The sequence below is a fragment of the Pseudomonas sp. genome (assembly GCF_030690725.1).
GTDB lineage: Bacteria > Pseudomonadota > Gammaproteobacteria > Pseudomonadales > Pseudomonadaceae > Aquipseudomonas.
The window spans coordinates 1-55,324 of the sequence record NZ_JAUYGD010000013.1 but is presented as its reverse complement, the minus strand read 5'-3'; the positions used below and the strand labels follow the sequence as shown (position 1 = coordinate 55,324).

At 60.4% G+C, this 55,324-nt stretch carries 57 protein-coding genes (1 of these 57 cut by a window edge); 46 read left to right on the top strand and 11 right to left on the bottom strand.

Annotation, left to right across the window (positions count from 1 at the left end; translation table 11 throughout):
- The 3 genes in view from Q8O69_RS03095 to Q8O69_RS03085 are tightly spaced (at most 21 nt apart) and all read left to right on the top strand, a layout consistent with a single transcriptional unit that may run on beyond the window.
- Positions 1-280: the 3' portion of a L,D-transpeptidase gene (locus Q8O69_RS03095; RefSeq protein ID WP_305589462.1), read on the top strand. 245 nt of this gene lie to the left of the window's left edge; only the last 280 of its 525 coding nucleotides appear in the window; its start codon lies beyond the left edge, outside the window; its stop codon occupies positions 278-280.
- 21 nt (positions 281-301) lie between these two features.
- Complete coding sequence (gene nagZ / locus Q8O69_RS03090) at positions 302-1,300, top strand: beta-N-acetylhexosaminidase (RefSeq protein WP_305589479.1); 999 nt, start codon at positions 302-304, stop codon at positions 1,298-1,300.
- Positions 1,301-1,310: 10 nt separating this feature from the next.
- Positions 1,311-2,048 carry an S-methyl-5'-thioinosine phosphorylase gene (locus Q8O69_RS03085; protein ID WP_305589460.1) on the top strand — a complete coding sequence of 246 codons (738 nt, stop codon included), beginning with the start codon at positions 1,311-1,313 and terminating at the stop codon, positions 2,046-2,048.
- A gap of 60 nt (positions 2,049-2,108) precedes the next feature.
- Here the strand turns inward: Q8O69_RS03085 and Q8O69_RS03080 are convergent, their stop codons facing one another.
- A complete protein-coding gene (locus tag Q8O69_RS03080) occupies positions 2,109-2,648 on the bottom strand; it encodes a CsiV family protein (RefSeq protein WP_305589458.1) in 540 nt (179 codons plus the stop codon).
- 11 nt (positions 2,649-2,659) lie between these two features.
- Entirely contained in the window at positions 2,660-6,097 is a 3,438-nt protein-coding gene (gene mfd / locus Q8O69_RS03075) for a transcription-repair coupling factor (protein WP_305589456.1), read from the bottom strand.
- Positions 6,098-6,228: 131 nt separating this feature from the next.
- Between mfd and Q8O69_RS03070 the strand changes: the two genes are divergently transcribed.
- On the top strand, positions 6,229-7,695 hold the full coding sequence (locus Q8O69_RS03070; RefSeq protein ID WP_305589454.1) for a glyceraldehyde-3-phosphate dehydrogenase: 1,467 nt from the start codon (positions 6,229-6,231) through the stop codon (positions 7,693-7,695).
- A gap of 65 nt (positions 7,696-7,760) precedes the next feature.
- Here Q8O69_RS03070 and Q8O69_RS03065 read toward each other — a convergent pair whose 3' ends face one another.
- On the bottom strand, positions 7,761-8,321 hold the full coding sequence (locus Q8O69_RS03065) for a chalcone isomerase family protein (RefSeq protein ID WP_305589452.1): 561 nt from the start codon (positions 8,319-8,321) through the stop codon (positions 7,761-7,763).
- Positions 8,322-8,592: 271 nt separating this feature from the next.
- On the opposite strand from Q8O69_RS03065, the gene Q8O69_RS03060 reads away from it, so the two are divergent.
- The 9 genes from Q8O69_RS03060 (at position 8,593) to sthA (ending at position 17,218) form a co-directional block, all read left to right on the top strand.
- Positions 8,593-9,930: a Na(+)-translocating NADH-quinone reductase subunit A gene (locus Q8O69_RS03060; RefSeq protein ID WP_305589450.1), complete on the top strand. Its 1,338-nt coding sequence runs from the start codon at positions 8,593-8,595 to the stop codon at positions 9,928-9,930.
- Between the two features lie 3 nt (positions 9,931-9,933).
- Positions 9,934-11,145 (top strand): NADH:ubiquinone reductase (Na(+)-transporting) subunit B, encoded by a 1,212-nt coding sequence (locus tag Q8O69_RS03055; protein ID WP_275963135.1) that lies wholly within the window; start codon positions 9,934-9,936, stop codon positions 11,143-11,145.
- Positions 11,138-11,926: a Na(+)-translocating NADH-quinone reductase subunit C gene (locus Q8O69_RS03050; protein ID WP_275963136.1), complete on the top strand. Its 789-nt coding sequence runs from the start codon at positions 11,138-11,140 to the stop codon at positions 11,924-11,926. Before Q8O69_RS03055 ends, Q8O69_RS03050 begins: the two co-directional genes overlap by 8 nt.
- The gene (locus Q8O69_RS03045; protein WP_275963137.1) at positions 11,923-12,597 is read left to right on the top strand and encodes an NADH:ubiquinone reductase (Na(+)-transporting) subunit D; all 675 of its coding nucleotides are present in this window, start codon (positions 11,923-11,925) and stop codon (positions 12,595-12,597) included. The genes Q8O69_RS03050 and Q8O69_RS03045 overlap by 4 nt, the downstream gene beginning before the upstream one ends.
- On the top strand, positions 12,597-13,205 hold the full coding sequence (nqrE, locus tag Q8O69_RS03040) for an NADH:ubiquinone reductase (Na(+)-transporting) subunit E (protein ID WP_090387314.1): 609 nt from the start codon (positions 12,597-12,599) through the stop codon (positions 13,203-13,205). The genes Q8O69_RS03045 and nqrE overlap by 1 nt, the downstream gene beginning before the upstream one ends.
- Before the next feature lie 15 nt (positions 13,206-13,220).
- Positions 13,221-14,447 (top strand): NADH:ubiquinone reductase (Na(+)-transporting) subunit F, encoded by a 1,227-nt coding sequence (gene nqrF / locus Q8O69_RS03035; protein WP_275963138.1) that lies wholly within the window; start codon positions 13,221-13,223, stop codon positions 14,445-14,447.
- Positions 14,448-14,551: 104 nt separating this feature from the next.
- Entirely contained in the window at positions 14,552-15,475 is a 924-nt protein-coding gene (locus tag Q8O69_RS03030) for an FAD:protein FMN transferase (RefSeq protein ID WP_305589446.1), read from the top strand.
- A complete protein-coding gene (gene nqrM, locus Q8O69_RS03025; RefSeq protein WP_305589444.1) occupies positions 15,472-15,699 on the top strand; it encodes a (Na+)-NQR maturation NqrM in 228 nt (75 codons plus the stop codon). Before Q8O69_RS03030 ends, nqrM begins: the two co-directional genes overlap by 4 nt.
- Positions 15,700-15,823: 124 nt before the next feature.
- The gene (gene sthA / locus Q8O69_RS03020) at positions 15,824-17,218 is read left to right on the top strand and encodes a Si-specific NAD(P)(+) transhydrogenase (RefSeq protein WP_305589442.1); all 1,395 of its coding nucleotides are present in this window, start codon (positions 15,824-15,826) and stop codon (positions 17,216-17,218) included.
- Between the two features lie 159 nt (positions 17,219-17,377).
- Here the strand turns inward: sthA and Q8O69_RS03015 are convergent, their stop codons facing one another.
- From Q8O69_RS03015 to Q8O69_RS03005, 3 genes are read right to left on the bottom strand one after another with little or no spacing between them, the layout of a single operon-like run.
- Positions 17,378-18,094, bottom strand: coding sequence for a glycerophosphodiester phosphodiesterase family protein (locus Q8O69_RS03015; RefSeq protein ID WP_275963141.1), 717 nt, complete (start codon positions 18,092-18,094; stop codon positions 17,378-17,380).
- A complete protein-coding gene (locus tag Q8O69_RS03010) occupies positions 18,091-18,393 on the bottom strand; it encodes a phosphodiesterase (protein ID WP_305589440.1) in 303 nt (100 codons plus the stop codon). Before Q8O69_RS03010 ends, Q8O69_RS03015 begins: the two co-directional genes overlap by 4 nt.
- A 12-nt stretch (positions 18,394-18,405) precedes the next feature.
- Entirely contained in the window at positions 18,406-18,987 is a 582-nt protein-coding gene (locus Q8O69_RS03005) for a PilZ domain-containing protein (RefSeq protein ID WP_305589438.1), read from the bottom strand.
- A gap of 94 nt (positions 18,988-19,081) precedes the next feature.
- Here Q8O69_RS03005 and Q8O69_RS03000 point away from each other — a divergent pair, with 94 nt between their 5' ends.
- The 3 genes from Q8O69_RS03000 to Q8O69_RS02990 are packed head-to-tail and all read left to right on the top strand — an operon-like array spanning position 19,082 to position 22,312.
- Positions 19,082-20,347 (top strand): lipoprotein-releasing ABC transporter permease subunit, encoded by a 1,266-nt coding sequence (locus tag Q8O69_RS03000; protein WP_305589436.1) that lies wholly within the window; start codon positions 19,082-19,084, stop codon positions 20,345-20,347.
- A 37-nt stretch (positions 20,348-20,384) separates the two neighbouring features.
- A complete protein-coding gene (gene lolD, locus Q8O69_RS02995; RefSeq protein ID WP_170049072.1) occupies positions 20,385-21,068 on the top strand; it encodes a lipoprotein-releasing ABC transporter ATP-binding protein LolD in 684 nt (227 codons plus the stop codon).
- The gene (locus tag Q8O69_RS02990) at positions 21,068-22,312 is read left to right on the top strand and encodes a lipoprotein-releasing ABC transporter permease subunit (protein ID WP_305589434.1); all 1,245 of its coding nucleotides are present in this window, start codon (positions 21,068-21,070) and stop codon (positions 22,310-22,312) included. Before lolD ends, Q8O69_RS02990 begins: the two co-directional genes overlap by 1 nt.
- 51 nt (positions 22,313-22,363) lie before the next feature.
- Here Q8O69_RS02990 and Q8O69_RS02985 read toward each other — a convergent pair whose 3' ends face one another.
- A complete protein-coding gene (locus Q8O69_RS02985; protein WP_305589477.1) occupies positions 22,364-22,897 on the bottom strand; it encodes a DUF2062 domain-containing protein in 534 nt (177 codons plus the stop codon).
- A 134-nt stretch (positions 22,898-23,031) separates the two neighbouring features.
- On the opposite strand from Q8O69_RS02985, the gene Q8O69_RS02980 reads away from it, so the two are divergent.
- The 8 genes from Q8O69_RS02980 (at position 23,032) to murB (ending at position 29,891) form a co-directional block, all read left to right on the top strand.
- Positions 23,032-25,254: a DNA internalization-related competence protein ComEC/Rec2 gene (locus tag Q8O69_RS02980; RefSeq protein WP_305589432.1), complete on the top strand. Its 2,223-nt coding sequence runs from the start codon at positions 23,032-23,034 to the stop codon at positions 25,252-25,254.
- A 72-nt stretch (positions 25,255-25,326) separates the two neighbouring features.
- On the top strand, positions 25,327-25,959 hold the full coding sequence (locus Q8O69_RS02975) for a MotA/TolQ/ExbB proton channel family protein (RefSeq protein ID WP_160015472.1): 633 nt from the start codon (positions 25,327-25,329) through the stop codon (positions 25,957-25,959).
- Positions 25,956-26,384: a biopolymer transporter ExbD gene (locus Q8O69_RS02970; protein WP_090248015.1), complete on the top strand. Its 429-nt coding sequence runs from the start codon at positions 25,956-25,958 to the stop codon at positions 26,382-26,384. Before Q8O69_RS02975 ends, Q8O69_RS02970 begins: the two co-directional genes overlap by 4 nt.
- A 13-nt stretch (positions 26,385-26,397) precedes the next feature.
- On the top strand, positions 26,398-27,399 hold the full coding sequence (gene lpxK, locus Q8O69_RS02965) for a tetraacyldisaccharide 4'-kinase (protein WP_305589428.1): 1,002 nt from the start codon (positions 26,398-26,400) through the stop codon (positions 27,397-27,399).
- A 61-nt stretch (positions 27,400-27,460) separates the two neighbouring features.
- The gene (locus tag Q8O69_RS02960) at positions 27,461-27,646 is read left to right on the top strand and encodes a Trm112 family protein (protein WP_090387286.1); all 186 of its coding nucleotides are present in this window, start codon (positions 27,461-27,463) and stop codon (positions 27,644-27,646) included.
- Positions 27,647-28,411 carry a 3-deoxy-manno-octulosonate cytidylyltransferase gene (gene kdsB, locus Q8O69_RS02955; protein ID WP_305589425.1) on the top strand — a complete coding sequence of 255 codons (765 nt, stop codon included), beginning with the start codon at positions 27,647-27,649 and terminating at the stop codon, positions 28,409-28,411.
- Positions 28,411-28,875: a low molecular weight protein-tyrosine-phosphatase gene (locus tag Q8O69_RS02950; RefSeq protein WP_305589423.1), complete on the top strand. Its 465-nt coding sequence runs from the start codon at positions 28,411-28,413 to the stop codon at positions 28,873-28,875. The genes kdsB and Q8O69_RS02950 overlap by 1 nt, the downstream gene beginning before the upstream one ends.
- Positions 28,872-29,891, top strand: coding sequence for a UDP-N-acetylmuramate dehydrogenase (gene murB, locus Q8O69_RS02945; RefSeq protein ID WP_305589421.1), 1,020 nt, complete (start codon positions 28,872-28,874; stop codon positions 29,889-29,891). The genes Q8O69_RS02950 and murB overlap by 4 nt, the downstream gene beginning before the upstream one ends.
- Positions 29,892-29,995: 104 nt before the next feature.
- On the opposite strand, the gene rne is transcribed toward murB, so the two are convergent.
- Complete coding sequence (gene rne / locus Q8O69_RS02940) at positions 29,996-33,133, bottom strand: ribonuclease E (protein ID WP_305589419.1); 3,138 nt, start codon at positions 33,131-33,133, stop codon at positions 29,996-29,998.
- Positions 33,134-33,713: 580 nt separating this feature from the next.
- On the opposite strand from rne, the gene rluC reads away from it, so the two are divergent.
- Genes rluC through Q8O69_RS02925 form a run of 3 tightly spaced genes read left to right on the top strand, consistent with a single transcriptional unit; the run spans position 33,714 to position 36,353 of the window.
- Entirely contained in the window at positions 33,714-34,667 is a 954-nt protein-coding gene (gene rluC, locus Q8O69_RS02935) for a 23S rRNA pseudouridine(955/2504/2580) synthase RluC (RefSeq protein ID WP_305589417.1), read from the top strand.
- Positions 34,668-34,674: 7 nt separating this feature from the next.
- The gene (locus Q8O69_RS02930; protein ID WP_305589475.1) at positions 34,675-35,364 is read left to right on the top strand and encodes an HAD-IA family hydrolase; all 690 of its coding nucleotides are present in this window, start codon (positions 34,675-34,677) and stop codon (positions 35,362-35,364) included.
- 11 nt (positions 35,365-35,375) lie between these two features.
- Positions 35,376-36,353: a S49 family peptidase gene (locus Q8O69_RS02925; protein WP_305589415.1), complete on the top strand. Its 978-nt coding sequence runs from the start codon at positions 35,376-35,378 to the stop codon at positions 36,351-36,353.
- 50 nt (positions 36,354-36,403) lie between these two features.
- On the opposite strand, the gene Q8O69_RS02920 is transcribed toward Q8O69_RS02925, so the two are convergent.
- Positions 36,404-36,982, bottom strand: coding sequence for a nucleoside triphosphate pyrophosphatase (locus Q8O69_RS02920; RefSeq protein WP_305589413.1), 579 nt, complete (start codon positions 36,980-36,982; stop codon positions 36,404-36,406).
- 120 nt (positions 36,983-37,102) lie between these two features.
- Between Q8O69_RS02920 and Q8O69_RS02915 the strand changes: the two genes are divergently transcribed.
- The 13 genes from Q8O69_RS02915 to Q8O69_RS02855 all read left to right on the top strand — a co-directional run bounded on the left by Q8O69_RS02915 (position 37,103) and on the right by Q8O69_RS02855 (position 47,155).
- Positions 37,103-37,630, top strand: a complete 528-nt coding sequence (locus Q8O69_RS02915) for a YceD family protein (RefSeq protein WP_305589411.1) — start codon at positions 37,103-37,105, stop codon at positions 37,628-37,630.
- A 13-nt stretch (positions 37,631-37,643) separates the two neighbouring features.
- Positions 37,644-37,826, top strand: coding sequence for a 50S ribosomal protein L32 (gene rpmF, locus Q8O69_RS02910; protein ID WP_002552688.1), 183 nt, complete (start codon positions 37,644-37,646; stop codon positions 37,824-37,826).
- A gap of 3 nt (positions 37,827-37,829) precedes the next feature.
- The gene (gene plsX, locus Q8O69_RS02905; RefSeq protein ID WP_305589409.1) at positions 37,830-38,840 is read left to right on the top strand and encodes a phosphate acyltransferase PlsX; all 1,011 of its coding nucleotides are present in this window, start codon (positions 37,830-37,832) and stop codon (positions 38,838-38,840) included.
- A 104-nt stretch (positions 38,841-38,944) separates the two neighbouring features.
- Positions 38,945-39,883, top strand: coding sequence for an ACP S-malonyltransferase (gene fabD, locus Q8O69_RS02900; RefSeq protein WP_275961422.1), 939 nt, complete (start codon positions 38,945-38,947; stop codon positions 39,881-39,883).
- A gap of 15 nt (positions 39,884-39,898) precedes the next feature.
- A complete protein-coding gene (gene fabG, locus Q8O69_RS02895; protein WP_167141161.1) occupies positions 39,899-40,642 on the top strand; it encodes a 3-oxoacyl-ACP reductase FabG in 744 nt (247 codons plus the stop codon).
- A 196-nt stretch (positions 40,643-40,838) separates the two neighbouring features.
- A complete protein-coding gene (gene acpP, locus Q8O69_RS02890) occupies positions 40,839-41,072 on the top strand; it encodes an acyl carrier protein (RefSeq protein ID WP_058066290.1) in 234 nt (77 codons plus the stop codon).
- A gap of 107 nt (positions 41,073-41,179) precedes the next feature.
- On the top strand, positions 41,180-42,424 hold the full coding sequence (gene fabF, locus Q8O69_RS02885) for a beta-ketoacyl-ACP synthase II (RefSeq protein ID WP_305589404.1): 1,245 nt from the start codon (positions 41,180-41,182) through the stop codon (positions 42,422-42,424).
- A complete protein-coding gene (gene pabC, locus Q8O69_RS02880) occupies positions 42,424-43,239 on the top strand; it encodes an aminodeoxychorismate lyase (protein ID WP_305589402.1) in 816 nt (271 codons plus the stop codon). Before fabF ends, pabC begins: the two co-directional genes overlap by 1 nt.
- 3 nt (positions 43,240-43,242) lie before the next feature.
- Positions 43,243-44,295, top strand: a complete 1,053-nt coding sequence (gene mltG, locus Q8O69_RS02875) for an endolytic transglycosylase MltG (RefSeq protein ID WP_305589400.1) — start codon at positions 43,243-43,245, stop codon at positions 44,293-44,295.
- 9 nt (positions 44,296-44,304) lie between these two features.
- On the top strand, positions 44,305-44,937 hold the full coding sequence (tmk, locus tag Q8O69_RS02870; RefSeq protein ID WP_305589398.1) for a dTMP kinase: 633 nt from the start codon (positions 44,305-44,307) through the stop codon (positions 44,935-44,937).
- Positions 44,930-45,916 carry a DNA polymerase III subunit delta' gene (locus Q8O69_RS02865; protein ID WP_305589396.1) on the top strand — a complete coding sequence of 329 codons (987 nt, stop codon included), beginning with the start codon at positions 44,930-44,932 and terminating at the stop codon, positions 45,914-45,916. The genes tmk and Q8O69_RS02865 overlap by 8 nt, the downstream gene beginning before the upstream one ends.
- A gap of 36 nt (positions 45,917-45,952) precedes the next feature.
- On the top strand, positions 45,953-46,309 hold the full coding sequence (locus Q8O69_RS02860; protein WP_090238100.1) for a PilZ domain-containing protein: 357 nt from the start codon (positions 45,953-45,955) through the stop codon (positions 46,307-46,309).
- 63 nt (positions 46,310-46,372) lie between these two features.
- Complete coding sequence (locus tag Q8O69_RS02855; protein ID WP_305589393.1) at positions 46,373-47,155, top strand: TatD family hydrolase; 783 nt, start codon at positions 46,373-46,375, stop codon at positions 47,153-47,155.
- Between the two features lie 235 nt (positions 47,156-47,390).
- Here Q8O69_RS02855 and Q8O69_RS02850 read toward each other — a convergent pair whose 3' ends face one another.
- On the bottom strand, positions 47,391-48,524 hold the full coding sequence (locus tag Q8O69_RS02850) for an aminotransferase class V-fold PLP-dependent enzyme (protein ID WP_305589391.1): 1,134 nt from the start codon (positions 48,522-48,524) through the stop codon (positions 47,391-47,393).
- A 76-nt stretch (positions 48,525-48,600) separates the two neighbouring features.
- Between Q8O69_RS02850 and Q8O69_RS02845 the strand changes: the two genes are divergently transcribed.
- The 5 genes from Q8O69_RS02845 to Q8O69_RS02825 all read left to right on the top strand — a co-directional run bounded on the left by Q8O69_RS02845 (position 48,601) and on the right by Q8O69_RS02825 (position 52,457).
- Positions 48,601-49,239, top strand: a complete 639-nt coding sequence (locus Q8O69_RS02845; protein WP_090247979.1) for a TetR/AcrR family transcriptional regulator — start codon at positions 48,601-48,603, stop codon at positions 49,237-49,239.
- Positions 49,240-49,318: 79 nt separating this feature from the next.
- Entirely contained in the window at positions 49,319-50,287 is a 969-nt protein-coding gene (locus tag Q8O69_RS02840; RefSeq protein WP_305589389.1) for a GTP 3',8-cyclase MoaA, read from the top strand.
- A gap of 27 nt (positions 50,288-50,314) precedes the next feature.
- Positions 50,315-51,205 carry a radical SAM protein gene (locus Q8O69_RS02835; RefSeq protein ID WP_305589388.1) on the top strand — a complete coding sequence of 297 codons (891 nt, stop codon included), beginning with the start codon at positions 50,315-50,317 and terminating at the stop codon, positions 51,203-51,205.
- 76 nt (positions 51,206-51,281) lie between these two features.
- Positions 51,282-51,884: a DUF4823 domain-containing protein gene (locus Q8O69_RS02830; protein ID WP_305589387.1), complete on the top strand. Its 603-nt coding sequence runs from the start codon at positions 51,282-51,284 to the stop codon at positions 51,882-51,884.
- 3 nt (positions 51,885-51,887) lie between these two features.
- Positions 51,888-52,457 carry a DUF1285 domain-containing protein gene (locus Q8O69_RS02825; protein WP_305589386.1) on the top strand — a complete coding sequence of 190 codons (570 nt, stop codon included), beginning with the start codon at positions 51,888-51,890 and terminating at the stop codon, positions 52,455-52,457.
- Positions 52,458-52,666: 209 nt separating this feature from the next.
- On the opposite strand, the gene Q8O69_RS02820 is transcribed toward Q8O69_RS02825, so the two are convergent.
- On the bottom strand, positions 52,667-54,331 hold the full coding sequence (locus tag Q8O69_RS02820) for an electron transfer flavoprotein-ubiquinone oxidoreductase (protein ID WP_305589385.1): 1,665 nt from the start codon (positions 54,329-54,331) through the stop codon (positions 52,667-52,669).
- Positions 54,332-54,651: 320 nt separating this feature from the next.
- Here Q8O69_RS02820 and Q8O69_RS02815 point away from each other — a divergent pair.
- On the top strand, positions 54,652-55,324 hold a 673-nt coding region (locus tag Q8O69_RS02815; protein WP_305589383.1), incomplete at its 3' end, for an electron transfer flavoprotein subunit beta/FixA family protein.

Here is a 55,324-nt window from a genome sequence, read left to right as displayed (position 1 = left end):
TGCGCAATTTCCCGGGCGTGACTGGATTCTTACGCGCATTCTCTGGTTGAGTGGTTGTGAGCCCGGCCGCAATCGTCTGGGCGCTGTCGATACCTTTCGCCGCTATATCTACATACACGGTACGCCGGACAGCGAGCCCATGGGCGTGGCGCTGTCCCATGGTTGCGTGCGTCTGCGCAACAGCGATCTGCTGGAGCTCTTTGCGCGTGTCCCGGTTCACTGTGCGGTACAGATTGACGAGGCCGCCTGCCCTGAGTGGGCGGTTGCGCCGCTTAATTAAGGAAGAGTTGTGAGTGCACCCATGCAAGGTTCATTGATGCTGGATATCGCCGGCACCTGGCTGACGGCTGAAGATCGCCAGATCCTGCGTCAGCCGCAGGTGGCCGGGCTGATTCTGTTCGCGCGCAATATCGAAGACCCGCGCCAGGTGCGCGAGCTGTCTGCGGCGATTCGCGCAGTGCGTCCGGACCTGCTGTTGGCAGTGGATCAGGAAGGCGGCCGGGTACAGCGTCTGCGTCAGGGTTTTGTGCGCTTGCCAGCAATGCGTGCGCTGGCCGATAACGCCAATGCCGAGCATCTGGCTGAGCAGTGCGGCTGGGTTATGGCCACCGAAGTGCTGGCTGCCGGGTTGGACTTGAGCTTTGCCCCAGTGCTGGATCTCGATCATCAGCGCAGTGCGGTGGTTGGCAGCCGTGCTTTTGAGGGTGATGCGCAGCGCGCCACTTTACTGGCTGGGGCGTTTATCCGTGGGATGAACGCTGCGGGCATGGCCGCCACTGGTAAGCATTTCCCCGGTCACGGCTGGGCTGAGGCGGATTCCCATGTGGCCATCCCGGTGGATGAGCGCAGTCTGGAACAGATTCGCGCTGTCGATTTACAGCCTTTTGCGCAATTGAGTCGGCAGTTGGCTGCGGTGATGCCCGCCCATGTGATCTACCCTCAGGTGGACAGTCAGCCGGCCGGTTTTTCCCGGCGCTGGCTGCAGGACATTCTGCGTGGCGAGCTGGCTTTTGATGGAGTGATTTTCAGCGACGATCTGTCCATGGCCGGCGCCCATGTGGTCGGCGATGCGGCGTGCCGTATCGAGGCGGCGCTGGTGGCAGGTTGTGACATGGGCCTGGTGTGTAATGATCGGGCAGCGGCAGAGCTGGCCTTGAGCGCCTTGCAGCGCCTCAAGGTGGAACCGCCGCAAGGTCTGGCGCGGATGCGTCGGCAGGCCTTCCCGGGTATTGAGTATCGGCAGAATCCGCGTTGGCTGGCGGCACTTGGTAACCTGCGCGATGCGCAACTAATCGACTAAGGAGTAATGGATGACGGTTTACGCGATTATCGGTGGTACTGGTCTGACCAAGCTGGACGGTCTGACCATCAAGGCCGCGCTGCATATCGATACGCCCTATGGCGCGCCCTCTGCGGCGGTGCTCAAGGGTGACTATGCCGGCCGTGAAGTGCTGTTCCTTGCCCGCCACGGGCATCCGCACCGCATCCCGCCACATCAGGTCAACTACCGCGCCAACCTCTGGGCGCTGCGTGAGGCGGGGGCCAAGGCGATTATCGCGGTCAACTCGGTGGGCGGTATTCATCCGGCCATGGGCACCGGGCATTTCTGCCTGCCGCACCAGATCATCGATTACACCTCGGGGCGCGAGCACACCTATTTCGAGGGCGAACTGGAACATGTCACCCATGTCGATTTCAGCCATCCCTATGACGCAGGGTTGCGCAGCAAACTGGCCAATGCCCTGACTGCCGAACACTGTGCGTTCAGCAATCACGGCCTGTATGGCTGCACCCAGGGGCCGCGGCTGGAAACCGTTGCCGAGATCGCGCGGATGGAGCGTGATGGCTGTGACATCGTTGGCATGACCGGTATGCCGGAAGCGGTACTGGCCCGTGAACTGGCTTTGCCCTATGCCTGTCTGGCGCTGGTGGTAAACCCAGCCGCCGGCAAGTCCCGCGCGCTGATCACCATGGCGGAAATCGAGCGCGCCCTGGAAGAAGGCATGGGCACGGTCAAGGCCGTATTGGCGCGCGTGCTGGCCAGCTGATTGGATCGTGTTGCAATCAAAAAGGGCCGCGTAATGCGGCCCTTTTTTGTGGCGGTGTTTTTACAGTGGGCTGACGCGAATCAGCATCCCCAGACTGCCATTATCAACAAAGGTCAGCTCGCCGCTTTTCAGGCGGCTGCTCTGCTTGATGCGCTCGCTGTCGTTGAGAATGCCGCTGGCGTCGAGCTGGTTGACCCAGATGTCGCTGTCCAGCTCGATCACGCGGCCGGCCTTGAGGCTGATGGTGCCTTCGACGGGGTGGTGGCCGAACTGCTCGTTGCCGGTGCTGATGGCGACGCGGCTGCTCGATTCGCCCAGGCTCTGGGACCAGGCCTTGTGCAGCAATACCTGATAACCATTAGAAGGGCTGAGCTTGCCGGCTTCGGCGTTCAGCGCGGTGCTGCGGCTGTTGCTGCCATCCACCGGCAGCGCGTTCTGCGCCCAGTTGTCGGGCGGCAGCTGACCGGCGGAAATCGGTGTGGCGGCCTGGCGGAATACGATGACTTCAACCTGATACAGGCTTTCAGCCAGGGCGGCGGTGCTGCTGAGCAGGCCCAGCAGGATAAGCGGCAGCAGGGCCAGGGTGCGGAATGCGCGCATGGGTCAGTCCTTTAGGTTGAGGGAGTCAGGCGCTCGAACAGCGCCTCTAAGGTGTTGAAACGTTCTTCCGGGCGCTCCATGGGCACCTGGATCTTAAACATCGTCGCGCCTTCGAACTTGTAACGGTTCGGCGCACTCTGGATCAGCTTGATCAGGGTTAGCGGATCGACGCAGGTATCGGCGGCAAATTCGATACGTCCGCCTTGCGGGCCGGCATCGACCTTCTTGATTCCGAGCTTTTCCGCCTGCAATTTCATCAGGGTGATGCGTATCAGGTTCTTGCTTGCATCCGGTAGCAGGCCGAAGCGGTCGATCATCTCCACTTGCAGCTCTTTCAGGCCATCCTCGTCGGCGGCGTTGGCGATGCGTTTGTAGAGGATCAACCGCGCATGCACGTCGGGTAGGTAATCTTCGGGGATCAGTGCCGGTACACGCAGGTTGATTTCCGGGCCGCCGCCAAGCGGCTGGTCGAGGTTGGGCTGCTCGCCTTTGCGGATCGATTTCACCGCGCGTTCGAGCATTTCCATATACAGGGTGAAACCGACTGCCTGGATCTGCCCGCTCTGGCCATCGCCGAGCAGCTCGCCGGCGCCGCGAATTTCCAAGTCATGGGTGGCCAGCAAGAAGCCGGCGCCGAGGTCCTGGGCGCCGGAGATGGCTTCCAGGCGCTTCTGCGCATCATCGGTCATCTGCTTGCGTGGCGGTGTCAGCAAGTAGGCGTAGGCCTGGTGGTGACTACGACCGACGCGGCCGCGCAGCTGATGCAGCTGGGCCAGGCCGAACTTGTCGGCGCGCTCGATGATAATGGTGTTGGCGCTCGGTACATCGATACCGGTTTCGATGATGGTCGAGGCGATCAGCACGTTGAAGCGCTTGTGGTAGAAGTCGCCCATCACCTGTTCCAGCTCGCGCTCGCGCATCTGCCCGTGGCCGATGCCAATGCGTGCTTCTGGCACCAGTTCGGCGAGGTCGGCGGCGCATTTCTCGATGGTTTTCACATCGTTATGCAGGTAATACACCTGGCCGCCGCGCAGCAGTTCGCGCAGCAGCGCTTCCTTGATCGTCGGGTTGTTCTGTTCCATGACAAAGGTGCGCACCGACAGCCGCCGTGCTGGCGGCGTGGCGATGATCGACAGGTCGCGCATGCCGGCCACAGCCATGTTCAAGGTTCGTGGAATTGGCGTGGCGGTGAGGGTGAGGATGTCGACTTCGCTGCGCAGGGCCTTGAGCTGCTCTTTCTGGCGCACGCCGAAACGGTGCTCTTCGTCGATGATCACCAGGCCTAGGTTGCTGAACTTGACGTCTTCCTGCAGCAGCTTGTGGGTGCCGATAACGATGTCGACCTTGCCCTCGGCCAATTGCTGCACGGCGTCGCTGACTTCCTTTGCGCTTTTGAAGCGGCTCATCACCTCGACTTTTACCGGCCAGTCGGCGAAGCGGTCGCGGAAGCTGTTGTAATGCTGCTGGGCGAGCAGGGTGGTCGGTACCAGCACCGCCACCTGCTTGCCGCCATGCACGGCGATAAAGGCGGCGCGCATCGCTACTTCGGTTTTGCCGAAGCCGACATCGCCGCAGACCAGGCGGTCCATCGGCTTGGGTGCGAGCATATCGTCATGCACAGCTTCGATGGCAGATTGCTGATCCGGGGTTTCCTCGAACGGGAAACCGGCGCTGAAGGTGGCGTAATCGGCTTTCGGGTCGGCAAACGCATAGCCTTCGCGAGCGGCGCGGCGGGCGTAGATGTCGAGCAGTTCGGCGGCGACATCACGTACCTGTTCGGCGGCCTTGCGCTTGGCCTTCTGCCAGATTTCCGAGCCGAGGCGGTGCAGCGGGGCGAGGGCGTCGTCGCTGCCGGTGTAGCGGGCGATCAGGTGCAGGCTGGCCACCGGCACGTAGAGTTTGGCTTCCTCGGCGTACATCAGGGCGAGGAATTCGGCGGCCTGGCCGTCGAATTCCATGGTCACCAGGCCCAGGTAGCGGCCGACGCCATGGTCGATATGCACCACCGGTGCGCCTTCGCGCAGCTCGGTAAGGTTCTTGATGACGTTGTCGCCGCCGTCGCGAGATTTCTCCCGGCGCCGGCGCTGCATAACACGCTGACCAAACAGCGGGCTTTCCGCCACCAGGGCCAGGTCTTCGAGCAGCAGGCCGTCATCCAGCGGTGCAATGCAGATGCCCAGGCGCTGTTTGCTGGCGGTGAAGGCCGGCCAGCTTTCGAACTCGTTGGGTTTGAGCTTGAGGCGGGCGAGCAATTCCAGCAGCACTTCGCGGCGCCCGGCGGACTCGGCGCAGAACAGCACGCGGCCAGGGTATTCCTCGATAAAGCGCCGCAGCGCCGCCAGTGGTTCGCCGGCCTTGGCCTGGATCGCCAGGTCAGGCAGCGGTTTGGCGTTGAAGCGCAGGCGACCGACGCCTTCTTCGATATCGTCCTGGCTGACCACCACGCGCGGCCAGTTTTTCAGCCTGGCGAAACAGTCTTCCACCGGTAGGAAGATATCGGCCGGCGGCAGCAGCGGGCGTTCCGGGTCGACGCGGCGGTCTTCGTAACGGCTGCGCGCATCGACCCAGAACTGCTCGGCGGCTTTCTCGATGCCTGGCAGGGAAAATACCTGGGTGTCGGCGGGTAAATAGTCGAAGAGGGTGGCGGTTTCTTCGAAGAACAGCGGCAGGTAGTACTCGATACCGGCCGGGGTGATGCCAGTGCTGAGGTCCTGATAGATCGGGCAGCGGCGGAAGTCCACGTCGAAACGCTCGCGAAAGCGCCCGCGGAAATCGGTAACGGCTTTCCTTTCCAGCGGAAATTCGCGCGCCGGTAGCAGCTTGATCGACTCGACCTTGTCGATGGAGCGCTGGTTTTCCGGATCAAAGGTGCGCAGGGTTTCGATTTCGTCATCGAACAGGTCGATGCGGTACGGCTGGCTGCTGCCCATCGGGAACAGGTCGATCAGCGCGCCGCGCACGGCGAACTCACCATGTTCATACACCGTATCCACACAGCGATAGCCGGCGGCTTCCAGATTGCCGCGCATCTGGTTGACGTCGAGTTGCTGGCCGACCTGCATGACCAGGCTACTGCCGAGCAGAAAACGCTTGGGCGCCAGGCGGTGTAGGGCGGTGGTGATCGGAACTACCAATACGCCGTGCTTCAGCTCGGGCAGGCGATAGAGCGCGGCGATACGCTGGGAAATGATGTCCTGGTGCGGCGAAAACAGGTCGTAGGGCAGGGTTTCCCAGTCAGGGAAATGCAGCACCGGCAAATCCGGAGCGAAAAAGCTCAGCTCCTCTTGCAGGCGCTCGGCACTCTGGCTGTCGGCAGTCAGCAGCAGGGTGAAGCGTTTGGCATTGCTGGCGGCTTCGGCAATCGCCAGGCTCAGCGCGGCACCGGGCAGGTTGCCCCAGTGTTGTTTGCCGGCAGTGGCCGGTAGGGACGGTAGACGCAGTACAGGCACGGGCGGCTCACGGTCATGGCACAAGGTCGGCGATTGTAGCGGGCGTTTATGTGCGGTGTCAGTTACGACAGTCGTGCATTGCTCATGCTTGCTTGCGCCGTCATAATGTAGCCCCTTTTTTCAGCCCCTACATGTGGAAGGTACTGCCCGTGACTCAGAAGCCCGACCAGTGTCTCGGTGAGTGGATCGATCGAGAAGCCCTTGCGGAAGCGATGATTCCGATGATTGGCCAACTCTACCGTAACAACAACGTGGTCACCTCGATCTACGGCCGTGGTTTGATCAACCGCTCGGTGATCGACATTCTCAAGGCCCACCGCTTCGCACGTCACCGCCTGACCGGCGACAGCGAACTGTCGGTGCACGATACCTTCCTGGTGCTCAAGGCCATGAGCGAGCTCAAGCTGGGCGCCGCCTCGATAGATCTGGGCAAGATGGTCAGCAAGTTCAAGGCCGAAGGCCAGGGCCGCAGCATCGAGCAGTTCGTCAAGGACGAGCTGGTTGAAGTGGTTGGCAAGCAGAACAGCGAAGCCCGCGAAGGCACCGACGTGGTGCTCTACGGCTTCGGTCGTATCGGCCGTCTGCTGGCACGCATCCTGATCGAGAAAACCGGTGGTGGCGACGGCCTGCGTCTGCGCGCCATTGTTGTGCGCAAAGGTGCGACCAATGACTTGGTCAAGCGTGCCAGCCTGCTGCGCCGCGACTCGGTGCATGGCAAGTTCGACGGCACCATCACCATCGACGAAGAAAACAACACCCTGACGGCCAACGGCAACCTGATTCAGGTGATCTACGCCAAGTCGCCAGCCGAGGTGGATTACACCCAGTACGGCATCAAGAACGCTCTGCTGGTCGACAACACCGGTGTATGGCGTGACGCCGACGGCCTGGGCCAGCACCTGGCCTGCCCGGGTGTTGATCGCGTTGTTCTGACCGCACCTGGCAAAGGCGCGCTGAAGAACATCGTGCACGGCATCAACCACGGCGAAATCACCCCAGAAGACAAGATCATCTCGGCTGCTTCCTGCACCACCAACGCCATCGTGCCGGTGCTCAAGGCGATCAATGATCAGTACGGCATCGTCAATGGTCACGTCGAAACCGTTCACTCGTATACCAACGACCAGAACCTGATCGACAACTTCCACAAGGGCGACCGCCGTGGCCGCAGCGCGCCGCTGAACATGGTGATCACCGAAACCGGTGCTGCCACTGCCGCTGCCAAGGCGCTGCCAGTGCTGAAGGGCAAGCTGACCGGCAACGCCATTCGCGTACCGACGCCGAACGTGTCGATGGCCATTCTCAACCTCAACCTTGAGAAAGCCACCACCCGTGAAGAAGTCAACGAGTACCTGCGCCAGATGGCCATGCACTCGGACCTGCAGAAGCAGATCGACTTCGTCCAGTCGCAGGAAGTGGTCTCCACTGACTTCGTTGGCTCGCGTCACGCCGGTGTGGTCGATGCTGAAGCCACCATCTGCAATGACAACCGCGTTGTGCTGTACGTGTGGTACGACAACGAGTTCGGTTATAGCTGTCAGGTGGTTCGTGTGATGGAAGATATGGCCGGGGTCAACCCGCCAGCTTTCCCGCGCTAAGCGCAGGCGATGCATAAAAAAACGGGAGCTTCGGCTCCCGTTTTTGTTGCCTGAAATTGCTGGAATTAATCGGCCAGCAAGCTAGTGCGCAACTTATCCGACAGGCCGTTGGGCGATAGCCAGATGCCCAGGTAGGCCCTGGCCAGGGCTGGGTCCTGGCTGGTGTAGGCGACTTTGCCATTCACCTCCAGGGTTAGGCCGCTGTCTTGGTTGAAGTTCAGGGCGTAGCGGTCGCCTGGGCGAATATCCCTGAACGTGGCGTGCAGGGCATCTACCTCGGGGCGCAGGCGCTGCAATGTAGCGGCGTCGTGCTGGCGTTCGAGCGTGACCCAGGCAGCCTTGATCACGTCTTGGCTGTCGATGTTGCGGAAGTAGTAAAGCTCCAGGCGTTGCGTGAGCGGCTTGGCGACTGCCTGGCTGGCGCTGGCCTCGCTGGGGGCGTAGAAGGCGGCGGCGTAGACGTCGGCCCACAGGTAGGTCAGCACGCTCTGGTTCTTGCGCTCCAGGCTGTTCTGTTCGAATTGGTGGGTGGCTGCGAAGTTGGCTTCTTGCAGGCGTTCGCGGTTGTTGGCGAATAACTCGCCGCTCAGCAGCAGTAGGGTAGTAAGCGCTAGTAACAGGCGCATGGCAGGGCTCCAGTTGGTCTATTAGTCTTATGTCGCGCGCGGCGGCTTGGCAGTCAAGCCGCCATCTGTTGCCTTCTGTTACGTTAAACCGGATAAAAGCAAGCGCTTGGGTGGTCAGTGGCCGAAGGTGCGACTTATAATCGGCCAGATTTTTTCCCGCGACCGACATCCTGCCCAGCGCCTGACGTGTTTTTGGCGTTGCGCCGCATTTTTCTGCGTTGGTGTCGTCCGTATTCTAAAAAAGCTTATAAATCAGTGGTTAGGCAAACCTATGATCAAAATAAAACATGGGCTTGATTTGCCCATAACAGGCGTGCCGGCGCAGCGCATTGAGGCTGCAAGGCCGGTGCGTAGCGTCGCCGTCATAGGCTTCGATTATCACGGTATGAAGCCTTCGATGGAGGTTCAGGTCGGTGACCGGGTCAAGCTTGGCCAGGTACTGTTCTCGGACAAGAAGTCGCCAGGCGTGCAATACACCGCTCCAGCTGCAGGCGTGATCAGCGCCATCCATCGCGGTGAGAAGCGGGTGCTGCAATCGGTGGTAATCGATGTCGAGGGCGATGAGCAAATCACCTTTGATCACGTAGCAGTTGACCAACTGGCGACTGTCGGCGACGCCAAAGTGCGTGAAGTGCTGTTGCAATCGGGCTTGTGGACCGCGCTGCGCGCTCGTCCGTTCAGCAAGGTGCCGGCTGCTGATGCGCAGCCCAGCTCGATTTTCGTCACCGCCATTGATACCCACCCGCTGGCAGCCGATCCGGCTGTGGTGATTGCCGAGTACGCCGCCGACTTTGCAAACGGTCTGCAGGTGCTGAGCAATCTGGCCAAGGTATTTCTGTGCAAGGCTGAGGGTGTCAGCCTGCCTGGCGAACAGCTGAGCAAGGTACACACCGAAGCCTTCGCCGGCCCGCACCCTGCGGGCTTGCCGGGTACGCATATCCACTTCCTCGATCCGGTCAGCGCCAGCAAGAGCGTCTGGTCGATCAATTATCAGGACGTGATTGCCGTTGGCAAACTGTTCACCACCGGGCAGCTCTGGACTGAGCGCGTTGTCGCGCTGGCCGGTCCCGTGGTTGAGCAGCCGCGCCTGCTGCGCACCCGTCTGGGCGCCAGCCTCAGCGAGCTGACTGCAGGTCAGCTGCAGCCTGGTTTCAACCGGGTTATTTCTGGCTCGGTACTGGGTGGTCGTACCGCGCAGGGCGCTTTCGCCTTCCTCGGTCGCTATCACTTGCAGGTGTCCTGCCTGGTTGAAGGGCACGAGCGTGAGTTGATGCATTACCTGCGTGCCGGGGTTAACAAGCACTCGGTGATGAACATCTTCGTTTCCAAGCTCAATGCTGCGAAGAAATTCGCCTTCTCCACCACCACCAATGGCAGCCCGCGCGCCATGGTGCCGGTGGGTAACTACGAAGCTGTGATGCCGCTGGATATCCTGCCGACGCAACTGCTGCGCTACCTGATCGTCGGTGACACCGAGATGGCTCAGAAACTGGGCTGCCTGGAACTCGATGAAGAAGACCTGGCGCTGTGCACCTATGTCTGTGCCGGCAAGTATGAGTACGGCCCGATCCTGCGCGATAACCTCGCCCGTATTGAGAAGGAGGGTTAAGTCATGGGTATTCGTGCATTCCTCGATAAAGTCGAGCACAACTTCGAAAAAGGCGGCAAGTACGAGAAGTGGTACGCCCTCTATGAGGCTGTCGACACCTTCTTCTATCGCCCTGGCAGCGTAACCAAGACCACCGCCCACGTGCGTGACGGCATCGACCTCAAGCGCATGATGATCACCGTGTGGTTGTGTACCTTCCCGATGATGTTTTTCGGCATGTGGAACACCGGTTATCAGGCCAACCTGATCTTCGCTAACAGCCCTGAGCTGCTGGCCGCCCAGGAAGGCTGGCGCTTTGCGCTGATCGGCTCACTGGCCGGGTTTGACCCGAACAGCCTGTGGGATAACTTTATCCAGGGCGCGGCTTACTTCCTGCCGGTGTATGCAACGGCGTTTATCGTCGGTGGCTTCTGGGAAGTGCTGTTCGCTTCGATCCGCAAGCATGAAGTCAACGAAGGTTTCTTCGTCACCTCGGTACTCTTTGCCCTGATTCTGCCGCCGAGCATTCCGCTGTGGCAGGTCGCGCTGGGTATCAGCTTCGGCGTGGTCATCGGCAAGGAAGTGTTTGGCGGTACTGGCAAGAACTTCCTCAACCCGGCGCTGACCGGCCGTGCCTTCCTGTTCTTTGCCTACCCGGCGCAGATGTCCGGTGATGCGGTATGGACTGCGGTGGACGGCTTTGCCGGTGCCACTTCGCTGAGCCTGGCGGCTTCCGGCGGCATCGACAACGTGATCAACAACGGCATTACCTGGATGGACGCCTTTGTCGGCACCATTCACGGCTCGCTTGGTGAAACCAGCACCCTGGCCATCGCCATCGGCGGCCTGGTGTTGCTGATCACCAAGATTGCCGCCTGGCGCATCGTCGCCGGTGTGATGCTGGGCATGGTTGGCCTGAGCCTGCTGTTCAATGCACTTGGTTCGACCACCAACCCGATGTTTGCCATGCCTTGGTACTGGCACCTGGTGGTGGGCGGTTTTGCGTTCGGTATGTTCTTTATGGCCACCGACCCGGTGTCGGCGTCCATGACCAATACCGGTAAGTGGATTTTCGGTGCCCTGATCGGTGTGATGGTGGTGTTGATCCGTGTGGTCAACCCGGCCTTCCCGGAAGGCATGATGCTGGCGATTCTGTTCGCCAACCTGTTCGCACCGCTGATCGACCACTTCGTCGTTCAAGCCAATATCAAGCGGAGGCTGGCGCGCAATGTCTAGTCAAAAAGAATCCACCGTCCGTACGCTGGTGGTGGCCCTGTTGGTGTGCCTGGTGTGCTCGGTGTTTGTTGCCGGTGCAGCCGTGGCGCTGAAGCCGACCCAGGTGGACAACCGTCTGCTGGACAAGCAGCGCAGCATTCTGGCGATCGCCGGTCTGGGCGATGCCAGCATGTCCAGCGCCCAGGTTAAGGACATGTTCAAAGGCACCATCAGCGCCAAGCTGGTGGACCTGGAAACCGGCAAGTTTTCCGATGCCCAGGACCCAGTCACCTTTGACCCGCTTAAAGCCTCCAAGGACCCGAAACTGTCCTCGGTGCTCAAGGGCAGCGATGACATCGCCGGGATCAAGCGTCAGGAACGCTTCAGCACCGTGTATGTGGTGGAGAAGGATGGTCAGGTTGAAACCCTGATTCTGCCGGTGCGCGGTTACGGTCTGTGGTCGACTCTGCACGGCTTTATCGCAGTCAAGGGCGACCTGAATACTGTGGTTGGCATGGGCTTCTACCAGCACGGCGAAACGCCGGGTCTGGGTGGCGAAGTCGACAATCCGAAGTGGAAAGGCCAATGGCCAGGCAAAACCCTGTTCGATGAGGACGGCAAGCTGGCCGTGCAAATCGTCAAGGGTGGTGTCGATGCACAGAGCCCTAAGGCCGTGCATCAGGTTGATGGCCTGGCAGGCGCTACGCTGACCAGCGTTGGTGTGGACAACCTGCTGAAGTTCTGGCTTGGCCAGAATGGCTTCGGTCCGTTTATCGCGAACCTGCGCGCAGGGGAGGCTTGATCATGTCGCAGCCGACTATTAAAGAAGTCCTGCTTAACCCGATTTTCAACAACAACCCGATTGGCTTGCAGATTCTAGGGATCTGTTCCGCCCTGGCGGTGACCTCGAACCTGAAAACCGCGCTGGTGATGTCTGCCGCGCTGACCCTGGTAACCGGGTTCTCCAACCTGTTTATCTCGATGATTCGCAGCCAGATCCCGGGCTCGATCCGCATGATCGTGCAGATGGTGATCATTGCTTCCCTGGTAATCGTGGTTGATCAGGTGCTCAAGGCCTTTGCCTTTAGCCTGTCCAAGCAGCTCTCGGTATTTGTCGGACTGATCATCACCAACTGCATCGTGATGGGCCGCGCCGAAGCCTTTGCCATGCAGAACCCGCCAGTGCTGTCGTTCTTCGACGGTATTGGTAACGGGCTGGGCTATAGCGCCTTTCTGATCGTCCTGGGCATCATTCGCGAGCTGTTTGGCGCGGGCAAACTGATGGGCTACGAGATCATTCCGGTGATCAACGACGGTGGCTGGTACCAGCCTAACGGCATGCTGCTGCTGCCGCCTTCGGCGTTCTTCCTGATCGGGCTGTTTATCTGGGGTATTCGCGTCTGGAAAAAAGACCAGATCGAGAAGCCGAGCTTCAAGATGGCGCCTCAGGTATCCAATAAGGAGGCCTACTAATGGAGCACTACATCAGCCTGTTCGTCCGTGCGGTGTTCGTTGAGAACATGGCCCTGGCGTTCTTCCTCGGCATGTGCACCTTTATTGCCATCTCGAAAAAGGTCGAAACCGCCATTGGTCTCGGTATCGCCGTAGTGGTGGTACTGGGTATCACCATGCCGGTGAACAACCTGATCTACACCAACTTGCTCAAGGACGGTGCACTGGCCTGGGCCGGTTACCCGCAAGTCGATCTGAGCTTCCTCGGCCTGCTGACCTTTATCGGCGTGATCGCGGCGATCGTACAGATCCTCGAGATGACCCTGGATAAGTACGTGCCCTCGCTGTACAACGCCCTCGGCGTGTTCCTGCCGTTGATCACCGTGAACTGCGCCATCATGGGTGGCTCGCTGTTTATGGTCGAGCGTGACTACAACCTGGCGGAAAGCACCGTGTACGGTGTCGGCGCCGGTGTTTCCTGGGCCCTGGCGATTGCCGCTCTGGCGGGGATTCGCGAGAAGCTCAAGTACAGCGATGTACCTGAAGGTCTGCAGGGACTGGGCATCACCTTTATCACCATCGGTCTGATGTCTCTGGGCTTCATGTCCTTCTCCGGCGTGCAGTTGTAAGGAAGGGATGAATAGATGATCAATTTCGAGATTTTCATCGCCATCGGCATGTTCACCGGCATTGTGCTGGCGTTGGTGCTGATCATTATCGCGGCGCGCGCCAAGCTGGTTTCCAGCGGTGACGTAAGCATCGAGATCAACGGCGAAAAAACCATTGTGGTACCAGCTGGCGGCAAGTTGCTGCAGACCCTGGCGGCCAACAATATCTTCCTTTCTTCGGCCTGCGGCGGCGGCGGTACCTGCGCCCAGTGCAAGTGCGTGGTCGAGCATGGCGGTGGTGAAATGCTGCCGACCGAAGAAGCTGCCTTCACCCGTCGCGAAGCCAAGGCTGGCTGGCGCCTGTCCTGCCAGACTCCGGTCAAGCAGGACATGAAGATCGAAGTGCCGGAAGAAGTCTTCGGCGTGAAGAAGTGGGAATGCACCGTTGAGTCCAACCCCAACGTGGCCACCTTCATCAAGGAGCTGACGCTGAAACTGCCGGAAGGCGAAAGCGTCGACTTCCGCGCCGGTGGCTATGTGCAGCTGGAGTGCCCGCCGCACGAAGTGCATTACAAGGACTTCGATATTCAGGAAGAGTACCGCGGCGACTGGGACAAGTTTAACCAGTGGAAGTACGTGTCCAAGGTCGAAGAGACCGTGATCCGTGCCTACTCCATGGCCAACTACCCGGAAGAAGTGGGTCTGGTGAAGTTCAATATCCGTATTGCTTCGCCGCCACCGGGCAAGGACGATTTGCCACCGGGCAAGATGAGTTCCTACGTGTTCAGCCTCAAACCGGGCGACAAGATCGATGTGTACGGTCCGTTTGGTGAGTTCTTCGCCAAGGAAACCGACGCCGAGATGGTATTTATCGGTGGTGGCGCTGGTATGGCGCCGATGCGTTCGCACATCTTCGACCAGCTCAAGCGCTTGAAGTCGACCCGCAAGATCAGCTTCTGGTACGGCGCGCGCTCCATGCGTGAAGCCTTCTACGTTGAAGAATACGATCAGCTGCAGGCCGAGAACCCCAACTTCAAGTGGCACCTGGCCTTGTCCGATCCGTTGCCGGAAGACAACTGGACCGGTCTCAAGGGCTTTATCCACAACGTGCTGTACGAGAACTACCTCAAGGACCATCCGGCTCCGGAAGAGTGTGAGTTCTACATGTGCGGCCCGCCCATGATGAACGCTGCCGTGATCAAGATGCTGATCGACCTGGGTGTGGAGGAGGAGAACATCCTGCTCGACGACTTCGGCGGTTAAGCATGAGCCATGTGCTACTGCGGCCCGTTATCGCTGTCAGCTTGCTGACAGCCCTAACGGGCTGTTGGTTTTCAGAGCGGGTAGAAGAATTTGGCGGCCCGACCATGGGCAGCACCTACACCGTCAAATATGTGCGCAGCAAGGATTCGCCGAGCCTTGAGTTACTCAAGCGCGAGACCGATGCCATCCTGGCTGAGGTTGACCAACAGATGTCGACCTATCGCGATGATTCCACTATCGAACAATTCAACCAGGCTCCAGCGGGTACCTGTCAGGCGATGCCTGCCGGGGTGCTGGAATTGGTCGAGGCAGGACGCGTGTTGCATGAGCAAAGTGCCGGCGCGTTCGACCTGACCCTAGAGCCGCTGCTCAATCTCTGGGGCTTCGGTCCCAAGGCGCGCGCCGAAAAGGTGCCGACCGCTGAGCAACTGGCCGCCGCGCGTGCGCAAGTGGGCATGCAACACCTGCGCAGTGAAGGTGAGCAGCTGTGCAAGGATGTTGATGTGCAGGTCGACTTCAACAGCATTGCCGCCGGCTATGCGGTGGACAAGATCGTGCAGCGCTTCACTGAGCTAGGTGTGACCAGTTATATGGTCGAGGCCACCGGTGAACTCAAGGCCGCAGGCAAAAAGCCTGACGGTCAGCCTTGGCGTATCGGCCTGGAGGCGCCGCAGGACGGCCAGCGTGTCGCCCAGCGCGTGCTGGCGGTGGATGGTTACGGCATTTCCACCTCGGGTGATTACCGCAACTACTTCGAGGAGGATGGGCAGCGTTACTCGCATACCCTCGATCCGTTGACCGGCGCACCGATCACCCACACGCTGGCAGCGGTAACCGTGGTGGATAAATCGACCTTACGCGCCGATGGCTTGTCTACAGTGCTAATGGTGATGGGCACTGAGCGTGGCCTGGCATTTGCTGAGCGTATGGGTATTGCGGCGTTTTTCGTGACCCGTGAAGGTGACGCCTTCGTCACACAGACAACTCAGGCTTTCGAGCAGCTATTCGCTGCAGGAGACGAGCAATGACGTTTTTAGTGGTGTTTCTGACCATGCTGCTGGTAGTGGGCATGATGGCGGTAGGCGTGATGATGGGGCGCAAACCCATTGCCGGTTCGTGCGGCGGTATCGCCAACCTGGGTATCGAGAAGGAATGCTCGATCTGTGGTGGCAGCCGCGAGAAGTGCGAGGAAATCAACAGCGACCCGCAAGGCAAGACCGCAGCCCTGGCCTACGACGCGACCAAACGCTAATCGTCCTGCGACCAGCTAAAAGGCTAGGCTTGCAGTGAACGTATTGATTGTCAGGCTGCGTATGCAGTGCTGGCCCTGCCGAGAGCACGGTACAAGTGCTCCGGTGTGATCTGAAGGAGTAAACATGGCGGTCTACAACTACGACGTAGTGGTGCTGGGTTCCGGCCCTGCGGGTGAAGGCGCGGCAATGAACGCGGCCAAGGCCGGGCGCAAGGTGGCAGTGGTCGACAGCCGCCGTGAAGTCGGCGGCAACTGCACCCACCTGGGCACTATTCCGTCTAAGGCGCTGCGCCATTCGGTGCGGCAGATCATGCAGTTCAACACCAATCCGATGTTCCGCCAGATCGGCGAGCCGCGCTGGTTCTCCTTTCCCGATGTGCTGAAAAGCGCCGAGCGTGTAATCGCCAAGCAGGTGAGTTCGCGCACCGGCTACTACGCGCGTAACCGCATCGATGTATTTTTCGGCACCGGCAGTTTTGCCGATGAGCACACCGTCGAAGTGGTTTGCGCCAATGGCGTGGTGGAAAAACTGGTGGCCAAGCAGATCGTCATTGCTACCGGTTCGCGGCCTTATCGTCCGGTGGACGTGGACTTCCACCACCCGCGCATCTACGACAGCGATACCATCCTCAGCCTCGGTCATACCCCGCGCCGTATCATCATTTACGGAGCCGGGGTAATCGGTTCCGAGTACGCCTCGATCTTCAGCGGCCTGGGCGTGCTGGTCGACCTGATCGACAACCGTGACCAGTTGCTGAGCTTCCTCGATGCGGAAATTTCCGATGCCTTGAGCTATCACCTGCGCAACAACAACGTGCTGATTCGTCATAACGAAGAGTACGAAAGTGTTGAAGGGGTGGAGAACGGGGTGATCCTGCACCTTAAGTCCGGCAAGAAGATCAAGGCGGACGCCTTCCTCTGGTGCAACGGCCGTACCGGTAATACCGATCAGCTGGGCCTGGAAAACATCGGCATCAAGGTCAACAGCCGTGGGCAGATCGAGGTTGACCAGAGCTACCGCACCGAGGTGTCGAACATCTACGCGGCGGGCGATGTGATTGGCTGGCCGAGCCTGGCCAGTGCCGCCGCCGACCAGGGCCGTTCGGCTGCCGGTAGCATCGTTGACAATGGCAGCTGGCGCTTCGTCGATGACGTGCCGACTGGCATCTACACCATTCCGGAAATCAGCTCGATCGGTAAGAACGAGCGCGAGCTGACCCAGGCCAAGATCCCTTATGAAGTCGGCAAGGCGTTCTTCAAAGGCATGGCCCGTGCGCAGATTTCCCACGAGCCAGTGGGCATGCTCAAGCTGCTGTTCCACCGCGAAACCCTGGAAGTGCTTGGCGTGCACTGCTTCGGCTACCAGGCCTCGGAGATCGTGCATATCGGCCAGGCGATCATGAACCAGAAGGGCGAGGCCAACAGCATCAAGTATTTCGTCAACACCACCTTCAACTACCCGACCATGGCGGAAGCCTACCGGGTGGCGGCGTTCGACGGCCTCAACCGGCTTTTTTGAGCGGCTCCGGCCGGTGGCCTGAGCCGGCCGGGGAGAACCCGTTCAGCGACTCCTGCGACTGGCGTTGGCCTAATCGCGAAAGTTTCTGATCAGGCTTAACGAAAAACCGGCCCTTGTGGCCGGTTTTTTCGTTTCTGTAGCTGGAGCTATCCACGATGGTTATTCCAGAGTCGCCACGGCGAGGCCGGGGAAGTCGGTGATGATGCTGTCCACACCGAAGTCTGCCAGGCGGCGCATCAGCGCCGGTTCGTTGACCGTCCACACCGAGACATGCAGGCCGGCTTTCTGCGCTTTGAGCAGGCGCTCCGGGGTGCACAGCGTCCAGTTCAGGGCGAGCAGGTGGCAGCCGTAATGCTTGGCGACTTTCAGCGGATCAAGCCAGGCATATTCGGCGACCAGGCCGCGCTGCAGGTGCGGCGTCAGGCGCTGCAGGGCGCCGAGCACCTCGCGTGAGCTGGAGGTTACGGTGACCTTGTCTGTCAGCTGGTAGCGTTCAGCCAGTTCGGCAATCGCCTTGACCATCCGCGCCGAGCGAACCTTCGAGGCGCTTTTGACTTCCAGCTGCCAGTGCTCGAAATCGCAGTGCTGGAACAGCTCTTCCAGCCGTGGGATCGGGCAGGGCGTGACGGCGCCAGGGCCACCTTTACGGGCGTCATAGGTCACCAGTTCGGCGGCGTCATGCTCGACGACCTTGCCACGATGGCCGGTGGTGCGCTTGAGCGTTGGGTCGTGAATCACCATCAGCTCGCCATCGCGCGACAGGTGCAGGTCCAGCTCGCAGCGGCGCACGCCGTGTTTGAGGCATTGCTGGAAGCTGGCCAGGGTGTTTTCCGGCACCTCGCCTTTGGCGCCGCGGTGTCCATAGATGACTGTCACTGTTGCTCCTTGTCGGGCTGGGCGGCGCCGGGCTGGTGATGGCGCACGCTGTTGATCACGTGTTTATGCTCGAAATAGACGCTAAATTCTCGGTAATCCCAGCGGGTGATCGGTGGGTTGCCAACGCTGGGGTGCTCTTCATCGGCCAGGCCGAAACGCTCCAGTACCGCGCGCTGGGATTCGCCGAATTGCGGCAGGCGCAATTCGCCGCCACCTTGCTGGCCGATAGGGATTTGCAGGGTATCGGCGACAGCACCGAGAGGCAGGAGCAGGGCGAGAAGCAGAAACAGGCGGGGCATGGTGGCTCGCTATCAGGATTGCAGGGGTTGCTCGCGGGCCTGGCGACGTTCCAGGGCCTGGCGTTGCAGGATATGCCGGGCAAGCAATTGGCGTTGGGCATCGCTCACAGCTTCGAATTCCGCGCCAATCTCAAATTGCTGCGAGGGCAGTGGTTGGCAATGCACCACCTTGGCTCGTAGCAGCAATCCCAAAGCCTGTGGCATCAGCACCATCTTTACCGCCAGGTGCGCGCCGGCTGCCACGGGTTGAGGGTTATTGAAGCTGACGCCGCCCTCGGACAGGCTGACCTTGCGCGGCGTACCGATTTCGCGCAACAGGCTCTGCGCCACGGCCTGACCGAGCAGGTCGATGCGCTTGTTCATGACCTTGAGGTAATTGGCCAGGGTGCGATCACGTTCGGTGATGTGCCGCAGCAGATGCTGCGACTCGAAGTCCATCAGGTGCAGATCGCTGAGCAGGTTGAACAGCGGGGAGCTGTCGTGAAGCTCGTCACTGGCCAGGGCTTCTGCGCCCGAGAGTAGGGTGAATTCCAGTGCGATCGTATCGTCGATACGATAGTATTCGCGGCGATCATCTTCATCTTGAGTCGGCATGGCGAACCCATGGCAGCAGTAGTGGTCAGAGTGTAAGGCTGCTCGCCAAGCCCCGCCACAAGGACGTTTCTTTTTCCCTCGAATCAGCCCCGACATGTTCAGACCTCTGTTCGTATTTATCGGCACGCGCTACACGCGGGCCAAGCGTCGCAACCACTTCGTATCCTTTATTTCCCTGACTTCGATGATCGGGCTGGCACTTGGTGTGCTGGTGATGATTCTGGTGCTGTCGGTGATGAATGGCTTCGACCATGAAATGCGCACCCGCGTGCTCGGCATGGTGCCGCATGCCACGGTCGAGAGCGCCACGCCGATCAAGGATTGGCGCAGCCTTGCGGACAAGGCGCAGAGCAACCCGCAGGTGCTTGCGGTTGCGCCCTTTAGCCAGATGCAGGGCCTGCTGACCAACGACGGCAAGGTGCAGAAAGTGCTGATCAATGCGGTCGACCCGCTGGAAGAAGCCAAGGTCTCGATCATCGGCAATTTCTTCAAGCCTGAAGATGGTGGCAAGGGTTCGCTGGATGCCCTTAAGCCCGGCGAGTTCGGCATGGTGCTGGGCGCCAAGGCCGCAGCCAAACTCGGCGTCGACCTGGGTGACAAGGTCACCTTTGTTGCCCCGGAAGTGACGGTTACTCCAGCCGGCATGTTTCCACGGCTCAAGCGCTTTACCGTAGTGGGCATCTTCCACGTTGGTGCCGGTGAGATCGACGGTCACCTAGCCCTGACCCATGTACAGGATCTGGCGCGCTTGCAGCGTTGGCAGGCCGATCAGGTGCAGGGCATTCGCCTGAAATTCGCCGACCTGTTCGAAGCCCCACGCACTGCCTGGGCGCTGGCGCAGACTTTGGGCGAGGGCGATTACTACGCCCGCGACTGGACCCGTACCCACGGCAACCTGTACCAGGCGATCCGCATGGAGAAGGCGATGATTGGCCTGCTGCTGTTGCTGATCGTCGCAGTGGCTGCGTTCAACATCATCTCCACCCTGGTCATGGTGGTCACCGACAAGAAGGGCGATATCGCCATTCTGCGCACCTTGGGCGCGACGCCGCGGCAGATCATGGCGATCTTTATGGTCCAAGGCACGGTGATCGGTGTGTTCGGTACGGCGATTGGCGCGGTGCTGGGCTGTCTGGCCGCATTGAATATCAGCAGTGCGATTGCCGCGCTGGAAGGGCTGTTGGGGATCAAATTCCTCAATGCCGATGTGTATTTCATCGACTACCTGCCATCGCAGTTGATGCTGGCGGACGTGCTGCTGGTCTGCGGCGCGGCGTTGATTCTAAGTTTCTTCGCCACCCTGTACCCGGCCTGGCGCGCGGCGCGTACCCAGCCCGCGGAGGCGCTACGTTATGAGTGATCAGGTTATGAATGATCAGGTTATGAGTGATTCGGTTATGCAAGATCGTGCAGTGTTGAGTTGTCGCAACCTCGGTAAAAGCTACGACGAGGGCCCGCAATCGGTGGTGGTGCTGCAGGACCTGCAGCTGGAGCTGCACCCCGGCGAGCGCGTGGCGATTGTTGGCAGCTCCGGCTCGGGCAAGAGTACCTTGCTGAATATGCTCGGCGGCCTGGATACGCCGAGCACCGGCAGCGTCTGGCTGGCTGGCGAGGAATTGTCGGCGCTGAATGAAAAGCAGCGCGGTCTGCTGCGTAACCGTGCACTGGGTTTCGTTTACCAGTTTCACCACCTGCTGCCGGAGTTCACCGCGCTGGAGAACGTCTGCATGCCGCTGCTGATTGGCCGCACGCCGATCAGTGAAGCGCGTCAACGCGCCACGGCGCTGCTGGAACGTGTTGGCCTCGGCCATCGCCTGGCGCACAAACCCTCGGAGCTGTCCGGCGGTGAGCGTCAGCGCGTGGCCATCGCTCGCGCCCTGGTCAATCAGCCTGGCCTGGTACTGCTCGATGAGCCCACCGGCAACCTTGATCACCACACCGCGCAAGGCATTCAGGACCTGATGAAAGAGCTGAGTAGCTCGTCGCAGACCGCCTTTCTGGTGGTGACCCACGACATGGCGCTGGCCCAGCAGATGGATCGCATCCTGCGTCTGGAAGACGGCAAGCTGGTGGCCGCCTGATGTTTCGTCCGCTGAGTATCTTTATCGGTATCCGCTATACCGGAGCCAAGCGGCGCAACCACTTTATTTCCTTTATCTCGATGACCTCGATGATCGGCCTGGCCTTGGGCGTGTTGGCCATGATCGTGGTGCTGTCGGTGATGAACGGTTTCCAGAAGGAAATGAGCACGCGCATTCTTGGCATGGTGCCGCATGCCAGCATTTCCGGCAGCCAACCGCTGGATAACTGGCAGCAGGTCGCCGCTGCCGCGAAGAACAATCCGCAGGTGGTTGCTGCAGTGCCGTTTGCCGAGCTCGAAGGCATGCTCTCGGTGCGCGGTGCAATGCAGCCGGTGCAGTTGCACGGCGTCGATCCGGCGTTGGAGCCGCAGGTGTCGATCATCGACAAGCATATGCAGCAAGGCCGCCTGAGCGATTTGCGCGAGGGTGAGTTTGGTGTGGTGCTCGGCGAGATCACCGCGCGGCGCTTCCAGCTGCGGGTGGGCGACAAGCTGGCGCTGATCGTGCCGGAACTGAGCAGCGTGCCGGGCGGGATCAGCCCGCGCATGCAGCGCCTTAACGTGGTTGGCATCTTCAAGGTTGGCGCCGAGCTGGATAGCTCGCTGGCGTTGATCCATGTCGCCGACGCGGCGCATATCCAGCGCATGCAGCCGGGCCAGGTGCAAAGCGTGCGGCTGAAACTGCAAGATCTGTATCAAGCGCCGCAAGTGGCCGCGCAGATTGTCGGAGAGCTGGGTGCAGGTTACAGCTCCGCAGACTGGACCCTGACTCAGGGCAGCCTGTTCAGTGCGATGAAAATGGAAAAGACCATGATCGGTCTGCTGCTGCTGCTGATCGTCGCCGTGGCGGCCTTCAATATCATTGCCACGCTGATCATGGTGGTGGCAGACAAGGGCGCGGATATCGCCATTCTGCGCACCCTGGGCGCGACGCCGGGGCAGATCATGGGCATCTTTATGGTGCAAGGCACTGTGATCGGCGTGATCGGTACGGTGATCGGTGCTGTGCTGGGGATTCTCGCGGCGCTGAATGTCAGTCAGCTGGTGGGCTGGATCGAGCGCTTGAGCGGCCAGCAGGTGATGAGTTCGGATGTGTACTTCATCAGCAACCTGCCGTCGGAGTTGCTGCTGTCTGATGTGCTGCTGATCTGTGGCGCGGCGTTCAGTCTGAGCTTTCTGGCCACCGTCTACCCGTCCTGGCGGGCCGCGAAGATTCAGCCGGCCGATGCGCTGCGTTACGAATAAGCTACGCTGGCAGAAACAAAAAAGCCGTTACTCAGTAACGGCTTTTTTGTTTCAGTGTTGCGCGTCGCGCTGCCGGCGTTTTTCCTGGCGTTTGCGCCAGTTGTGCCGCACCCACCAGCGCCAGTAAGCGTTGGTGCCGAAATAGCCCACGAGCGCAAGCAGAATAGCTAACGCCAGAGAGCCGAGATAAAGCGGCTGCCAGTGGGTTTGCAGCATTTGCCCAACCCAGGCCAGGCTGATGTTATCTGGCATGTGCATCGCTGGGGTGCCCATTAGCCAGGCCCCTACCTTGTAGTTGCAGTAAAACACGGCGGGCATGGTGATGGGGTTGGTCAGCCAGACCAGCCCGACCGAGATGGGCAGATTGCCCCGCGCCGGTACGGCAACGGCCGCTGCCGCTAACATTTGCAGAGGCATGGGAATCATCGCCCAGAACAGGCCAATGGCCATGGCGCGTGACACAGAATGGCGGTTGAGGTGCCAGAGGTTGGGATCGTGGATCAGGCTGCCCAGAAAGCGCAGGGATTTATTGCCCTTGATGCGGTCTGGGTGGGGCATGTAGCGCTTGAATAAACGACGCGGCATGAAGGCTCTCTGACGGGTAAAAGCGCCGACATTATGCACCCTTTGATGACAGCCTGCTTTCACACTTTGTGACAGCAAATAAGCAAAAGCTGATCGATGGGTTAAATGCAGTATTCGACTCACGGAGCGAGTCTATGCGCACAGGGATTTTTGCACTGGTGGCCGGGCTGCTGGTGTTGCGCTTCCTTCCGGTTTTGCCACCGTTCTGGTTGCTGGCTGTTTTGCCGGTCGCCGGTTTGATGCTGTTGCCGTTTCGCAGTTATCCCATCGCCTTGTTTCTATTTGGCTTCACCTGGGCGTGCGTATCGGCGCAGTGGGCGCTGGATGATCGCCTGGCGCGGCAATTGGATGCGCGGACCTTGTGGCTGCAAGGGCAGGTGGTCGGCCTGCCCGAGGTGGGCGAGGGCGTGGTGCGCTTTCAGCTGGAGCAGGCGGTTTCCCGTCGCGGCAAACTCCCCGCGCGTTTGCGTCTGGCCTGGTATGGCGGGCCTGCCGTGCGCGCCGGTGAAACCTGGCGCCTGGCAGTACGGCTCAAGCGCCCCCATGGTCTGGTCAATCCTCAAGCATTCGATTACGAAGCCTGGCTGCTGGCGCAGCGTATCGGCGCCACGGGTACGGTGAAAAGTGGCGAACTGATTGCCCCTGCCAGTGGAGCTGGAGCCTGGCGCGACCGCTTGCGTCAGCAGCTCTTGGCAACCCCCGCGCATGGCCGCGAAGGCGCCTTGGCGGCCCTGGTGTTGGGTGACGATTCGGGGTTGTCGACGGCAGATTGGCAGGTGCTGCAGAACACCGGCACGGTGCATCTGATGGTTATTTCTGGCCAGCATATCGGTCTGCTGGCGGCGCTGTTATATGGCCTGGTTGCCGGCTTGGCGCGCCTGGGCCTTTGGCCACGCAGCTGGCCTTGGTTGCCCTGCGCCTGTGTGTTGGGCTTTATCGGGGCATTGGCTTATGGGTTATTGGCCGGCTTTGATGTGCCGGTGCAGCGCGCCTCTGTGATGGTCGGCCTGGTGCTGCTCTGGCGCTGGCGCTTTCGCCATCTGGGCGTGTGGCTGCCGGTGTTGCTGGCACTGCTTGCGGTGTTGCTGGGTGAGCCGTTGGCCAGCGTGCAGCCGGGTTTCTGGTTGTCCTTTGGCGCGGTGATGCTGCTGATCCTGATCTTCAGTGGTCGGCTCGGCGCTTGGCCCTGGTGGGGCACCTTGTTGCGCGCGCAATGGGCTATGGCCATTGGTTTGCTGCCGTTATTGCTGGCCCTCGGTTTGCCGGTGAGTGCCAGTGGCCCCTTGGCTAATCTGGTGGCTGTGCCAGTGGTGGGGTTATTGGTGGTGCCGCTGGCATTGCTCGGTACGCTATTGCTGCCCTTGCCTGGAGTGGGGGCTGCGCTGCTTTGGGCGGCAGGCTGGGTGTTAGACCTGCTGTTCTCTCTGCTTATCCAATTGGCCTTATGGCTGCCAGCCTGGTTGCCCAGCGCCTTGCCATTTTGGGCTTGGCTGCTGGTGGCGCTTGGCGCGCTGGTGTTGCTATTACCGGCCGCCTTGCCGATGCGTAGCCTGGGCGCGTTATTGCTACTGCCCTTGTTATTTAGCCCGCAGCAGCGTCCTGAATACGGACGAGCCGAGGTGTGGATGCTGGATGTCGGCCAGGGCCTGGCGGTACTGGTGCGCACCCAGGGGCATGATCTGCTGTATGACGCCGGGCCGCGCTTTGGCGAGTTCGATACCGGTGAGCGGGTGGTACTGCCATCGCTGCGCGCCCTGGATGTGCGTGGGCTTGATCTGCTGCTGATCAGTCATGCCGATAACGATCACGCCGGTGGCGCTGTGGCGATTTCGCGTGGCCTGCCGGTCCGGCGCGTACTCAGTGGCGAACCCGCTAAGCTGGCGCGTTCGCTTGCTGCCGAAGCCTGCAGCCGTGAGGATTGGCAGTGGGATGGCGTGCACTTCAGTACCTGGCAATGGGCCGACGCAGCCACTGGCAATCAAGCGTCCTGCGTGTTGCGTATTGCGGCCAATGGCGAACGGTTGTGGTTGACCGGTGATATCGATAGCCAGGCTGAGCGGGCCTTGCTCAACAGCGCCCTGGCGATGCCCGCACAATGGTTACTGGCGCCCCATCACGGCAGCCGCAGCTCGTCATCGGCGGCGTTGCTGGCACAGGTTAAACCGGCTGCTGTGTTGATCTCCCGTGGTGCGCACAACAGCTTTGGTCATCCACATGCCGAGGTTATGGCACGTTATCGCGCGGTGGCGGCGCAGCCCTATGACACGGCTCAGCACGGTGCGGTGCGGATTCGCCTGGGCGCATTCGAACAGGCGCAGAGTTTGCGCGACCACGCACGTTTTTGGCGGGAAAAATGAGAACGGCGGCGGTCGGCGAGGCCGCGACCCTATGCTAGAGTGGCGCCACTTTTGTGAAGGGGATCTGCCACCGTGTGGGAACTGGTTAAAGCTGGCGGCTGGATGATGCTGCCAATCATTCTGTGTTCTATCGCTGCGGCCGGCATTATTGCCGAACGCCTGTGGACGCTGCGGCCGAGCCGCATTACGCCACCCAACCTGCTCGGTCAGGTGTGGAAGTGGATCAAGGATAAAAAACTCAATAACCAGAAGCTCAAGGAGCTGCGCGCCAACTCGCCGCTGGGGCAGATCCTCGCCGCTGGCCTGGCCAACTCCAAGCATGGTCGCGAGATCATGAAAGAGTGCATTCAGGAAGCCGCGGCCCGGGTGATTCACGACCTGGAACGCTACCTAAATGCCCTGGGCACCATCGCCGGTATCGCGCCGCTGCTGGGTTTGCTCGGTACGGTGCTGGGCATGATCGAAATCTTCAGCTCCTTTATGGGCTCGGGCATGGCCAATGCATCCTTGCTCGCTGGCGGTATTTCCAAGGCGCTGATCACCACGGCGGCAGGTCTGATGGTGGCCATTCCGGCACTGTTCTTCCACCGTTACCTGCAACGCCGCGTCGATGAGCTGGTGGTCGGCATGGAGCAGGAGGCGATTCGCCTGGTGGAAGTGGTTCAGGGCGATCGTGACGTCGACATGGGCGAGGACAAGGCGTGAAATTCCGGCGCAAACCGCGGGAGAACGTCGAGATCAACCTGGCCTCGTTGATCGACGTGGTGTTTATCCTGCTGCTGTTCTTTGTGGTCACCACCACCTTTACCCGTGAGACCCAGCTCAAGGTCGATCTGCCGGAGGCCGCTACTGGCACGCCGCCGGAGCAGACCGAACTGAAGCAGCTGGAAATCCTGATTGCCGCCGATGGCAGCTACTCGCTGAATGCCAAACAGTTGCTGAAAAGCGATCTGGAAAGCCTGATGGCAGCGCTGCAGAAGGAATCGGAAGGTGATAACAGCCTGCCGCTGATCATCAGCGCCGATGCCAAGGCTCAGCATCAGGCGGTGATTACCGCCATGGACGCGGCCGGCAAGCTGGGGTTTGCCCATCTGCGCATGACCACCATCGAGGCGCAAGCCGCGCCTTGAGGGTTGCCCACTGATGAGCCTGTCCGCACGCCTTACTGCTGCCTGGTACGCCGATCATCCGGCGCTGGGCCTGCTGCGTCCGCTGGAGTGGCTGTATCGCGTGGTGGTGGTGCGTAAGCGCGCGCGCTTTCTGGCGGGTGAGGGCGAGATCTACCGTGCTCCTGTGCCGGTAGTGGTGGTCGGCAATATCACCGTCGGCGGCACCGGCAAAACCCCCATGATTCTCTGGCTGATTGAACATTGCCGCCGCCAAGGGCTGCGCGTCGGTGTGGTCAGCCGTGGCTATGGCGCCCAGCCGCCGCAGCTGCCCTGGCGCGTGCAGGCCGATCAGGCGGCCAGCGTGGCAGGTGATGAGCCGCTGCTGATTGTGCAACGCAGCGGCGTGCCGCTGATGATTGATCCTGATCGCGGCCGCGCCGCAGCGGCCTTGCTGGCGGCCGAACCGCTGGACTTGATCCTCAGTGATGACGGCTTGCAGCACTACCGTCTGGCCCGAGATCTCGAACTGGTGCTGATCGATGCCGCGCGCGGCTTGGGCAATCGCCATTGCCTGCCTGCCGGCCCGCTGCGTGAGCCGGTCGAGCGTCTGCAGAGCGTGGATGCGCTGCTGTATAACGGCGCGTCCAGCGATCCGCAGGAGGGTTACGGCTTTACCCTGCGGCCGCGCACCTTGGTCAACCTGCGCAGTGGCGAGCAGCATCCGCTCAGTCACTTCCCGGCCGGTCAGGCCCTGCATGCGGTCGCCGGTATTGGCAACCCGCAGCGTTTCTTCAATACCCTCGAAGGGCTACACTGGCGGCCTGTCGCGCATGCCTTTGCCGACCATGCGCCGTACAGTGCCGAGCTGCTGAATTTCAGCCCGGAGCTGCCGGTGCTGATGACGGAAAAGGATGCGGTCAAGTGCCGTGCCTTTGCGGCTGACGATTGGTGGTACCTGGCGGTGGATGCCGAGCCTTCGGCCGCGTTTGTCGCCTGGTTTGATCAGCAATTGCAGCGTCTTGTGCCGCGCGCCTGACTGTTCTGATCATTCGGCGGCCTCGTCCGCCCCAGCAGCTGCTTCCTATCAAGGATCTCCCATGGACCCGAAACTACTCGATATTCTCGCCTGCCCACTGTGCAAGGGCCCGCTGAAGCTCGCCGCTGACAAGAGCGAGCTGATCTGCAAGGCCGACGCGCTGGCTTTCCCGGTTCGCGATGGCATCCCGGTGATGCTGGAAACCGAAGCCCGCACCCTCAACGTCGACGAGCGTCTGGACAAGTAAATGAGCACTGCCTTTACCGTTGTGATTCCGGCGCGTTTCGCTTCCAGTCGCCTGCCGGGCAAGCCGCTGCAGGATATTGCCGGCAAACCGATGATTCAGCATGTCTGGGAACAGGCGTGCAAAAGCAGCGCCCAGCAGGTGGTGGTGGCCACCGACGATGCACGCATCGTTGAGGCCTGCCGCAGCTTTGGTGCGCAGGTGGTACTGACCGACGCCTCCCACAACTCCGGCACCGACCGCCTGGCTGAAGTGGCCACGGCGCTGGGCTTGGCGACCGACGCCATCGTGGTCAACGTGCAGGGCGACGAGCCGCTGATTCCGCCGGCGATCATTGATCAGGTAGCCGCCAATCTGGCCGCCAACCCGCAGGCGGCCATCGCCACCTTGGCCGAGCCGATTGAGGATGTGCAGGCGCTGTTCAACCCCAATGTGGTCAAGGTGGTCAGCGACAAGACAGGCCTGGCCCTGACCTTCAGCCGCGCGCCGCTGGCCTGGGCGCGGGATGCCTTCGCCAAGAACCGTGACGAGCTGCCAGCAGGCGTGCCGTACCGCCGGCACATCGGCATCTACGCCTACCGTGCGCAGTTTCTGCATGACTTCGTCGCCTGGGGCCCGTGCTGGCTGGAAGACACCGAGTGCCTGGAGCAGCTGCGTGCGCTCTGGCATGGCGTGCGTATCCATGTCGCCGATGCCCTGGAAGCGCCGCCTGCGGGCGTCGACACGCCGGAAGACCTGGAGCGGGTTCGTCGCCTGCTGGGGGTCTGATGCGCGTTCTGTTCGTCTGTCTGGGCAATATCTGCCGCTCGCCCACGGCCGAGGGCGTGTTGCGCCACAAGCTGCGTGAGGCGGGGCTGGAAGGGCGCGTCGAGGTCGATTCGGCGGGCACTGGCGACTGGCATGTGGGAAAGGCGGCGGACATCCGCACGCGTCAGGCCGCGCAGCAGCGTGGCTATGACCTGTCTGCATTGCGTGGCCGGCAGGTCAAAGCCGCGGATTTTCACGCCTTCGACCTGATTCTGGCGATGGATAACAGCAACCTGCACGACCTGCAGCAGCTGCGTCCAGGCAATGATGCGGCCGAGCTGGACCTGTTTCTGCGCCGTTATCAGCTGGAGCTGGATGAAGTGCCGGACCCTTATTACGGTGGCGAGGCTGGCTTTGCCCAGGTGCTGGATTTGATTGAGCAGGCTTGTGATGCCCTGGTGATCGAACTCAAGGGGCGCTTATGAGCCTGCAGGTGCGCTCTCAGGTATCGCTGAAGCCCTATAACAGCTTTGCCGTCGAGGCTCAGGCCAGTCATTTTGCCGAAGCCGAGAGCGATCAGCAGGTGCGCGAAGCGCTGAGTTATGCGCAAACGCAGCAGTTGCCGCTGTTGTTGCTCGGTGGCGGCAGCAATCTGCTGCTGACGCGTGATGTCGATGCGCTGGTGCTGCGTATGGCCAGTCGCGGTATTCGTGTGCTCAGCGATGACGGCGAGCGTGTTGTGATCGAGGCGGAGGCGGGCGAACCCTGGCATCCATTTGTGCAGTGGACGCTGGCCCAGGGCTTTGCCGGTCTGGAAAACCTTAGCCTGATCCCAGGCACCGTGGGTGCGGCGCCGGTGCAGAATATCGGTGCGTACGGCGTTGAGCTGAAGGATCTGTTTGCCGGTTTGACCGCCTTGGATCGACAGAGTGGCGAGCTGCGTGAGTTTTCTCTGCAGGACTGCGCCTTTGCCTACCGCGATAGCGTGTTCAAACGCGAAAGCGGGCGCTGGGCCATCCTGCGGGTGCGTTTTGCCTTGAGTCGCGTGGCTGCGCTGCACCTGGATTACGGCCCGGTGCGTCAGCGTCTGGCGGAGCAGGGCATCAGTGCTCCGACGGCGCTGGATGTCAGCCAGGCCATTTGCGCCATTCGCAGCGAAAAATTGCCTGACCCGGCTGAGCTAGGCAATGCTGGCAGCTTCTTCAAGAACCCATTGGTATCGAGTGAGCTGGCGCAGCGTTTGCGCGCCGAACATGCCGATCTGGTGGCGTATGCTCAGGCAGACGGGCAGGTAAAACTTGCCGCTGGCTGGTTGATCGAGCGGGCGGGCTGGAAGGGCTTTCGTGAGGGTGATGCGGGCGTGCATCGTCTGCAGGCGCTGGTATTGGTGAATTACGGGGACGCCAGCGGTGCGCAGTTGTTGGCACTGGCGCAGCGTATCCAGGCGGATATCGCCCAGCGTTTTGCGGTGGACTTGGAGATCGAGCCGAACGTGCTGTAAAGCGTTTTGGCGGAAGCTAGCTAACAGCGTGTTGATCGCGCTGTAATAAAAGCTACAACGCAAAAGGGGATGCCGCAGCATCCCCTTTTTTATTGCCTAGCGGATCAGACCTGCGGTTTGATCGCTTCTTTATCCTGCTCGTCAGCTTCTACTTCAGTAAACAGTGAGCTTTGCGGCTCCTGGTTTACTTCTGCTTCTACTTGCGCGGCGGCTTCGGCCTTGGGCTCGACTGCTTCGATGCTCGCAGGTGCTTCGGCTGCAGTTTCAACTACGGCTTCGGCAACCACTTCTGCAGCTGGCTCTTCAGCTACCGGTGCAGCAGCTTCAACCTGTACGGAGGCTGCTGGGGCTTCGGCGGCTTCGCGGGCCAGACGCTCGGCTTCACGCTGACGACGACGCACTTCGCGCGGATCGTTAGGTGCGCGGCCGGTGCTGCTGGCGGCAACCACAGGGGCAGCTTCGGCTGCTACAACTTCAGCTACTACGGCTTCGGCAACCGGCTCAGGAGCGGCAACCGCAGCAGGCGCTTCAACAACCTCTGCAACCGGGGCTGGCGCCTCTACAACAGCAGGTGCTGGTGCAGCTTCGCTGACTTCGGTGGCATATACAGGTGCTTCGCTGACTTCGACAACCGGGCTGCTTACAGCCTCTACAACTACGGTCTCAGCAACGGCTTGTGGCGTTTCAGCTGCAGCGACTTCGCGTGGCTGCTCCTGCTCGACAACTACCGGTGCGGCTTCGGCGGTTGCTTGGACGGCTTCGTCTGCGCCAGTGGTAACGGCGGCTGTTACTGCTGCTGAAACTACTGTGTTGTCGGCATCGGCTGGTGCTTCTGCGCCTTCTTCACTGCCTTCAATCGGATTGCCGTTGGCATCGTTCTGGCGCTCGCGACGATTGCTGCGACGACGCTGACCACGGGAGCGGCGACGTGGGCGATCGCCACCTTCGCTGCCTTCCTGCTCATCGTCCTGCAGTGCTTCTTCAGCGTTCAGTACTTCTTCATCAGCGGCTACTGCGGCCTGTTCGGCACGTGGCTGGCGCTCTTCACGCGGTGCGCGCGGCTGGCGCGGTTCGCGTTGCGGACGTTCGGCACGGGCTTCTTCGCTGAGCGTTGCGCTATCACCCGGTGCGGCATCCAGTGGCTCACGCAGTTCGCGCGGCTGGCGCTCTTCACGTGGCTTGCGGTCGCGTGGCTGACGCTCTTCGCGAGGAGGGCGCGACTGACGCACTTCCTGCGGCTCGCGAACTTCTACGACGTCACGCGGGCTGCGTTCTTCGCGCGGTGCGCGGTCCTCGCGGGGCGCACGCTCTTCGCGCGGGGCGCGTTCTTCACGTGGAGCACGCTCTTCGCGGGCAGCACGTGGCTGACGCTCTTCACGCGGTGCGCGTTCTTCGCGTGGACCACGGTCTTCGCGCGGCTTGCGCTCTTCGTTATTGCGACCACCGCGGCTGCGGTTCTGCTGGCGACCGTTGCGGCGCTCATCGCTGCGCTGTGGGCGTTCGCTGGTTTTCTTCTCGACGACAGCAGGCTTTTCTTCTTCCTTGCTGGCGAACAGGCTGACCAGCGACTTGACCAGGCCCTTGAACAGGCTTGGCTCGGCGGCGGCAACTGGCTGCGCGGCTACTGCTTCAACCGGGGTTGGTGCAGTGCGCTGCGGCGCGGTCTTGATTGCGGCTTCCTGGCGAACCAGGGTGCGCGTTGCGGCGGCCTGTTTCTCTTCTTCCACTTCAATGGTCGCCATTTCATAGCTGGATTGAGTGGACTGAGCTTCCGGGCTGTCGTCACGGATGCGGGTGACTTCGAAGTGTGGGGTTTCCAGGTGATCGTTCGGCACGATGACGATGCGCGCACGGGTACGCAGTTCGGTCTTGGTGATCGAGTTGCGTTTTTCGTTGAGCAGGAAGGCAGCAACTGGAATCGGCACTTGTGCGCGAACTTCGGCAGTGCGGTCTTTCAGGGCTTCTTCTTCGATCAGGCGCAGAATGGCCAGCGACAGCGATTCGACGTCGCGGATGATGCCTTGACCATTGCAGCGTGGGCAGACGATACCGCTGCTTTCACCCAAGGATGGACGCAGGCGCTGACGCGACATTTCCAACAGGCCGAAGCGTGAGATGCGACCCACTTGTACGCGGGCGCGGTCGGCTTCCAGGCTTTCACGGACTTTTTCTTCCACGGCGCGTTGGTTCTTCGCCGGGGTCATGTCGATAAAGTCGATGACGATCAGGCCGCCGATGTCACGCAGACGCAGCTGGCGGGCGATTTCTTCAGCCGCTTCCAGGTTGGTCTGCAGGGCGGTTTCTTCGATGTCGCTGCCTTTGGTCGCACGCGCCGAGTTGATGTCGATGGACACCAGGGCTTCGGTCGGGTCGATGACGATGGAGCCGCCGGATGGCAGTTTCACTTCGCGCTGGAAAGCGGTTTCGATCTGGCTTTCGATCTGGAAGCGGTTGAACAACGGTACGCTGTCTTCGTACAGCTTGATCTTGCTGGCGTACTGCGGCATCACCTGATTGATGAAACTCAGGGCTTCCTGCTGCGCTTCAATGCTGTCGACCAGTACTTCGCCGATGTCCTGGCGCAGGTAGTCGCGGATGGCGCGGATGATCACGTTGCTTTCCTGATAGATCAGGAAGGGCGCGGCGCGGTCCAGCGAAGCTTCTTTGATAGCGGTCCAGAGTTGCAGCAGGTAATCGAGGTCCCACTGCATTTCTTCGCTGGAGCGGCCCAGGCCTGCAGTGCGCACGATCAAGCCCATGTCGCTTGGAGCGACCAGGCCGTTCAGCGCTTCACGCAGTTCATTACGCTCTTCGCCTTCGATACGACGCGAGATGCCACCGGCGCGCGGGTTGTTCGGCATCAGAACCAGGTAACGACCGGCGAGGCTGATAAAGGTGGTGAGGGCTGCGCCCTTGTTGCCACGCTCTTCTTTCTCGACCTGAACGATGACTTCCTGGCCTTCCTTGAGCACGTCTTTGATATTGACGCGGCCTTCTGGAGCCTTGCTGAAGTATTCGCGGGAGATTTCTTTGAGCGGGAGAAAGCCGTGGCGCTCAGAGCCGAAGTCGACGAAAGCAGCTTCGAGGCTAGGTTCTACGCGGGTGATTTTACCCTTGTAGATGTTGGATTTTTTCTGCTCACGGGCGCCGGACTCGATGTCCAGGTCGTAGAGTTTCTGCCCATCTACCAGGGCAACACGCAACTCTTCGGGCTGAGTTGCGTTAATCAGCATTCTTTTCATGTAGTACCGTCGGTTTCCGGTGCTGGCGGAAGCGGCGTTCGGCACACACGACTTCAGGGGTCGGTGTCAGGTGCGTCAGGAACGGTCGTAAAGCGTTCCAGTGTCTAGCGGCGGTCAGCCAATTGTGCTGGGCCGCGACGGACGTCTCCTGCTCGCTGTGATAACAGAAAGCACTAAGTCAGGAGGAGGAATCAGCTGTTGGTAGCGGACGAGATGAGGCGTCTTGGTAAAGCGAGCTGCTACGCGGACCAACAGTTGTACATCTCCACCCTACACGTATCGCTGAAACTCGGGTGCCGCTCGCGAAAATCCGCAGCGGGTTAACTATTACCGCAACCGTCCAAAGGGGCAGGCTGCGCATCATGGCTTAAAGGCTTTATTTCCGAGTTATTCACAGCCTTGGAGGCTTTTCTTTCGTTGAATAACCCGTCGGACGGCCTCACGTCCCGAATGGGTTGCGTTGGTTGGGGATGGCAGTTTTGGCGATCATCCGCAAACCAGGCCGCTTTTGGCGGCGTTCCCGACTATAGCAGCAATGATTAAGTGCTTCAATTCCATAAAAAATTGTTATGATTGCGCGATGACAAATCCTTCCCCTCCAACCTCCGGCGTCCAGCTGCTCGAGGTTGCGCCGGAACTTGCCGGCCAACGCATTGATAACTTTCTCCGCACCCAGCTCAAAGGCGTGCCCAAGACTTTGATTTACCGGATTTTGCGTAAAGGCGAAGTGCGCGTGAATAAAGGTCGGATCAAGCCCGAGTACAAGTTGCAGGCCGGTGACATCATTCGCGTACCGCCGCTGCGTTTGGCTGAGCGCGATGAGCCCGAGCCGCTGGCTCAGGGGCTTTTGCAGCGCCTTGAGGCTGCAATTGTCTATGAAGACAAGGCGCTGATCGTGCTGAACAAGCCGGCTGGTATTGCCGTGCATGGCGGTAGTGGCCTGAATTACGGGGTTATCGAAGCCTTTCGTCAGCTGCGTCCGGATGCTAAGGATCTGGAGCTGGTGCACCGTCTCGATCGTGATACTTCGGGCCTGTTGATGATTGCCAAGAAGCGCAGCATGTTGCGTCACCTGCACGAAGCCTTGCGTGGCGATGGTGTGGACAAGCGCTATATGGCGCTGGTGCGCGGCCACTGGGCGACGGCCAAGAAACAGGTCAATGCGCCGCTGCTTAAGAGCAATCTGCGTTCCGGTGAGCGCATGGTTGAGGTCAATCCGGAAGGTAAGGAGGCTTTGACCATCTTCCGTGTGCTGCGCCGCTTTGGTGAGTTCGCCACGCTGGTCGAGGCCAAGCCGGTTACCGGGCGTACCCATCAGATTCGTGTGCATGCGCAGCATGCCGGGCACTGCATTGCTGGTGACAGCAAGTACGGTGATGACGATTTCACCAAGGAAATTCGCGATCTGGGCGGCAAGCGCCTGTTTCTGCATGCCTATGAGTTGGTTGTGCCGCTGCCTGAAGGTGGTCAGCTCAAACTTGAAGCGCCGGTCGATGAAATGTGGGCGCGGACTATGGTGCGTCTCGGTGCCTGATTCTCAGATGCGTGATTGTCAGGAGCGTCGCTACCAGCTACTGATCTTCGATTGGGACGGCACCTTGGTTGATTCCATCGGTCGGATCGTTGCGGCGATGCACCTGGCTGCCGATGCCTGTGAGTTGCCGCGCTGCACCGATGATCAGGTGCGCGGCATTATCGGTTTGGGTTTGCCTGAGGCGATTCGTTGCCTGTATCCGGATATGCATGATGCGCTTCGCGCGCAGCGTTTACGGCAAAGCTACAGCGAAAACTACCTGGCTCTGGAGTCCGAGCCGTCGGCGTTGTTCCATGGTGTGGCTGAGGGCTTGGAGGCGTTTCGTGCCGAAGGCTATCGTCTGGCGGTGGCGACAGGTAAGGGTCGGTATGGTTTGCAGCGGGTGCTGGCGGATCGCGGCTGGCTGGATTATTTCGACTACAGCCGTTGCGCCGATGAAACGGCGAGCAAGCCGGACCCGCTGATGCTGCATGAGATTCTTGCGCAAAGCGGTGTTGCAGCCAGTCAGGCGCTGATGGTCGGCGACTCGTCCTTCGATCTGTTGATGGCACAACGCGTTGGCATGGATTGTGTGGCGGTGGGTTATGGCGCGCAGCCGTTGCAGGCGCTGCGTGCGTGTCAGCCAACACTGGCAATAGAATGTTTTACCGAGTTGCGCGCCTGGCTGGGTCGGCGTGCGTCTAATCAGTCAGTTTGAGGTGGTTTTGCATGGCAGATGAATGGAAAGCGTCGGCAGCGGCTGATGGTGACGGAAAAAGCTGGCAGCTGCTGGAGAAAACCCTGCTGGCCGGTGTGCAGGAGCAGCGGCGCGCGCGTCGCTGGGGGATTTTCTTCAAGCTGCTGACCTTCATTTATATCTTCGGCGCGCTGGCGTTGTTCTCGCCCATGTTGGCGATGAAAAAGGGCGCGACCACCGGTAGTCATACTGCAGTGATCGAAGTGCGCGGGATGATTGCCGATCAGGAGTCGGCCAGTGCCGACAATATCGTCAGCAGTCTGCGTGCGGCGTTTGAGGATACCAATACCAAGGGTGTGATTCTGCGCATCAATAGCCCGGGCGGCAGTCCGGTGCAGTCGGGCTACATCTATGACGAAATTCGGCGTCTGCGCACCGAATATCCAGCGATCAAGCTGTATGCGGTGATCACTGATCTGGGGGCTTCGGGTGCTTATTACATCGCCAGTGCGGCTGATGAGATCTATGCCGACAAGGCCAGCCTGGTCGGCTCCATTGGTGTAACGGCGGCCACCTTTGGCTTTGTTGGGGTGATGGAGAAGCTGGGTGTGGATCGCCGCGTGTATACCTCCGGTGAGCACAAGGCATTTCTCGACCCGTTCCAGCCACAAAAGGCTCAAGAAACCAAGTTCTGGCAGGGTGTGCTGGAAACCACTCATCGCCAGTTTATTGCCAGCGTCAAGCAGGGTCGTGGTGAGCGCTTGAAGGATGCCGAGCACCCAGAGCTGTTCTCGGGTCTGGTCTGGTCGGGCGAGCAGGCCTTGCAGTTGGGTTTGATCGATGCGCTGGGCAATACCAGCTATGTGGCGCGGGAAGTGGTTGGTGAGAAAAACATTGTTGACTTCACCGTGAAGGAGTCGCCATTTGATCGTTTCGCGAAAACCCTGGGCGCCAGCATGGCTGAGCGTATTGCCCTGTGGGTGGGTTTTCAGGGGCCGGCGCTGCGCTAACGCTTGAGTCTGCTGAAGGCGAGCCCGGTCATTGATCGGGCTTGTTGCTTTTAGGGGATATCGATACCGCTGGCCAGTAGCATGTCTACTAGGCGAATCAGTGGTAGGCCGATCAGGCTGTTGCTGTCACTGCCTTCGGTGCTGCGAAACAGACTGATGCCCAGGCCTTCGGCCTTGAAGCTGCCGGCGCAGTCGAAGGGTTGTTCGGCGGTCAGGTAGCGCATGATCTGTGCTTCGTTGAGGGCGCGAAAATGCACGGTGAAGGGTATGCAGTCGGTTTGCTGCTGGCCGGTGGCGCTGTTAAGTAGGGTGAGGCCAGTCAGGAAGGTCACGCTATTGCCGCTGGCGGCCAGTAATTGCTCGCGGGCGCGCTCCAGGGTGTGTGGTTTGCCGAGGATCTGCGTGCCGAGTACCGCGACCTGGTCCGAGCCGATGATCAGGTGCTGGGAGTGGGCTGTGCTGAGTGCCTGGGCTTTTTCCAATGACAGGCGGCGCACCAAGGTGTCTGCGTCCTCATCGGGGCGCCGTGTTTCATCGATGTGCGGGGCGCTCCAGGTAAAGGGCAGGCGCAGGCGGGTGAGCAGTTCGCGGCGGTAGGGTGAGCTGGAGGCGAGCACCAGAGGCAGCACGGCGATTTCCTTCTATATAGGAGTTTGCAGAGGGTGGGCGATTCTAGCTGTCGCCCCATATGCTGGACAGGCCGAATTTCCTTTGACAGCGGCGGGTTGCATCCCTAAAATGCGCCGCCTATGTCAAATGGCCCGATTCCACCTCACGTTGATCCGCGCAAATTAGCTGATCGCAGTGCCACCCTCGAAGGTGAGCTGCAACTGTCCGATTTGAAGCGACTCTGCGGCCCGCTTGCCGATAACCAAGGCATGGTGCGTACGAAGTTCTTCTTCGAGCGCGACGAGCGCAATGCTGTAGTTTTTCACAGCGAGCTTGAGGTTGAAGTCAAGATGGTTTGCCAGCGTTGTCTGGAGCTGGTCACTTTGCCGATCCATAGCGCGTGTGATTACGCTGTGGTGAAAGAGGGTGCGAATACCCAGTCAGTGCCGCAAGGCTATGACGTGATTGAGTTGGGTGAAGACCCATTGGATCTGCTGGCGCTGGTTGAGGAGGAGCTTCTGCTTGCCTTGCCCATTGTCCCGGCTCATGACCCTAAAGATTGCCAGCAGCCGACCGGCCTCGAAGAGCCCGAGTCGAGCGAGGACGAGGTAACGCGGTCCAACCCGTTCAGTGTATTGGCGCAGTTAAAGCGTGACCCAAACGTTTAGGAGTTAATTAGTTATGGCTGTTCAGCAGAACAAAAAATCCCGTTCCGCCCGTGACATGCGTCGTTCGCACGATGCCCTCGAGGCCAGCACTCTGTCGGTCGAGAAAACCACCGGTGAAATCCACCTGCGTCACCACGTATCGCCAGAAGGCGTTTACCGTGGTCGTAAAGTGATCGACAAGGGCGCTGACGAGTAAATCTTGTCCGCTCCGATCATCGCGATTGATGCAATGGGTGGGGACTTCGGTCCCCACTGCATTGTTCCAGCCTGCATCTCTTGCCTGGCTGAATACCCTTCGTTGCACCTGGTCCTCGTCGGCCAATCCTCTCTGCTTGAATCCCTGATTGCTCGCTATCCCGGTGTTGATCGTGCGCGTCTGCGCGTTGAGCATGCCGGTGAAATTATCGCCATGGACGAGCGGCCAGCGCAGGCGCTGCGTGGCAAGCCAGACTCTTCGATGCGTATCAGTCTTGAATTGCTGCGCAGTGGTGCGGCGCAGGCCTGCGTCAGTGCTGGTAATACCGGCGCGCTGATGGCGCTGTCGCGCTACGTACTGAAAACTCTGCCTGGCATTGATCGTCCGGCCATGGTCACGGCTATTCCGACGCAGGCGGGTTTTTGTCATCTGCTCGATCTGGGCGCCAATGTCGATTGCAGTGCCGAGCACCTCTACCAGTTTGCCGTGATGGGCTCGGTTACCGCTGAAGCGTTGGGTACGGTGCGTCCGCGCGTGGCACTGCTGAACGTGGGTACTGAAGACATCAAGGGCAACCAGCAGGTCAAGTTGGCAGCCAGTCTGCTGCAGCAGGCGGAAGGCTTGAACTACATCGGCTTTGTCGAGGGTGATGGGTTGTATCGCGGTGAGGCCGATGTGGTGGTGTGCGACGGGTTTGTCGGCAATATCCTGCTCAAGTCCAGCGAAGGCCTGGCGGCAATGATTGCCGGGCGGATTGAGGCGCTGTTCAAATCCAGCCTGGCTGCGCGTCTGGTGGGGGCTTTGGCGTTACCGCTGTTGCGGCGTTTGCAGGGTGAGTTGGCCCCGGCACAGCACAATGGTGCGAGTTTTGTCGGGCTGCAGGGCATTGTGGTGAAAAGCCATGGTGCGGCCGGGCCTGATGGCTTTAAAAGCGCTATTCGCCGAGCATTGCGGGAGATTGAAGAAAATCTGCCGCAGCGTTTGCATGGTCGCCTGGGTGAACACCTGCTTTAGAATGTGACCGCAGCGAACAGCCTGTCATCCAACTGTCAGTTTATTGCGCTTGGCTAGGCTGAGCGCGTATTACCGACGATCACGATCATTAGGAACAGGTTTCCATGTCTGCATCTCTCGCATTCGTCTTTCCGGGTCAGGGTTCCCAGTCGCTGAGCATGCTCGCCGAGCATGGTGCACAACGACCGCTGATTCTCGAAACCTTCGCCGAGGCTTCCGAAGCCCTTGGTTATGACCTCTGGGCGCTGACCCAGCAAGGTCCTGAAGAGCAACTCAACCAAACTGACAAAACCCAGCCGGCGATTCTCACTGCCTCTGTTGCGTTGTGGCGCGCCTGGCTTGCCGAGAGCGCTGCGCGGCCGGCTTTTGTTGCTGGCCACAGCCTGGGTGAATACTCGGCGTTGGTAGCGGCGGGCAGCTTGTCGCTGGCAGCTGCGGTCAAGCTGGTGGAGCATCGCGGTCAGCTGATGCAACAGGCGGTTCCAGCCGGGCAGGGCGGCATGGCGGCGATTCTCGGCCTGGAAGATGCTGATGTACTGGCTGCTTGCGCCGAAGCTGCGCAGGGTGAAGTGGTCAGTGCGGTAAATTTCAATGCACCGGGCCAGGTGGTGATCGCAGGCGGCGCTGCTGCCGTCGAGCGCGCCATTGAGGCGTGCAAGGCGCGTGGCGCCAAGCGTGCGATGCCGCTGCCGGTTAGCGTGCCGTCGCATTGCGCGCTGATGCGCCCTGCGGCTGAGCGCTTTGCCGAAGCCGTAGCGGCAATTGACTGGCAGGCCCCGCAAATTGCCCTGGTACAGAACGTCAGTGCTGCGGCGGTGACTGATCTGGAAGGGCTCAAGCGTGATCTGCTGGCTCAGCTTTACAGCCCGGTGCGTTGGGTTGAGTCGATTGTCTGCCTGTCTGCGCAAGGCGTGACTGATCTGGTCGAGTGCGGTCCGGGCAAGGTGTTGTCTGGTTTGAACAAGCGCTGCGTCAAAGGCATCAATACCCATAACCTGGACACCCCGGACGCTTTCGCTGCTGCGAACGCGGCCCTGGTCTGATTAAGGAGAAACGTTATGAGCCTGCAAGGTAAAGTTGCATTGGTCACCGGCGCGAGCCGTGGCATTGGCCAGGCGATTGCCCTGGAGTTGGGGCGTCAGGGCGCCGTGGTTATCGGTACCGCTACCACCGCTTCGGGGGCTGAACGTATTGCGGAAACCCTGAAAGCCAATGGCATTGAAGGGGCCGGTCTGGTCCTCGATGTTAGCGACAGCGAATCGGTCGCCAGCACCCTCGAACATATCCAGCAACATCTTGGTCAGCCGTTGATTCTGGTCAATAACGCCGGCATCACCCGCGATAACCTGATGCTGCGCATGAAAGATGACGAGTGGTTTGATGTCATCAATACCAACTTGAGCAGCCTGTACCGGCTGACTAAGGCCGTACTGCGCGGTATGACCAAGGCGCGCTACGGGCGCATCATCAACATCGGTTCAGTGGTGGGCGCCATGGGCAACGGTGGCCAGGTCAACTACGCGGCTGCTAAGGCCGGTCTTGAAGGTTTTGGCCGTGCGCTGGCGCGTGAAGTGGGTTCCCGGGCGATTACCGTGAACGCCGTGGCACCGGGCTTTATCGACACCGATATGACCCGCGAATTGCCGGAAGCGCAGCGTGATGCGCTGCTGACACAGATTCCGTTGGGCCGTTTGGGGCAGGCCGAAGAGATCGCAAAAGTGGTCGCTTTCCTCGCTTCTGATGGCGCGGCTTACGTTACAGGCGCTACTATCCCTGTGAACGGCGGGATGTACATGAGCTGAATGTGACGGATGGCTTCAGAAAACTGTCATAGATGCTGTCTAAAATCCGTTATAAAGCTGCAACAGGTTTGTAGGCAGGTCGTTGAAGTGTTTGTGGGGCACCCCGGCATTCAGCTTGAAATGCTAAAAACCCTTTCTATACACTTGGCCGCAGCACAGTGGCCAAGATTTGTCCCATTAGGAGTGAGAACAACGTATGAGCACCATCGAAGAACGCGTCAAGAAAATCGTTGCCGAGCAACTGGGCGTCAAAGAAGAGGAAGTAACCAACAGCGCTTCCTTCGTTGAAGACCTGGGTGCCGACTCTCTTGACACCGTTGAGCTGGTGATGGCTCTCGAGGAAGAATTCGAGACCGAGATCCCGGACGAACAAGCCGAGAAGATCACCACCGTTCAGGAAGCAATCGACTACGTTACCGCTCACGCGTAAAACGTAATCGTCGGATCCCGACTCGGAAAAGCCGCACTCCCTTCATCAGGCGTGCGGCTTTTCTTTAAGCGCTTTCCAGGCGTTGATAACTAGAAAAGGAGATTGCTGTGTCGCGTAGACGCGTCGTGGTTACCGGTATGGGCATGCTGTCGCCATTGGGTAACGATGTGCCGAGTAGCTGGCAGGGCATTTTGGCTGGCCGCAGTGGCATTGGCCTGCTTGAGCATATGGATCTTTCCGCTTTTTCCACACGTTTTGGTGGTGCGGTAAAGGGCTTTAACGTTGAGGAATACTTGTCCGCCAAAGAGGCGCGCAAGCTCGATCTGTTTATCCAGTACGGCCTCGCTGCCAGTTTTCAGGCAGTACGCAATTCCGGTCTGGAAGTCACCGATGCCAACCGTGAGCGCATTGGTGTGGCCATGGGCTCCGGTATCGGCGGCCTGACCAATATCGAGAACAACTGCAAGTCGTTGCATGAGCAAGGGCCGCGGCGCATTTCGCCGTTCTTCGTGCCTGGCTCGATCATCAATATGATTTCTGGCTTCCTGTCGATCCATCTGGGGCTGCAGGGGCCTAACTACGCCATTGCCACGGCCTGTACCACCGGTACGCACTGCATCGGCATGGCTGCGCGCAACATCATGTACGGCGAGGCCGATGTGATGGTTGCCGGCGGCGCCGAGATGGCCGCTTGCGGACTGGGTATGGGTGGCTTTGGTGCTGCTCGTGCGCTGTCGACCCGCAATGACGAACCGGCTAAGGCCAGCCGTCCGTGGGACAAAGACCGTGACGGTTTTGTGTTATCCGACGGCGCTGGCGCGCTGGTGCTGGAAGAGTTGGAGCACGCCAAGGCGCGTGGCGCGACTATCCATGCAGAGCTGATCGGCTTTGGCATGAGTGGCGATGCTTACCACATGACCTCGCCACCGGAAGATGGCGCAGGCGCAGCGCGTTGCATGACCAATGCCCTGCGTGATGCTGGCGTGAATCCTGATCAGGTGCAGTACATCAACGCTCATGGCACCTCGACCTCGGCGGGTGACAAAGCCGAAGTGGCGGCGGTGAAGTCGGTGTTTGGCGAGCACGCCTACAAGCTAGCGGTCAGCTCGACCAAATCCATGACCGGCCACTTGCTCGGCGCTGCCGGTGCGGTGGAGGCGATCTTCAGCATCCTCGCGCTGCGTGATCAGGTGGCGCCGCCCACCATCAACCTGGATAACCCGGACGAAGGCTGTGATCTGGACTTCGTTGCGCACCAGGCCAAGGCCATGGCGCTGGACGTAGTGCTGTCCAACTCCTTTGGCTTTGGTGGCACCAACGGCTCGCTGGTATTCCGCCGGTTCGCCGGTTGATGCTGAGCTGGGTCGATGGCCAGCCGGCCGAGCTGCTGTCCATCAAGGATCGCGGCCTGGCCTACGGCGATGGGCTGTTTGAGACCATTGCCGTAAACGCCGGGCAGCCGGTTCTGCTGGAACGCCATCTGACCCGGTTGGCCGAAGGCTGTGTGCGGCTGAAAATTCCTTTCGATCTAGCTGTCGTGCGTGCCCAGTTGCTGGCCTTTAGTCAGCAGCTGGGTGGCGGGGTGGCCAAACTCATCCTTACCCGGGGTGACGGGCAGCGTGGTTATGCGCCGCCCCAGGCCGCTCAGCCTCGCGTGATACTACAGGCGGCTGTTAAACCGATTTATCCCGCAGCCTATGCCGAGCAGGGTGTACGCCTGTTTGCCTGCGCTACGCGTTTGGCCGAGCAGCCGCTGCTGGCGGGCCTGAAGCATCTCAATCGACTGGAACAGGTGCTGGCGCGTAGCGAGTGGCAGGACGCCGAACATGCTGAGGGCCTGATGCTGGATGCCAGCGGTCGGGTGATCGAGGCCGTTTACAGCAACCTGTTGTTGGTCAGTGGCGGCGTGCTGATTACCGCTGACCTGTCGCGTTGTGGGGTGGCTGGTGTGATGCGCGCTGAGTTGCTGGCTAAGGCGGCCGCGCTTGGGATTGAGTGTCAGGTGCGCGATATCAGCTACGCCGAGTTGCTGGCGGCGGACGAAGTCATGCTGTGCAACAGCGTCTACGGCGTGTGGCCAGTTCGCGCTTTGCTTGCACACGACTGGCCGGTCGGCCCGCTCACCCGTAAACTGCAGGCCATTGCCCGCGATCTACTGGACTGCTGATTCGTGATACGCAAAATTTTGCTGCTGCTGGAAGGCGGTGTGTTGTTGGCTGGCCTGCTGGTGGCGTTTGCCGCCTGGCAACAACACACGGCGCTGCATCAGCCGCTGAACCTGACTGAAGAGTACCTGGTGGATGTGCCGGCAGGCGCGACGCCGGGTGGTGTGCTCAATCGCCTTGAGGCCGATGGCATCCTCGATCAGGCCTTCTGGCTGCGCCTTTACTGGCGCTTCAATCTGCGCAATCAACCCCTGCACAGTGGCGAATATCGGTTGATGCCCGGCGCCACGGCGTTGGATATGCTCGGCCAATGGCGACGCGGTGAAGTCCTGCAATACAACCTGACGCTGGTTGAAGGCTGGAATTTCCGCCAGGTGCGCGCGGCGTTGGCGCGTGAAACACGCCTTGAGCTGACCCTGAGTGAGCTGAGCGATGCCGAGCTGATGAAGGCGCTTGGTCTGCCGGGCCTGAACCCGGAAGGGCGTTTCTTCCCCGATACCTACAGTTTTGTGCGTGGCATGAGCGATCTTGACTTGCTCAAGCAGGCCCATGCGCGACTGGAGCAGGTACTGGCTGAAGAATGGGCGCAGCGCGCCAAGGACCTGCCCTACAAAGAGCCTTATGACGCGCTGATCATGGCTTCGATGATTGAGAAGGAAACTGGCGTGCCGCAAGAGCGTGGCGAGATTTCCGGGGTATTTGTGCGGCGTCTGCGCATCGGTATGCGTTTGCAGACTGACCCAACGGTGATCTACGGCATGGGCGAACGCTACAACGGCCGCATCACTCGCAACGACCTGCGCGAGCCGACGCCCTACAACACCTACACCATCGATGGCATGCCGCCGACGCCCATCGCCCTGGTCGGCCGTGAGGCGATCCATGCGGCGCTCAATCCGGTGGCCGGCAGCAGCCTGTATTTCGTCGCCCGTGGCGATGGCAGTCACGTATTTTCCAACACCCTGGAACAGCACAATCGCGCCGTGCGTGAGTATCAGCTCAAGCGCCGCGCGGACTATCGTTCGAGCCCGGCCCCAGTCGCGCCCAATAATCAGTAAGGACAGCCTGTGAGCGGTTTGTTTATCACCCTGGAAGGCCCGGAAGGCGCAGGCAAGAGCACCAACCGAGACTACCTGGCCGAGCGCTTGCGCGAGCAGGGTATCGATGTGCTGCTGACCCGTGAGCCGGGTGGCACGCCACTGGCTGAGCGGGTGCGCGAACTGCTGTTGGCGCCCAGTGATGAGCCGATGGCGGCTGACACCGAGCTGCTGCTGGTGTTTGCCGCGCGTGCCCAGCACCTGGCGCAGGTGATTCGTCCGGCCTTGGCGCGCGGCGCTGTGGTGCTCTGTGATCGCTTTACTGATGCCACCTATGCCTACCAGGGCGGCGGTCGGGGGCTCTCCGAGGTGCGTATCGCCTTACTGGAAGAGTTCGTGCAGGGGGCGTTACGCCCGGATCTGACCCTGGTGTTCGATCTGCCGGTGGAAGTGGGGCTGGCCCGCGCTGCGGCGCGAGGTCGGCTGGATCGCTTCGAGCAGGAAGGCCGGCAGTTCTTCGACTCCGTACGTCAGACCTATCTGCGCCGCGCGGCTGAGCAGCCGCAGCGCTACCGCATCCTTGATGCCTCGCAATCTCTGAGCCAGGTTCAGCTCGCACTGGATGAGTTGCTGCCACAACTGCTGGAGCTGCAGCGTGGCTGACGCTTACCCCTGGCAGGATTCGCTTTGGCAACAACTGGCTGGCCGTAGCCAGCATGCTCACGCTTACCTGCTGCACGGCCCCGCCGGCATCGGCAAGCGCGCGCTGGCTGAGCGGCTGATGGCGCGCCTGTTGTGTCAGCAGCCCGCGGGCCTGGATGCCTGTGGCCAGTGCAAGTCCTGCCATCTGCTGGCGGCCGGTACCCATCCGGATAACTACATTCTGGAGCCGGAAGAGGCCGACAAGGCGATCAAGGTCGACCAGGTGCGTGAGCTGGTCAGTTTTGTGGTGCAGACTGCGCAACTGGCCGGGCGCAAGGTGGTACTCGTCGAGCCGACCGAGTCGATGAACGTCAACGCCGCCAACGCCCTGCTGAAAAGCCTGGAAGAGCCGTCCGGCAATACCGTGTTGCTGTTGATCAGCCACCAGCCCAGTCGCCTGTTGCCGACGGTGAAAAGCCGCTGCGTGCAGCAGGCCTGTCCGCTGCCAAGCGAGGCCATAAGCCTGGCATGGCTGGCGCAGGCCTTGCCTAGCTGTAGCGCCGAAGAACATAACGAGTTGCTGTTTCTTGCCGCCGGCTCGCCGTTGGCGGCGGTGAAGATGCATGAGCAGGGCGTTATCGCCCAGCGTGCGCAGGTGGTTGAGGGGGTGAAGAAGCTGCTCAAACAGCAGATTGCGCCCAGCCAGCTGGCCGAAAGCTGGAATGCGGTGTCCCTGCAGCTGTTGTTCGACTGGTTCTGCCAGTGGTCGCAACTGATGCTGCGCTACCAACTGACCCGCGATGAAAGCGGTCTCGGGCAAGCCGATATGCGCAAGGTGGTGCAGTACCTGGCAGAGAAAACCCCGCAGCCGAAAGTGCTGAACATGCAGGATTGGTTGCTGGCGCAGCGTCAGAAAGTCCTCGGCAAGGCTAACCTTAACCGTGTCTTGCTTCTCGAAGCCTTGCTGGTGCAGTGGGCAAGCTTGCCCGGACCGGGCTAGAATCGGCCATTAAGTGAATAAAATCAGGAATGCCGCATGAGTCTGCCTCCTAACTTGGGCCCGCGTAACGGAATTTTGTCGCTGACAATCAAGGACAAATCCGTGCTTTATGCCGCTTACATGCCCTTTATCAAGAACGGCGGCCTGTTTATTCCAACCAACAAGAGCTACAAGCTCGGCGATGAAGTGTTCATGCTGCTCAACCTGATGGATGAGCCGGAAAAGATTCCAGTCGCCGGCAAGGTGGTCTGGATCACCCCCAAGGGCGCTCAGGGCAACCGCGCCGCTGGTGTGGGTGTGCAGTTCAACGATGGCGACAACACCGCGCGCAACAAGATCGAAACCTACCTGGCCGGTGCGCTGACTTCGGATCGCCCGACGCACACCATGTAAGTGGTTTTTCCTCCGTATGACGGTGCCCGCTCTGCGGCACCGATTCTCAAGTGATTGTTCCCCATGCTGGTTGATTCCCACTGTCACCTTGACCGCCTCGATCTGGCCGCCCATGGCGGTTCGCTCGACGCGGCGCTGGATGCTGCGCGCGCGCGCGGCGTTGGTCATTTTTTGTGCATCGGTGTCAGTGCTGACAATGCCGCTGCGGTCAAAGGTCTGGCTGAGCGTTATGCCGATGTCGATTGCTCGGTCGGTGTGCATCCGCTGGATCTTGAGCCCGGTGCAGCGCCGGCGCTGGACTGGCTGCTCGGCGAGTTGAACCATCCGCAGGTAGTGGCCATCGGCGAAACCGGGCTGGATTATCACTACGAGCCGGAGTCTGCGGAACTGCAGCAGGCATCCTTCCGTCTGCACCTGGATGCGGCGCGGATTACCGGCAAACCGGTGATCGTGCATACCCGCGAGGCGCGTGCCGACACCCTGGCGCTGCTACGTGAAGCGGCGTTGCCGCAGGCCGGGGTGCTGCATTGCTTTACCGAAGACTGGGAAATGGCCAAGGCTGCGCTGGATATCGGCTTCTATATCTCGCTGTCTGGCATAGTCACCTTCCGCAATGCCGAAGCGCTGCGTGAAGTGGCGCGCCAGGTGCCAGCTGATCGCTTGCTGGTGGAAACCGACTCGCCTTACCTGGCGCCCATCCCGCATCGTGGCAAGCCGAACCTGCCGGAGTACGTACGTGATGTGGCCGAGTACCTGGCAGTGCTGCGTGGTGTGAGCTTCGAGCAATTGGCCGAACAGACCAGCGCCAATTTCAAACGCCTATTCCCGTTGGCTCGGGTGGCTTGATCAAGCTTTCCTGAAAAGTCGAACACAAAAAAAACCCGGGCTCTGGGGGATGAGACCGGGTTAAGACCATTAGGAGTAAATCAAGGTACGCGGTCCACGGTACCTTGCCTGGCGGGGCGCTTGGGGGATACGCCGCACACCAGTACTGCTCAGTATTGGTGAAGATTGGCGAACGTCCAGGCGGTTTACCGGCATTCTTAAACGGATTTGGAATACAGAGTGCGCTGCTGAGTCCTCAAGCAGTCGCCAGCTGCCGCAGCAGCGCCAGCGTCTCTTCAATAACGCTGGGTTCGCTGTAGAAGTGGGGCGACAGGCGGATACCTGCACCGCGCTGCGCGCAGATCACTTGCTGCTGTTTCAGCTGATTGAACAATGCCGAGTTGTCCCAGCCGTCCAGGCTGAAGGTCAGAATCCCGGCGCGCTGCTGACGCTCCACGGCGCTGTGCAGGTGCGCACCAGGGATTTTCCCCAACCCATCGAGCAGCCACTGCATGCGCTCCTGCAGGGCGCTTTCGATCGCAGTCATACCCACTTCTTCCAGCAGCGACAGGCTGGCCTCCAGGGCCATCGCGCCGAGCATGTTCGGGCTGCCGCATTCAAAACGCCGGGCGCTGCGGGCGGGCTCCCAGCTGGTGCGCTGGTAGTCGCCGGCATGCTCGAGCATATGCCAGCCGTATTCATGCAACTTGAGTTGTGCACGCAGATCGCTGCGGCAGTAGAACACCCCGAGCCCTTCCGGGCCGAGCAACCATTTATGCCCATCGGCCATGGCAAAGGCACACTGGCTGGCCTGCACATCGAAGGGCAGGGCACCGAGCTGCTGGATCGCGTCGATGCACAGCAGCACGCCGCGCGCCTGGCAGCCCTGGCCTAGGCGCGGCAGATCCAAGCGCAGGCCGCTGGCGTACTGTACGGCGCTGATCGCCATCAGCCGGGTGCGCGGCCCGCAGGCGGCAAGCAGGGCTGTTTCGGCATCGCCCTGATGCAGATTGACCTGCACGACCTCGACGCCCTGCGGGGCGAGCGCTTCCCAGACAATCCGGTTGGAGGGGAATTCTTCATCGCTGATCACCACTTGATCGCCTGGCCGCCAATCCAGGCCGAAGGCTACGAATGACAAGGCTTCAGAGGTGTTTTTCACCAGGGCGATATCGCTATGGGAAGGCGCGTTGAGCAAACGCTGCAGGCGCTCGCGCAGGCGCCGCTCGACCCGCAACCAGGCTGGGTAGTCGCGCGCACCGGTTTGTGCGTTTTCGATGGCAAAGCGGCTGACCGCATCGACGGCCCGTTGTGGCCAGGGGGAAACGGCTGCGTGGTTCAGATAACGCAGACCGGGAAGTTGCGGAAACTCGTCATGAACTGCGTACATGGTCGGATGATCCGTGCAATTTGCCGTTAGTTAGGCATAATACGCGCCTTCGTTTTTTTGACCCCGTAGTCCTTTTATGCATAAAGAACCCCGCAAGGTCCGTGAGTTTCGCCGCCGCGAACAGGAAATTCTCGACACAGCACTGAAACTCTTCCTCGACCAGGGTGAAGACAGCGTGACTGTGGAGATGATTGCCGACACGGTTGGTATTGGCAAAGGCACCATCTACAAACACTTCAAATCCAAGGCGGAAATTTACCTGCGCCTGATGCTCGACTACGAGCGTGATCTCAATGAGTTGCTGCACTCGGCCGACGTCGACCGTGACAAGGAAGCGCTGTCGCGCGCCTACTTCGAGTTCCGCATGCGCGATCCGCAGCGCTACCGCCTGTTTGACCGCCTGGAAGAGAAGGTGGTCAAGGGCAATCAGGTGCCGGAAATGGTCGAGCAGTTGCACAAGATTCGCGCCTCCAACTTCGAGCGACTGACCCAGCTGATCAAGGGCCGCATCGCCGAAGGCAAGCTGGAAGACGTGCCGCCATATTTCCATTACTGCGCTGCCTGGGCGCTAGTGCACGGCGCTGTGGCGCTGTATCACTCGCCGTTCTGGAGCAATGTGCTGGAAGATCAGGAAGGTTTCTTCCAGTTCTTGATGGACATCGGCGTGCGCATGGGCAACAAGCGCAAACGCGAGGGCGACACCCCGGCTAGCTGAGGTATTCAGCGGGTGGATAAGCACTCTGCTGGGTTGGCGGCGCCTCTATACTCGGCGCTCACCTTTGCTGGAGCCACGCATGATCGTTGATCGCCAGGGCAGACGTTTTCGCAACCTGCGAATCAGCCTGACCTCCGCCTGCAACTATGCCTGCACCTACTGCGTGCCTGACGGCAAGCGGTTGGTAGCCGCGCAGGACGAGCTGTCGGCCGAGGGCATGCTGCGTGGTGTGGCCTATCTGATCGAAGCCGCCGGCATCGAGCGGTTGCGCATCACTGGTGGCGAGCCGCTGGTCAGCCCCAAGCTCGACGCCTTTCTGCGCGGCGTCAGCCAGCTCGGCTTGGCCGATATCAGCCTGACCAGCAACGGTCAGCTGCTGGCGCGCAAACTGCCGCTGTTGCTGGAATGCGGCATTCGCCGCTTGAATATTTCTCTGGATACCCTCAACGCTGCGGCGTTCCGCGCCATTGCCCGTGGCGGCGATCTGGCCACAGTGCTCGATGGCCTGCAGCAAGCGCGCGCGGCGGGGATGCAGATCAAGGTCAATATGGTGCCGTTGCGCGGGCAGAACCTTGATCAGGTGCTGCCGCTGCTCGACTACTGCCTGGCCAATGGCTTCGAGCTGCGCTTTATCGAGCTGATGCGCATGGGCCATCTGGCCCGCGATGGCAACGGCTTTCAGCGTCAGTTTGTCGGTATGCCTGAGTTGCTGGAGCTGATCGGCAGCCGCTACGACTATGTCCAGGCCCACGCTGCGCTGGATGCTACCGCGCTGCGCTACGCCATCCCCGGCGTTGGACATTTCGGCGTGATCGCCAATGAAAGCGTGCCGTTCTGCCGCACCTGTTCGCGCCTGCGCCTGTCCTCGACCGGCTGGCTGCATGGCTGCCTGTCCTCGAGCAATCGTCACTACATAGGCGACCTGCTCGACAAGCCGCGCCATCAGGCGTTACCTGCGCTGCAGGGCCTGCTGGTCAAGGCGCTGGGTGATAAACAGGATATGGCGTTCTCCGGCGGCGCAACTGTGATGAAGATTATTGGCGGCTAAGACCGCCGTCTGCCTTGAGTGAAGACCATGCAAGATTTCCCCATCAGCTATATCGAGCCGGTGTTCCGCCCGCCCAGTGAAGCCCATTCGCTGATTTTGCCGGTGACCAATGGCTGCTCCTGGAACAAGTGCACGTTCTGTGAAATGTACACTCAGGAGCAGAAGAAATTCCGCGCCCGCGATGAGGCGCAGGTGCTCGAAGAGATTCGCCTGACCGGTGAGCGAATGATCGTGCAGCGCGTGTTTCTCGCCGATGGCGACGCCCTGGTGCTGCCGACGCGGCGTCTGCTAACCATTCTGCAGGCGATTCGTGAACACATGCCGGAAGTCGAGCGGGTGTCTAGCTACTGCCTGCCACGCAACCTGCGCAAGAAGTCGGTGGAGGAGCTCAAGGAGTTGGCTGACGCCGGGCTGCGCATGGCCTATGTCGGTTGCGAATCTGGTGATGACGAGGTGCTGGCGCGGGTTAACAAGGGCGAAACCTACGAGTCGAGCCTGAGTGCGTTGGACAAGCTCGGTCAGGCCGGGATCAGCCGTTCGGTGATGATTCTCAACGGCCTCGGTGGCGTGACTTTGAGCGAGCAGCATGCGGATAACTCGGCGCGCTTGATGAACGAGGCGCAGCCGGAGTTTCTTTCGACCCTGGTGGTCAGTTTCCCCCAGGGCGAAGCGCGGTTTCGCGAAGGCTTTGCCGATTTTCAGGCGCTCAACCAGCAGCAGTTGTTTGTCGAGGTAGAACGTTTGCTGAGCGGCCTTGAGCTGCGCGATACAGTATTTCGCAGTGATCATGCGTCCAATTACCTGGTGCTTAAGGGCAACCTGGGCGCAGATAAGGCGCGCTTGCTGGATCAGGTGCGGCAGGCCATTGCGCAGCCGCAGCAGGCTGGCTTGCGTCAGGAGTGGCAGCGCGGCTTGTGATGCCGCTGCACTGGCGTGAAATCTGCATTGAGGCCCTATCCGCCGGTTTTCCGTCACCGGCTGCGGGAGAAGCGTGATGCGTAGTCTGTTGCTGATGTTGGGCGTTTTGCTGCTGAGCGGCTGCATGAAGGCCAGTGATCTGGCTGACGAGGCCATTTATCAATTGGGTGATGTCGGCGTGCTCGATCACAGCCAGACGCGCCGTGCCAGCCCCTGGCGCTTGCAGGCCGACTCCTTTATCTACATCGCCCAGGGCCATTTTGTGCCGCCGGGCGGTGCCCACCCACGGCCCAATGTGGTGGCCGAAGAAGCTTACAAAGGCTTTATCGAATACTTCCCTATGGTGCGCCGCGCCCAATCGCCGCTTGGCTTGGAAGAGTCCCTGGCTGCGGCCCGTGAAGCCGGGGCGCATTATCTGCTGTACAGCCGCTTTGCCTATGCCGATGACCGCATCGGCACGGTGGAGGAGTGGGAGGATCAGGAGGCGCTGGACCGCCTAGGCACCGATCGCGGGGTGATTCAGTTGATGCTGATCGAGACCAGTACCCGCTATTTGGTCGATACCACGCGCATTCGTAGCCGCGGAGGCTTCCTGACGCTTTATGATGCCAAGCCTGAGGACCTGATCGGTCCGGCGCTGCAGGATTACGCGCGGCGTTTGTTGGGCTTGGGGCATTGATTGATGACTGATTCAGGCAAGGCCGGCGATCTGCTGGCGCAAATACCCAAAGGCGAAGGCAAAGGGTTGCCACCGGTGCACCTGTGGAACCCGACGTTCTGCGGTGATATCGACATGCGTATCGCCCGCGATGGCACTTGGTATTACCTGGGTACGCCGATCGGGCGCAAGCCGATGGTCAAACTGTTCTCCACCATCATCCGTCGTGATGGCGACAAATATGTGCTGGTGACACCGGTGGAGATGGTCGGCATCCAGGTTGATGACGCGCCCTTTGTGGCGGTCAGCCTGCAGGTGGACGGTGGGGGTGAGGCGCAGGTGCTGCGCTTTGTCACCAATGTCGAGGACGAGGTGGTGGCTGGCAGCGAGCATCCGCTACGAATCGAGCTGGACGCCTTGACCGAGGAGCCCGCGCCCTATGTGCATGTGCGGACCAATCTTGAGGCGCTAATCCACCGCAATGTGTTTTATCAGATGGTCGAGCTGGCGGTGTCGCGCGAGATCGATGGCAAGACCTGGCTCGGCGTGTGGAGCAGTGGAGAGTTTTTTCCCATCGGCCCGCAGCCGGACTGATCGGCTCTCCCGCTAGCCGTTGTATTCAGCGCAATAAAAAAGGCTCCCGAGGGAGCCTTTTTGCGTCTTAAGAGCTTGTTTCGGATCTCGCGAGCTAGGGCGAGACAAGGCAAAAATGGCCGAGGAAGCGGAGTTTACTGTTGTAAATGAGCATTCCGAGGCCATTTTTAACGCTGTATCGCCGACGCGCAGCAGATACGAGACAGCTCTTACATATTGGGGTAGTTAGGCCCGCCTGTGCCTTCAGGGGCCACCCAGTTAATGTTCTGGGCGGGGTCCTTGATGTCACAGGTTTTGCAGTGCACGCAGTTCTGCGCGTTGATCTGGAACTTCTGCTCGCCATCTTCCTTGGTGACGATTTCGTAAACGCCGGCTGGGCAGTAGCGCTGCGCCGGTTCGTCGTACATCGGCAGGTTCTTGCTCAGCGGAATGCTCGGGTCAGTGAGCTTCAGGTGGCAGGGTTGTTCCTCTTCATGGTTGGTGTTGGAGAGGAATACCGAGCTGAGCTTGTCGAAGCTGAGTTTGCCGTCGGGTTTCGGGTAGCTGATCTTCTGCGCGTCTGCTGCCGGCTTCAGGCAGGCGTAATCCGGCTTGGTGTCGTGCAGGGTGAAGGGGATCTTGCCGCCGAAGATGTTCTGGTCGAGCCAGTTGAAGCCGCCGCCAACCAGCGGGCCGAACTTGTGCAGCGCGGGGCCGAAGTTACGGCTGCGGAACAGCTCGTCGTACAGCCAGCTGGCCTTGAATGCGTCGACGTAGCCGGTCAGCTGGTCGCCGCCTTCCTTGCCTGCAAACAGCGCGTCAGCCACGGCGTCAGCAGCGAGCATGCCGGACTTCATGGCGGTGTGGCTGCCCTTGATCTTGGCGAAGTTCAGGGTGCCGAGGTCGCAACCGATCAGGGCGCCGCCGTTGAAGACCATCTTCGGCAGCGAGTTGAGGCCGCCTTTGCAGATGGCGCGGGCACCGTAAGCAACGCGTTTGCCGCCTTCCAGGTACTGGGCGATCACCGGGTGGTGCTTGTAGCGCTGGAACTCATCGAACGGCGACAGGTGCGGGTTGCTGTACGACAGGTCGACGATCAGGCCGACTACTACCTGATTGTTTTCCAGGTGATAGAGGAAGGAGCCGCCGGTGTTTTCGCTGGCAACGATATCCAGTGGCCAGCCGGCGGTATGAACCACCAGGCCTTGCTCGTGCTTGGCTGGGTCGATGTCCCAGATTTCCTTGATACCGATGCCGTAATGCTGGGCATCGGCTTCGGAGTCGAGGTCAAATTTCTTGATCAGCTGCTTGCCGATATGGCCACGGCAGCCTTCGGCGAACAGGGTGTACTTGGCGCGCAGTTCCATGCCTGGGGTGTAGTAGCCCTCTTTCGGGTGGCCTTCGCGGTCAACACCCAGATCGCCAGTGAGAATGCCGTAGACCGCGCCTTCTTCGTTGATCAGCGCTTCCTGAGCGGCGAAGCCTGGGTAGATTTCTACGCCGAGGTTTTCCGCCTGCTGGGCCAGCCAGCGGCACAGGTTGCCCAGGGAAATGATGTAGTTGCCATGGTTGTGCATGGTCTTGGGTACGAAGAAGTCCGGAACCTTGGTGGCCTTCTCGGCATTGCTGAGCACGTAGATGTCATCGCGCTTGACCGGAGTGTTCAGCGGGGCGCCGAGCTCTTTCCAGTCAGGGAACAGTTCATTCAATGCGCGCGGCTCGAACACCGCGCCGGAAAGAATGTGCGCGCCGACTTCGGAGCCTTTTTCGACCACGCAGACGCTGATTTCTTTGCCGGCTTCGGCGGCTTTCTGCTTCAGTCGGCAGGCGGCGGACAAACCAGCAGGGCCGGCGCCGACGATGACGACGTCGAATTCCATAAATTCGCGTTCCACAGGCAATCTCCTACTCAGGGCTCTCTAATTTTATTTGGCGATCGAGCTCGTTCCATGAGCGATGCTGGCGCATTATATCCAGACCCTTCGGGTGGGCCAATACAAACGTTTGTTTGAATTTTCTGTAGGGCTGTTAGAATCTTACTACATCGCTGACGATTGGCCGGTTCGTTGTATTGACCAGTCTAGGTCGTGCGGTCAAGATACGGGCGGTTTTGTGTCTGCCGTTATTGGTCGACTCCCGGTTCCGGCCGGTCTGTAGTTCCCGCCATGTTCGCTTCTGGCGACATTCTTATTCACCGGAGAGTAACGAGGAATCCATGAAGGTTCTTGTAGCTGTCAAACGAGTGGTCGACTACAACGTCAAAGTTCGCGTCAAAGCGGACAACAGCGGCGTTGATCTTGCCAACGTCAAGATGTCGATGAACCCTTTCTGCGAAATCGCCGTGGAAGAAGCTGTACGCCTGAAAGAGAAAGGCGTGGCGAGCGAGATCGTTGTCGTAACCATCGGCCCGGCCACTGCTCAAGAGCAGCTGCGTACCGCGCTGGCGCTGGGTGCTGACCGCGCCATCCTAGTTGAATCCAGCGACGAGCTGAACTCTCTGGCTGTGGCCAAACTGCTTAAAGCAGTGGTCGATAAAGAGCAGCCGCAGCTGGTGATCATGGGCAAACAGGCCATCGACAGCGACAACAACCAGACTGGCCAAATGTTGGGCGCGCTGACTGGTTTCGGCCAGGGCACCTTCGCTTCCAAAGTGGAAGTTGCCGGTGACAAGGTCAACGTAACCCGCGAAATCGACGGCGGTCTGCAGACCGTTGCGTTGAACCTGCCGGCTATCGTGACCACCGACCTGCGTCTGAACGAGCCGCGCTTTGCGTCGCTGCCGAACATCATGAAAGCCAAGAAGAAGCCGCTGGAAACTGTTACCCCGGCTGATCTGGGCGTTTCCACCGCTTCCACCGTGAAAACCCTGAAAGTCGAAGCGCCTGCTA

Excerpts from the sequence above, each read along its gene's own strand:
- lolD (WP_170049072.1), top strand. The coding sequence starts at position 20,385 with ATGCAAGATCGTGCAGTGTTGAGTTGTCGCAACCTCGGTAAAAGCTAC.
- Q8O69_RS03010 (WP_305589440.1), bottom strand. The coding sequence starts at position 18,393 with ATGCCCCGCCTGTTTCTGCTTCTCGCCCTGCTCCTGCCTCTCGGTGCT.
- Q8O69_RS02845 (WP_090247979.1), top strand. The coding sequence starts at position 48,601 with ATGCATAAAGAACCCCGCAAGGTCCGTGAGTTTCGCCGCCGCGAACAG.
- pabC (WP_305589402.1), top strand. The coding sequence starts at position 42,424 with ATGCTGAGCTGGGTCGATGGCCAGCCGGCCGAGCTGCTGTCCATCAAG.
- kdsB (WP_305589425.1), top strand. The coding sequence starts at position 27,647 with ATGAGCACTGCCTTTACCGTTGTGATTCCGGCGCGTTTCGCTTCCAGT.
- Q8O69_RS02990 (WP_305589434.1), top strand. The coding sequence starts at position 21,068 with ATGTTTCGTCCGCTGAGTATCTTTATCGGTATCCGCTATACCGGAGCC.
- Q8O69_RS02950 (WP_305589423.1), top strand. The coding sequence starts at position 28,411 with ATGCGCGTTCTGTTCGTCTGTCTGGGCAATATCTGCCGCTCGCCCACG.
- Q8O69_RS03000 (WP_305589436.1), top strand. The coding sequence starts at position 19,082 with ATGTTCAGACCTCTGTTCGTATTTATCGGCACGCGCTACACGCGGGCC.
- Q8O69_RS02850 (WP_305589391.1), bottom strand. The coding sequence starts at position 48,524 with ATGTACGCAGTTCATGACGAGTTTCCGCAACTTCCCGGTCTGCGTTAT.
- Q8O69_RS03005 (WP_305589438.1), bottom strand. The coding sequence starts at position 18,987 with ATGCCGACTCAAGATGAAGATGATCGCCGCGAATACTATCGTATCGAC.
- Q8O69_RS02915 (WP_305589411.1), top strand. The coding sequence starts at position 37,103 with ATGTCAAATGGCCCGATTCCACCTCACGTTGATCCGCGCAAATTAGCT.
- murB (WP_305589421.1), top strand. The coding sequence starts at position 28,872 with ATGAGCCTGCAGGTGCGCTCTCAGGTATCGCTGAAGCCCTATAACAGC.
- Q8O69_RS02825 (WP_305589386.1), top strand. The coding sequence starts at position 51,888 with ATGACTGATTCAGGCAAGGCCGGCGATCTGCTGGCGCAAATACCCAAA.
- nagZ (WP_305589479.1), top strand. The coding sequence starts at position 302 with ATGCAAGGTTCATTGATGCTGGATATCGCCGGCACCTGGCTGACGGCT.
- nqrM (WP_305589444.1), top strand. The coding sequence starts at position 15,472 with ATGACGTTTTTAGTGGTGTTTCTGACCATGCTGCTGGTAGTGGGCATG.
- Q8O69_RS03050 (WP_275963136.1), top strand. The coding sequence starts at position 11,138 with ATGTCTAGTCAAAAAGAATCCACCGTCCGTACGCTGGTGGTGGCCCTG.
- rne (WP_305589419.1), bottom strand. The coding sequence starts at position 33,133 with ATGAAAAGAATGCTGATTAACGCAACTCAGCCCGAAGAGTTGCGTGTT.
- Q8O69_RS03085 (WP_305589460.1), top strand. The coding sequence starts at position 1,311 with ATGACGGTTTACGCGATTATCGGTGGTACTGGTCTGACCAAGCTGGAC.
- acpP (WP_058066290.1), top strand. The coding sequence starts at position 40,839 with ATGAGCACCATCGAAGAACGCGTCAAGAAAATCGTTGCCGAGCAACTG.
- Q8O69_RS02835 (WP_305589388.1), top strand. The coding sequence starts at position 50,315 with ATGCAAGATTTCCCCATCAGCTATATCGAGCCGGTGTTCCGCCCGCCC.
- fabD (WP_275961422.1), top strand. The coding sequence starts at position 38,945 with ATGTCTGCATCTCTCGCATTCGTCTTTCCGGGTCAGGGTTCCCAGTCG.
- Q8O69_RS03060 (WP_305589450.1), top strand. The coding sequence starts at position 8,593 with ATGATCAAAATAAAACATGGGCTTGATTTGCCCATAACAGGCGTGCCG.
- Q8O69_RS02930 (WP_305589475.1), top strand. The coding sequence starts at position 34,675 with ATGCGTGATTGTCAGGAGCGTCGCTACCAGCTACTGATCTTCGATTGG.
- Q8O69_RS03030 (WP_305589446.1), top strand. The coding sequence starts at position 14,552 with ATGGGCAGCACCTACACCGTCAAATATGTGCGCAGCAAGGATTCGCCG.
- Q8O69_RS03055 (WP_275963135.1), top strand. The coding sequence starts at position 9,934 with ATGGGTATTCGTGCATTCCTCGATAAAGTCGAGCACAACTTCGAAAAA.
- Q8O69_RS02925 (WP_305589415.1), top strand. The coding sequence starts at position 35,376 with ATGGCAGATGAATGGAAAGCGTCGGCAGCGGCTGATGGTGACGGAAAA.
- nqrE (WP_090387314.1), top strand. The coding sequence starts at position 12,597 with ATGGAGCACTACATCAGCCTGTTCGTCCGTGCGGTGTTCGTTGAGAAC.
- Q8O69_RS02855 (WP_305589393.1), top strand. The coding sequence starts at position 46,373 with ATGCTGGTTGATTCCCACTGTCACCTTGACCGCCTCGATCTGGCCGCC.
- Q8O69_RS02980 (WP_305589432.1), top strand. The coding sequence starts at position 23,032 with ATGCGCACAGGGATTTTTGCACTGGTGGCCGGGCTGCTGGTGTTGCGC.
- Q8O69_RS02985 (WP_305589477.1), bottom strand. The coding sequence starts at position 22,897 with ATGCCGCGTCGTTTATTCAAGCGCTACATGCCCCACCCAGACCGCATC.
- Q8O69_RS02860 (WP_090238100.1), top strand. The coding sequence starts at position 45,953 with ATGAGTCTGCCTCCTAACTTGGGCCCGCGTAACGGAATTTTGTCGCTG.
- Q8O69_RS02830 (WP_305589387.1), top strand. The coding sequence starts at position 51,282 with ATGCGTAGTCTGTTGCTGATGTTGGGCGTTTTGCTGCTGAGCGGCTGC.
- Q8O69_RS03065 (WP_305589452.1), bottom strand. The coding sequence starts at position 8,321 with ATGCGCCTGTTACTAGCGCTTACTACCCTACTGCTGCTGAGCGGCGAG.
- fabG (WP_167141161.1), top strand. The coding sequence starts at position 39,899 with ATGAGCCTGCAAGGTAAAGTTGCATTGGTCACCGGCGCGAGCCGTGGC.
- lpxK (WP_305589428.1), top strand. The coding sequence starts at position 26,398 with ATGAGCCTGTCCGCACGCCTTACTGCTGCCTGGTACGCCGATCATCCG.
- Q8O69_RS03070 (WP_305589454.1), top strand. The coding sequence starts at position 6,229 with ATGTGGAAGGTACTGCCCGTGACTCAGAAGCCCGACCAGTGTCTCGGT.
- Q8O69_RS03080 (WP_305589458.1), bottom strand. The coding sequence starts at position 2,648 with ATGCGCGCATTCCGCACCCTGGCCCTGCTGCCGCTTATCCTGCTGGGC.
- nqrF (WP_275963138.1), top strand. The coding sequence starts at position 13,221 with ATGATCAATTTCGAGATTTTCATCGCCATCGGCATGTTCACCGGCATT.
- Q8O69_RS02840 (WP_305589389.1), top strand. The coding sequence starts at position 49,319 with ATGATCGTTGATCGCCAGGGCAGACGTTTTCGCAACCTGCGAATCAGC.
- Q8O69_RS02960 (WP_090387286.1), top strand. The coding sequence starts at position 27,461 with ATGGACCCGAAACTACTCGATATTCTCGCCTGCCCACTGTGCAAGGGC.
- sthA (WP_305589442.1), top strand. The coding sequence starts at position 15,824 with ATGGCGGTCTACAACTACGACGTAGTGGTGCTGGGTTCCGGCCCTGCG.
- rluC (WP_305589417.1), top strand. The coding sequence starts at position 33,714 with ATGACAAATCCTTCCCCTCCAACCTCCGGCGTCCAGCTGCTCGAGGTT.
- rpmF (WP_002552688.1), top strand. The coding sequence starts at position 37,644 with ATGGCTGTTCAGCAGAACAAAAAATCCCGTTCCGCCCGTGACATGCGT.